Here is a 56738-nt window from a genome sequence, read left to right as displayed (position 1 = left end):
GTTCGCGAGTGTCATGGAGGACGGCGGCGCGTTCAGCTCCGCCCTCGACGCCGAGGACATCCGCGCACTGTTCGAGTAAGCCTGAAGACGTTGTGGTTGCTATGACGACCACAACGTCTTCAGATCAACAGTGCACCGCGCAGCCCTACTCCGCCAGCTTCGCCAGCAGTTCGTACGACCGGCGGCGGTCCTCGTGCGCGTGCACCATCGTCGTCACCATCAGTTCGTCGGCCTGGGTGTCCTCGACGAGTTGCGCGAGGTCGCGGCGGACGGTGTCCGGTGAGCCGATGATGCTGCCCCTGCGTCGCTTGGTCATGTAGCGCTGTTCCTGCTCGTCGTAGGGGTAGCTCGCCGCGAACTCCGGCGTCGGCAGCGCGATCGGCTTGCCTCGCCGCAGGCTCAGGAACGCGAACAGCCCCGGCCCGGCCAGGTACCGCGCCTGCTCGTCGGTGTCGGCGCAGATGACGGACACCGCGACCATGGCGTGCGGCTTGTCCAGTGCCGCCGACGGCTGGAAGTTGTCCCGGTACGCGGCCAACGCGGGCAGGGTGTTGGCGGCGGCGAAGTGGTGCGCGAATGAGAACGGGAGGCCGAGCATTCCGGCGAGCCGCGCGCTGTAGTCGCTCGACCCGAGCAGCCACACGGGCGGCTGGTTGCCCTCGGCGGTGACGGCGTTGACGCCGCGCGCCTCGTCATGCTCGAAGTACGAGATGAGCTCGGTGAGCTGGTGTGGGAAGTCGGCGGCGGATAGCGCCGAGTTGCCCCGGACGGCGGCGGCCGTGCGCGGGTCGGTGCCCGGCGCGCGGCCGAGACCGAGGTCGATGCGACCGGGGTGGAACGCCTCAAGGGTGCCGAATTGCTCGGCGACGACCAGTGGTGCGTGGTTGGGCAGCATGATCCCGCCGGAACCGACGCGCAACCCGTTGGTCGCGTTGGCGACCTGGTTGATCATTACGACGGTCGCCGAGCTGGCGATGCCTGGCATGTTGTGGTGCTCGGCCAACCAGTAGCGGTGGTAGCCGAGCGACTCGACGTGCTGGGCGAGATCGACCGTGTTGCGCAGGGCGGTCGCGGCGTCAGAGCCCTCGGAGACCGGCGCGAGATCGAGCACGGACAGCGGGACACCAGAGAATGCGGCCATACCCACTGCCAACGCGCGCGGACGACGCGATCTTCCCTCGCGCCGACTGGATCACACGCCGATCTGCCTCACGCTCCTTTGGGTGTGCGTGGTGACGGAAAGGCCGTCCGAACGGCGTCGAGGCACCAGCGCATCCGTTCGCGGTAGCGGTCCGGATGGTCACCCGCCTCCTGCGCGACCTCGCAACGGCAGGCTGTCGAGTCGTGTAAGCGCAGCTCGGCCTCGATGGCGGAACGGAGGTCGTCGGGCGATGGGGTTCCCTCGGCCCGCAGCTCGGTGCAGAACAGCACGTGCGCCAGGTCGGCGTAGTCCCTCTCCACTGTCTCTGACAATGTCGTCACCACTTTCACCAGTCACTCACGGTGATCGTGCGGGCATGACGCGATCACATATCCAGTTAAGCTCGCAATGGTGTGATTCGCACCACCACGATGGGGTATTCCCAAGAAGAGCATCCCGCTCGGTGAGGGCTATGTCGACCAGCGCGCGCCGGAGTGTCGCGATCGTGTCCCTCGTTCCGGACGCCGTGTTCCTCGCAGCCGCGAAGATGCCCCTCCCAACACGCATCCCCTAGAGATACGTAGTCAGTTGCGTAATTTCCCCGCTTCGCGTGGGTCACCACGTTGAGAGGGTGCTTGATAGTCCGGTCCACCGCCTCGCTAAACCGCCTCCAGCCGGGGCGGCGGCCGGACGTCAAGCGAACCGTCGACAAGAGGACACGCGATGACCGACAGCGCGGAGCGCCTGGTGTGGTGCAAGGACACGATCGCGGGTGGCGTCACGCAGCACGGCGTCGGTGGTACTGGTCGTCCGGTGCTCTTCTTGCACGGTTGGGGCCTGAGCGGCCGCAGTTACGAGCCCGCCCTGCGACGTCTGCTCGCGGCCGGCCGCCGGGTGTATGCGCCGTCGCTCCCTGGTTTCGGCGGCACCGCTCCGCTCGCGGCGGATGACCTGAGCCTCGCTTCGTACGCCGCGTGGGTCGCCGACTACGTGCGGGACGCGGGTATCGAGACTCCGGTCGACGTCGTCGGCCACTCGTTCGGCGGCGGGGTCGGTGTCCGAGTCGCGTACGATGCCCCTGACCTAGTCGGACGTCTAATCTTGGTCAACGCCATCGGTGGATCCGCATGGCGCGACGGGCGCGGCGTCGTCCGGCCGATGGCCGAACGCCCGCTGTGGGACTGGGGCTTCCAGCTTCGCAACGAGGTCCGCCCGAGCAAGCGCTCCGCGCTCGCGATGCCACGAATCGTGCGAGAAGCCGTCCCCAATCTGGCGCGCAACCCCGGCGTGGTGTGGCGGGTGGCGAGCATGGCGCGTGCGGCGGACCTCGCTACCGAACTCGCTACGTTGCGACGTCGTCGGTTGCCGGTCACCGTGACCTGGAGCGACCGCGACACCGTCATCCCGTTCTCGTCGTTCGCCGCGTTGCGGACCGCGCTCGGCGACCCGCACAGTGTGATCGTTTCCGGTGGGCACGGCTGGCTCATCGACGACGCCGGGTTGTTCGGCCACGTGCTGCCCGACCTCTTCGCCGAACGAGACGACGAAAGCGTGCGTCGACCCGCGGCGTGACACAGCCCTCAGAACGACCCGCAGTCGCTGCGCTGCGGCAGCCCCGCCACCCGCTGTTCCATCCAGAAGAACGCCGTCGTGGATGCCTCCAGGATCCCGCCGACATGGGTCGGGGTCAGCATCGTCTTGAACCGCACGTTCGCGCCGCGATCGCACCAATCGCGCGCCATCTGTCGCCCCTGCGCGTACGGGACGATGTCGTCCAGAGCGCTGTGCGCGACCAGTGTCGGCACCGATGGTGCGCGGTTACCGAGCCGCTGATCAGCGACAACGGACTTGAACGGCTCCTCGTCCAGGTAGTCGCTCACCGGCTTGCCGTCGACCGTCAGGTCCTCCGAGCGCATGAACGGATAGTTGAGGATCGTTTCTTCCACGCACTCTTGGGTGATCTCCGCGAACAGCTTGCGCCCGCGCTCGTTCAGTAGGTCAGGAATGCCCAACTCCGGGTAGGCCGCGTCGAGGCCGACGATCGCGTAGCCGAGCAACCCCGCAGCGTGCGAGCCGTCCAGGTGTTCGCCCACGGCGCCCTTGTCGGCGGGCGGCGCACCGACGTAGGCGCCCTTCAGCCGCAGCTCAGGCGCGTAGGAGGACGCCATCTCGGCAGCGGCGGCCGACGCCCCGCCACCCTGCGAGTATCCCGCCGTCAGCACTGGCCCCGCGTCCGGCAGGCCCGCCTCCGGCAGTCGCTGCGCCGCCCGGACCGCGTCCAGCACCGCGTGCGCCTCGGCCGTTCGGTTGACGTAGGTGTGGTTGCCCGGCGTGCCGAGGCCCTGGTAGTCCGTGATCGCGATGCCGTAGCCGCGCTGCAGTAATCCCTCGAGGAAGATCCCCTCGTACTCCAACCCGGCTGCCATCCGCTTCGACGGCGCGCACGTATCCCCAAGGCCCTGCGTGCCGGTGGCGAACCCGATGATCGGACGCGGACCGACCCCGGTCCATGGGTACCGCGACTTGAGCACCGTCCCGGTGACGGCCATCGGATCACCGTGGGTGTCGGTGGAGCGATACATGATCCGATGTGCTTCGGCGTTCGCTTCCTTCAGCTTCAGCGGGTCGAGGTAGAACGACGTCGGTTCGTGCCGGATCACGTCGCCCGGCTCGCCAGCGGGCAGCGGTGACGGCGGGTCGTAGAACGACGTCGCCAGCGCCGTGCCGGGAGTCGCCGCGACGATGAGCGTCGCGAACAGTGCCGCTAGCGCGACGCCGAGTGCCTTGCGCGGTGGGATACGCACGGTAGCTCCTCTCTGAGCATGGTGCGTGTCACAGTCGCCATGGGCACCGCATGCCGTCAACGCGCCTCGCTGCAGCGCAGGAGCATTTATGCGATTGGCACAAATTTTGCGTTTACGCGCGTCAGCGGTGGACGAACCGCAGCCAGGATCGGTTCCAGCGCGACGGCGGCCCCTGTCGGTTCCCCGGCCCGACCGCGTATGTCGTGGTGCTTGCCAGCCTTGACCTTGAGCAAGCACCCCGTGCTAGGGTGCGTTAACTGTTACCGGTAGTAACACTCCTGGGCAACGGTGCCCGAAGGGAAGGTAGCGACGTGACTCGACGTGTGTTGTCCGACGACGGCGTGTCGCTCGCCGTGACGGAGATCGGGTCCGGGGACGTGACCGTGGTCTGCGTGCACGGCTATCCGGACAACGGCTCGCTGTGGCAGCCGGTCGTCGACGCGCTCAGCGACCGGTACCGCGTGGTCATCTACGACGTCAGGGGAGCGGGCGAGTCGGACAAACCCGCAGCGCAGCGCGCGTACCACCTGGACCGCCTCGCCGAAGACCTCGCCGCCGTCGTCAACGCCGTGAGTCCCGACAAGCCGGTGCACTTGCTTGCGCACGACTGGGGCTCGATCCAGACGTGGCACGCCGTCACGGGCGACTGGCTGCGCGGGCGCGTCGCGTCGTTCACGTCGATTTCCGGGCCGTGCCTCGATCACGCGGGCGCGTGGCTGCGCTCCCGGCTGCGGCCGCGCGGCCTGCGCGAGCTGCTTCGGCAGCTCGCGCACTCCTGGTACATCGCGTTCTTCCAGCTACCTCGGATACCGGAACTGGCCTGGCGCAGCGGGCTCGCGGGCCGTGCGCTGCAACAGCTCGACGGCACCGGTGCCCCGCCCGACACCGGCGACGCCATCCGCGGCCTCGCGCTGTACCGAGAGAACATGCTCAGCCGATTCACGAAACCCGCGCGGCGGGACACCGACGTTCCGGTACAGGTGCTCGCGCCCGAGGATGACGGCTTCGTCACTCCATTGGTGCAGACCGACATCGGCCGGTGGGTGCCGAGGCTGTGGACACGCCGCGTCGCGGGTGGCCACTGGTTGCCTCGCACCCGGCCGGACGTCGTCGCGCGCTGCGCCACCGAGTTCATCGACCACATCGAAGGCGCGCAGGAGCCATGGTCGTTGAGCCGCGCCAGGGTGACGTCCGAGGCACATGGCCGGTTCGCGCGCCAGGTCGCGGTGATCACCGGCGCTGGAAACGGCATCGGCGCGGCCACCGCTATCGCGCTCGCCGAGGAGGGCGCGGATCTCGTGCTCACCGACGTCGACGAACTCGCGGTCGCTCGTACTGCGGAGCAGGCCCGTCGCCATGGCGCACGCGCGCAGGCGGTGGCCTGCGACGTCTCGGACGCCAGCGCCATGGCGGATCTCGCCAAACAGGTAGCCGCCGAGTACGGCGCGCCGGACATCGTCGTCAACAACGCAGGGATCGGCATGGCCGGGCCGTTCACGCAGACAACGCTGGCGGACTGGGAGCGCGTCATCGACGTCAACCTGTGGGGCGTCATCCACGGCTGCAAGCTGTTCGCCGAGCAGATGATCGCGCGCGGCGAGGGCGGGCACATCGTCAACCTCGCGTCGGCCGCCGCGTACCTGCCGTCGAAGCTGCTGCCCGCGTACGCGACGACGAAGGCGGCCGTGCTGATGCTGTCCGAGTGCCTACGCGCGGAGCTGGGGCCGCAGGGGATCGGTGTCACGGCGGTGTGTCCTGGCTTCGTGCACACCAACATCACGGCGACAACGCGGTTCGTCGGCGTGGACGACGGCGAGCAACTGCGCAGGCAGCGCGCGACGACGGCGGCGTACCAGCGGCGCAACTACCCGCCGGAGAAGGTCGCGGCGCGGATTCTGCGCGCGATCGAGCGCGACGTCCCGCTCGCCCCTGCCGCCGCCGAGGCCCATGTTGGCCTCGCGCTGTCCCGGATGACCCCAGCCGCGGTCCGGGCCGCGGCGCGGTTGGATCCGACGCCGCGTGGAGGGTGACGTGAAGGGCATCTTGCTGGCGTCAGGTGCCAGGAAGATGCCCTTCACGGCACCAGCACCGCCGCGCCGTTTACCCGGTCGGCCGCGAGGTCCCGTAGCGCTTGGGGTGCGTCCGCCAGTGCGTACGGGGTGGCGTGGACCGACAGGCGGTGTTGGCCTGCGAAGGCGAGGAACTCCCGCGCGTCCGCTCGCGTGTTGGCGGTGACAGTGCGCAGTTCCTTCTCGTAGAACAGGTGCCGTTGGTAGTTCAGGTGCTCGACGTCGGTGAGGTGGATGCCCGCGATGGCGAGCACTCCGCCTCTGTCCAGCGCTTCGAGTGCGGGAGGGACGAGCGAGCCGACCGGAGCGAACAGGATCGCGGCGTCGAGCGGTTCCGGGGGTGCGTCCGCGGCCGTGCCCGCCGACGCGGCGCCGAGTTCGAGCGCTAGACGTCGAGCCGCCTCGCTGCGGGTCAGCACGTGCACCGTGGCGCCTTCGGCCAGTGCGACCTGCGTGGCGAGATGCGCGCTCCCACCGAAACCGTAGACGCCGAGCCGACCACCTCGCGGCAGGCTCGTTCGCCGTAGCGCGCGGTAGCCGATAATGCCCGCGCACAGCAACGGCGCGAGTTCGACGTCGGAGTATCCGGGCGGTAGCGGGTGCGCGTAGTCGGCAGGGACAGTGACGTAGTCCGCATAGCCGCCGTCGGCGTCCCAGCCGGTGTAGGTCGAGTTCGGACACAGGTTCTCCGCCCCACGCATGCAGTATCGGCAGCGGCCGCAGGTGCCGCGCAACCAGGCGACGCCGACGGTGTCTCCGGCGTCGAAGCCGGCGGCTCCGCCTGTCTCGACGACCTCGCCGACAACTTCGTGGCCGGGCACGACGTCGGGGCGGTGCACCGGGAGGTCGCCCTCGGTGACGTGCAGGTCGGTGCGGCAGACCCCGCACGCCCGCACTCGCAGTAGGAGCTCGCCGTCCGCCGGAGTGGGCACTGGCTCGTCGGAAAGCCGCAGCGGTTCGCCGGTGACTGGGCCAGGCTTGTGCACACGCCACGCACGCTGGGTCGCCATGACGTCTAGTGTCGTCGCGCGGCGGGTGCTGGTGCCAGCCCTTCGTGACGACCTTTTCGGGCGGCCCAGCGTCCGCCGATCGTCAGTCGCCGATAACGGGCGGTACCACCGTCATGCCGGTGGTTTCGTCGACCAGCTTCTCGCCGAACTCGTCTTCTTCGACGTGCAGGCCAGCGTCCATTTCCTGCTTGACGTAGTACTTGTCCTGGTGTTCCTCGTCCTCGCCGCCTTGGCCCTTACCGGCACCAGCACCACCCATCATGCCGCCCATGCCACCCCGGCCCATCGCTCCCATCCCCTTGGCGGCAGCGCCACCCGCGCCACCGCCGGTTGGTCCGAAGCCGACACCACCGGTGGTCTTACCCGCGCCGAGTGCGCCACTCGCGGCTCCACCCGCGGCACCTGCGCCCAACGCCCCGCCGCCACTGCCATACGCGCCACCGGAACCGCTGGCGGCGGGATGCCCAAAACCACCGAGACCGGGGTTGTTGTCGGATCCGGAAGCGAAACCCGCCGCTGTCGTGGTGCCCGGTGGGATGACGCGGCCGTCCGGCAAGATCTTCGTGCCGTCGGGCTTGACGATCGTTCCGTCGGGATACTTGACCGTCCCGTCCGGGTAGTGGATCGAGCCGTCCGGATACCGCAGCGAGCCGTCCGGGAGGCGCACCGGTCCACCAGAATTGCTGGCAGCTGAACCACCGCCACTACGTGGCGATGAGTAAGCGGCCGTGCCGTCCCCGCTGTAGGTAGGTGCGTAGGAGGAACCGGAGCCAGCAGGACTGCCTACCAATGGGCCAACCGCGGTACCGCCTCCGCCGATGGCGCTGCCGCTACCGCCAGCGGAGCCGCCGCCGCTACCGCTACCGAACTTGGGCGGCTCGGCGAAGACCGGCTGCTTCGACGCCGATGCGTACGTCTGCTGCTCGAATTGCTGTGCGACCCGGGCCGCTTCCTCGTGTGCTTTTCGGCTCTCTTCCTGTTTCTGCTGGGCTTCGTTGAGGATCGCAACGGCTTCTTCGCCGCTCGCTTGTCTCGCCCGATATATCTCGTCTTGGTAGGAGAACGGGATCGGTTCTGGCATCGCGTTCTTGAATGACGCTGACGCCTCGGCCTGCTGGTTGGTGACTTCAGCCGCGAGTCGCGCGTTGTTCGTGCTGGTCTCGGAATACTTGGCGAGGCCGTCTACGAAATGGGTGGCTTGATCGGCGGCCTCACCCTCCCAGGCGTCGCGGGTGGTTCTTACCGCGCTGGACAGTGCCTCGTTGGCTTGTTCAAACGCCTCGCGGATGCTGGTGTATCCGGAGGAAATCTCGCCGATTCGACCAGGCTCGTTATTATCGGTCGACCATCGCTTGAGCTCTTCGTGCGGGATTGCGGGATAATTGCTGTTCGGCGCCTCGACGCCATCCACATACTCGGTAACCTCTGACGAGGCCTGCTCGATCGCCTGATCGGATAATTCGCTCGCCCGGGTATGCGAGTTGATGTGTCGCATCGCGAGGTCCAACAGCCCGCCGAACTTGCCTTCGTCGATCGCAGCCGCCGTCTGCAGCGTGCTGATGAACTGGGTGCGTTCGGACGGTGGAACCTCGTTGATGATGTACTGGTCCTGCGCATGCGCGGGCATGCGCGTTAGCTCCTCTAGGTTTGGCTCTTTCCCCTCGTTGGACATGGCCGCCTACCTCCCCCTACTCAGGCAGCTTTGGCTCGATGATTGTCGCGACGTCTTTGACAGCGGTGCAGGAACGTTGGGTGTTGTAGGAACGAGCGATGATGTCGATCCTGCCGTTTTCGGCCGCGAATGACATCATGCACCCGCCTTCGGCTCCTGAGTTCTCTTCGACCAATTTGGCCTGGCGGCCAGCGAGATCTCGGTCAGAAACTTTAGCTTTACCCTGTACTACTACCTCGTGAACCGACTGCTCTGGTCGAATCGAGATAGCCATGGTTATTCCTTTTTCGATCGGTACATTGCTGTCGATACTCGTGCTCCATTCGCATGCACTACTTTCGCCACCGACCGGTTCTACATCACTTTTTTCGAGACCTTTTCCGATTGCGTTGGTTGCTTCGCTTTTAGTAAGTAGGTCGCACGCCTTCGCTTCGGAGAGCTGGCTTTCTTCCTGTGTCGACGTAGATTGTGGTGCTGTGATTTGCGAATCAGTGACTTTTCCTGGGTTTGCTTGCCCTTCCTCCTGGCCGCAGCCTGCTAGCGCAAACACTGTTGCGGCGAGGAGAGCGCCAGCTACCGGGAATGTAATTCGCATGTTCACAACCCTCGATCGAATGCTTGGGAGCGGTCGGCGTCGATGCGTTCGTAGGACCGCACCGCGTGCTCGTAGCCCTCACGTGTGTAGCGAAGGACTTCTGCGAAACTCTGTAAAGCAGTGATACAAGACTGCCCGCCTGCGGCGTACCACTTCATCGCACGGTTTGCATATGGGCTGTCACCGATTTTCGGCGCCTGAATCAGACGATCTTGACGAACAAGAGTGTCACGCATGGTCTTCTCCGCTCGCGCGATCTCCTTGATCGCGGCCTTTGCGACTTCTGGATCGATGCGGAACTCGCCTGACTTCGCCGCGGCGCTGAACGCCTTGGCGCTCTCGATGGCTTCGGACTGCTGCTTAGAGTTGCTGAATGACGCCGCGAGTGAGCCGCTGCCGGTTGAACTTCCCCCAACGTTTGGGTCGCGTAGTAACGCCACGATAGCCCCCTTCTTGGCCCCAGCCCTGCACGCCGACCTTAACAGCCTCGTGCCGTGCTCACGGTGGTTCTGACGGTTGATCGCCGTTGTGGGTTCCCGCTAGTTCCATGGCAGGTGTGGGTCCACAAGCTGCTGGATGTAGTGCGCGATTCGCTGATTGTCACCTGGGTGAATGCTCGTCTGAGGCGGGTCGCCAGCCGTCGACGTGAACCAGCGTCCCGGTCCGCCGCGCTCCTGGTTAAAGTCCCACCAGGTCAGTTGACAAAGCTGCTGCCACTTGGGTGGCGTTCCGGAACTGACGGTCGCGGTCAGTGCTCCGAGACCGAGCTTCTCCTGCTCAAACAGGCGCGCGATGGTGCGCTCGTGGCGTCCAGTCGCGGCGGGGTTGTCCCTGGCGGCCGCGAGCGGGTTGTAGTTTTCGTCGTCTGGTTGCTGGCGTGGCCGTTGAACTGGCATCGGCATCGTCGCCGATGTGCCTCGCCCAGCTGGAATCCTCGGCAGGACGTCCAGAGTCGCGGGAACGACAGCCGTAGCACGAACGGGCGTCAACACGATGTGGTTACCCTGCTGCGTGCCGATCACCGCGTCGCGGCCGTCGGATACCCCGCGTGCCAGCAGTAGCGTCCCATCGGCGTCACCCGTGAGTACCAACGCGAATGGCGCTTGCGCGAGCAGTGCGAGGTGGTCTGCCAACATCGGCTCGACGCGCCCGGCACGCATCAAACCTTGTTGCTCCAGGGTGTGGTGGGTGGCCTCGCGGAGCCGCGCACGCTCATTGATGGTGTCACCGACGACGGGCACTTCGAATGGCTGCGGTGGCCGTCCGAGGTCAAGGTCCTCGAAAAGGATGTCCACTGCGGGAAGCGGTAGCCGTCCCGAAACCGACACCAGAGTTCCCCCACTCCACAGACGTGATCACTCGGCGGAGTGCACGGTAGCGCATCGAGGCGGTCGTTATGTCCCGAACGCTGAGAACGTCACCGCAGTAAGTGACTACACGAATGATGCGTCGGTGTGGCATTGCCATTGACGTCCTATCGTTACGTCGTGACATTCACCGGCTTCGGCGAGGCCGTCGTCGACTTCTACGACGGGCTGCTCGCGGACAACTCGAAGGCGTATTGGGAAGACAACCTCGACGTCTACCGGCGCGACATCCGTGCGCCGATGGAGGCGCTGCTCGCCGAGCTCGAAGTGGAGTTCGCGCCGGACTTCGGCACCGGGAAGGTGTTCCGGCCCAACCGAGACGTGCGGTTCGCCAGGGACAAGAGCCCGTACAAGACGCACTGCGGCGCGGTGATCGAAGCGGGAAGGGGCGGCGGGGCGTATTACGTCGAGGTGTCCGCCGAGGGGATGCTCGTCGGCGGCGGGTGCTTTCACCTGCAGTCGGACCAGATCGCACGGTTCCGGCAGGCCGTCGACACCGACTTGCACGGGCGTGAGCTGGAGCGGATCGTCGCCTCGCTGCGTGAGTCCGGATGGGAGATCAAGGGCGAACAGCTCAAGACCAAGCCGCGTGGTTACACGGACGACCATCCGCGTATCGACCTGCTGCGGCACAAGTCGTTGTACGCGGTGAAGCGGTGGGAGCCAGATGACACGCTGCACGAGCCCGCCTGCCTGGGCCGCGTCCGACAGGCGTGGCGAGAGGTGCGGGACTTCAACACCTGGGCGGCGGACCACGTCGGGGTGAGCGAGATGCCGCGCAGGCGGTGAGGCGGCGCCTGTAGACGTTGTGGTCGCTATGGCAACCACAACGCCTCAAGATCGCGAACCGGTGGCTGGCGGGCGACGCGCCGGAGTCGTCGTGTCGCGAACCAGCTATCTACCGCGCCAGACTGGGTCACGGCCCTCCCCGAACGCCCGGACGCCTTCCGTCGCGTCCTCGGAGAACAGTGCTACCGAGGCGACATCGGTCTGCTTGTCCCACGCCTCGTCGTCGCGCCACTCCGCGCGTTCGTCGATGATTCGCTTGCTCGCTTCGACCGCGAGCGGCGCGTTGGCCGCGATCGTCGCGGCCAACTCCAGCGCCACGTCCTTCGCGGAGCCCCGCGTGACCAGCCTGTTCACCAGCCCCAGCTCGTACAACCGCCGCGCGGGCAGCGGGTCCGCCGTCAACGCCAGCTCCAACGCCGAGTTGCGCGGTAGCCGTTCGGACAGCCGGAGCAGTCCACCGGCCGCCGCGACCAGCCCGCGCTTCGGTTCCGGGATGCCGAACTCGGCGTCCTCGGCTGCCACGATCAGGTCGGACGCCAGCGCCAGCTCGAAACCGCCCGCGTGCGCGTAGCCCTCGACCGCCGCGATCACCGGCTTGCTCGGTGGGCGCTGCGTCATGCCGAGCGGACCCCGGCCATCGGTCAGCGGGTACTCGCCCTTCGCCGCCGCTTTGAGATCCATACCGGAGCAGAACGTGCCGCCCGCACCGGTGAGCACCGCGACGCGCGCGTCGTCGTCCGCCTCAAACGCGTCGAGTGCACGCTCCAGTGCCTTCGCCGCGGCCAAGTTGATGGCGTTGCGCGCTCTTGGTCGGTTCAGCGTGATCACGTGGACGCCGTTCACGCGCTCGACCTGCACCGGTGGTGGCGGCGGTGCGGGCAGCGGCGCTGGCATCCGGTCAACGATGCGGCAGGCGTCGGGGCCTTCGACGTCGATTGTCCAGCCAAGCGGGTCTGACGCCGCCATGACGTCGACGACGTCGGGGTCCTTGCTGCGCACCAGTACACGGTTACCGTCGCGGGTGAGCGCGCTGATGATCACGGCCTCTGGTTCGCCGTCCCGCGTGTACGGCACGGTGTACGACTCAACGATGGCCGGTCCGGTGTGCTGCTGCACGACCGGCCTCGGCTGCGGCCGTTCCACCAGCGGTTCGGCGTCGATCTGCTGGAACGCCTGCTTTGGCGGTGTCGCGGAGTAGATACCGATGGCGTGCTTGGTGACGTACCAGCCGAGACCTGTGGTCAAGCCGTAGTCGTCCGGGTTGTCCCGCAGGATGCCGACCATTGTCGCCAGCGAGTGTCCGGTGTAGTTGTTGCCTGGTCCGCCCGCGAAGGTCAGCCCGCCGGTCACGGTCAGCGGCCGGTCTTCGTCAGCGGGGCACAGCCCCAGCTCGCGCGCGGCGATCTGCACCGCGGACGGGAAGCACGAGTAGAGGTCGATGTGCTTGACGTCCTCGATGGACAGTCCCGCGTGGTCAAGGGCGGCGCGTCCGATCGCGTTGATCGCGGGGGATGCCGCCAGTTCGGCGCGCTCCGAGACAAACCACTCGTCTTCGGCGTGCGCACCCGCGTGCGGGAATACCCACAGCTCAGTTGGAATCCCGGCCTCCTGTGCGGCGGCCGCGCTGCACATGATGACGCCGCTGGCCAGGTCAACCTGGAGATTCGCCGTCAGCAGCTTGGGATACGGCGCTGACACCGGCCGGTTTGTATCCGATGTGGACATCAATTCGTCCGCCGTGAACGACTGCGGTTGCCAGGCGTACGGATTTCTCGCAGCCACCGCTGAGAAGCGAGACCACAGTGTCGCGATGTCGCGCAGGTGCGCTTCGGGCGTGGTGCCGAACCGGGCTCGCACCGCATTCTCCAGCAGTGCGTATACGTAAATCGGCGCCATCAACCCCGCCGCCGTCTCGGCGTCGTTGTTGGCTTCGCGTTCGGTACCGATCACCCGCCGGGGCGCGACGTCGTTGGGCTGTTCCGGCCAATCCGGTGAGCTGCCCCTACGTTGTGCCTCGACGATGGATGCTCCGGACTCCGCGCCGGAGATCAGCACGACGTCCGCGAGGCCGTCGGTGATGCTCTGCGCGCTGTCGTTCACCAGCCGCTGCGCGCCATCACCGCCGAATCGCGCGGACGCCACCGTCTCCCGAGGTGAGGCGCCAACGGCGTCGGCGACGAGGCGGGCCTGGTCGTTGTACGCCCACGACGCGCTGGATACCGTGCGCACGGAGTCTGCCGTCGTCAGCAGCCGCTGACCGGCACCGCTGTCCTCGGCGGCTTTACGCAACGCCCGGACCGCGAGTGTCGCTGGATCGGGCAGTTCGCCCTCGGGGGACGGCCGGTGCACGACCTGACCAACGCCGACGATCACCGGTGTGCGCGGGTCAAGCAGCACGCCGGAGTGGTGCCGCACCGGCTCGCCGCCTTCGGGACGTAGCACCGACAACGGCTCCACCTCCCGCGTCGGCGCGCTCGTGGTGGTGGCTGTCGTCGCGCCACCGAGCAGTTCGGCGAGTTGGCGGAGCGAAGTGTCCAGTTCGGACGAGAAGCTGCGCGCTGCCGATGTCCCCATGGGGCCCTTGAGCGGATCGCCGCCGAGGCCGCAGTCCACCCACACTCTGCTACCGGTAGACGTCGGCTCCACCTGGTAGCTCAGCCCGACCAGCGCGCCCATCGGACCGGTGCCGGTCAGCTCGATCGACGTGTCCGTAAGGCCGGTGACCGTCCACCGGACGTCGATCGGCATACCCATGATCTTCGTCTTTTGTACGAACGATGCTGAGAGCTCCGGCCGGGCAGGCGTGTCGTCACGCCAGCCACCATGCACCGTCAGCCATTCGTCGTACCGGGAGAAATCGGTGGCCAGCGCGAACACCTCGGCGGGCGGCGCGGCGATCTCGATGCCCGCGGTGAGCGTGTGGTCGTAGGCCGCGATGGAGTCGGGGACGGTGTGGTCGTCGTTGCCCGCCGGAGCGGCGTTGCGGCGTGAGCCGAGCGACGACACCAATGCCCGTGCGACCGTCACCGCCGTGCGCAGTCGAGCCCGGGTGTTAGCCATCCGTCCTCCTTCGTGAGCCGTAATCACCGAACGGGTCGTCGCGCTCCCGCACTGCTTCGCGGAAGCCCATTTCCGTTGCCCGTTGAACGAAATCCCTGCCCTCTTGGGTATGCCGCGCGACGCCGTCGAACAGCGTGCCGAGTGTGCGGCTGGATGCCAGTCCCATGTTCTCCGCCGTCTGGTTGCACAGCAGCTTGAGCATCTGGAGCTGGTTTGTCGGCACCTGTGCCATCCGCCGCGCCAATGCCATCGCGCGATCGAGCAGTTCGTCGTCCGGTACGCATTCCAGGATCAGCCCGACCTCGGCTGCCTCCCGCGCCGGGATCTCATCGCCGGTGAGCAGGTAACGCTTCGCGCGCTCGAATCCGAGCCGATACACCCACATGGCCGTGGTCGGCGTTCCCCACACACGGGAGGGCGGGTAACCGAACGACGCGTCCTCGCCCGCGATGACGATGTCGGCGCACAGCACCATGTCGGTACCGCCCGCGATGCACCAGCCGTGCACCGCCGCGATTGTTGGCTTCGTGGCGTACCAGAGCTTCATGTAGGTGTCGACGAATGTCGACATCATCCGCATGTCCATCGCCGAGTCCCATACGCGGTCCGATATGGACTCCGCGGCTTGCATCTCGGTGGACCAGTCGAGCCCGTAGCCGGCGCAGAAGGCAGGCCCATCGGCGCGCAGCAGGATCACGCGGATGTCGGGGTCGGCGTCGGCCTCGTCGATGGCGCGTGCCAGCTCGTCGCGGAGCCGAGGAGTGATGGTGTTGTACGCGTCCGGCCGGGCGAGGACGATCGAGCGCACACCGGCAGCCGTTTCGGTGCGCAGCGTGTCAGGCACCGAAGGGGGCTCCGCGCTCGATCAGCGTTGCGGTGTCTACGCCGGTCGGCAGGGTGCCGAACGCGACACCCCAGTCGCCGCCGAGCCGGGATGCGCAGAAGGCGTCCGCCGCGGCCGCGTCGCCGTGCTTGTGCAGCCACGCGCCCTGCAACACCATCGCCATTGACTCGATGACCTGCCGTGCCCGGTACTGGATGTCGTCGGTGTTACTCAATTCCTTGCGCACGCGCGCGATCGCGTCGTCCAGCCGGCTATCCACACCAGACACCGTGTCGAGTTCCGCGAAGTATGCCTCCACTGTGGATGGCTGTTTCGCCATGGCGCGCAATGCATCCAGCGCCGCGACATTGCCTGAGCCCTCCCAAATGGACATAAGCGGCGACTCGCGGAACAGCCGTGGCATGCCGGATTCCTCGACATAGCCGTTGCCGCCAAGGCACTCCAACGCCTCCGCCGCGTGCGCGGGCGCCCGCTTGCACACCCAGTACTTCATCACCGCGAGACCGATGCGTCGCAGCAGCGACTCGTGCTCGTCGCCCGCGAGCGACTTGTCGACAGCACCCGCAAGCCGCATCGCTGACACCGTGGCGGCCTCGGCTTCCACCGCGAGGTCCGCGAGCACGTTGGTCATCAGCGGCTGCTCGACCAGGCGCGCGCCGAACGCGCTGCGGTGCTTGGCATGGTGGATCGCTTGCAGCACGCCGGCACGCATGCCGGCCGCACTGCCGATGGTGCAGTCCAGCCGGGTCAGGTTGACCATCTGGATGATCGTGTTGACACCTCTGCCTTCCTCACCGACCAGCCAGCCGAGGGCACCGTCGTACTCGATTTCTGACGACGCGTTGGATCGGTTGCCCAGCTTGTCCTTGAGTCGTTGCAGGTGGATGGCGTTGCGCGTGCCGTCGGGCAACACGCGCGGCAGTAGGAAGCAAGACAGCCCACCCGGCGCTTGCGCGAGCGTCAGGAAGACGTCCGACATCGGTGCCGAGGTGAACCACTTGTGCCCGACGATGCGGTAACTACCGTCCGGGTTCGGCCGCGCGGTGGTGGTGTTGGCGCGGACGTCGGAACCGCCCTGCTTCTCCGTCATCGACATGCCCGCGATGAGACCGCGCTTTGAAGTCGGTTCCCGCAGACCGAAGTCGTACACACAGGCGGTGAGCAGGGGCTCGTATGTCCGTGCGAGGTCCGGCTGTTCGCGCAGCGCGGGCACGGCCGCGTACGTCATGGAGATCGGGCAGATGTGGCCCGGGTCGGTGAGTGTCCAAACGAAGTTCTTCGCCGCGCGGACGGCGTGCGCACCGGGCCGAAGGTCTGACCACGGGGCCGCGTGCAGGCCGTTCTCGACGGCGACCGTCATTAGGTCGTGCCAGTGCGGATGGAACTCGACCTCGTCGATGCGGTGACCGTAACGGTCGTGCGTGCGCAGCACCGGCGAGTTTTGCTCGGCAAGACGTCCCCACTCCTGTGCCTGCTCGCTCCCCGCGAGCCTGCCGAGCTGGTGCAACTCGTCGGCGGCCCAGTCGGCATCGACGGTCGCCAGGCCGTCCCACATCGCCGGATACGCGGCGGCGTCGAAGCCGTATGGCGGGGGTGCCTGGTTCGTGACTTCATGCGTGGGTGGCATCTGAAGCTCCTAGTGCCCGGATAGTGAAGGTGACGAACGCCGGGATGACGTCGGGTTCGGCCGCTCCGTTCACGAGCGGCCCAATCAATGCCTCGCCACCGGCTCCGACCAGGGCGGCGGCCGTGACCTCGGCATCCTGTGGTGGCAGCACGCCGGCGGCGACACCCTCGGCGATGCGTTCGGCGAAGATGTCGCGGAAGCGTTTGCGGAAGACCAATCGTTCGGCGTCGACGGCCGGGTCGACCGGCTCAGCCAACAGCGCGTATGCCAGCCGGGGTGCCTTGAGCGCGCGGCGGGCGAAGGTCTCCATGACGGCGACGATGCGCTCAGTCAGATCGCCGTCGCGATTGGCGGCTTCCTCGACGGCGGCGACCTCGCGGCTGACGACGGTGCGGAACAACTCGACGGCGAGCGCGGACTTGCTGGGGAAGTGTCGGTACAGGGTTCCGGTGGCGACACCCGCCTCCGCCGCGACGGCGGACATCGAGCAGCCCGCATAGCCGTCCTTGCTGAGCACAGTGATCGCGCCGTCCAGCACGGCTTGCCGCTGGGCGTCGAGCCGTGCCTGCACCGCGGGCGTGCGCCGGTAGGCCATACAAGAAGTGAAGCACGGATTCACTGCTTCATGCAAGACTGGTGGCAGAGTGGCGTTTCCGGCGCTTTCGACGTTCCCGCGACGGGAGGAGTAGAGCAGTGACAGAGCAACCAGCGGTGCGCAGCGAACGAAGCGGGCCGGTGACCACGGTGGTGCTGTCTCGACCGGCGGCGCGCAACGCCGTCGACGGGCCGACGGCCGCGGCGCTCGCCGAGGCGTTCCGGGCGTTCGACGCCGACGACGAGGCGCGGGTCGCGGTGCTGTGGGGCGAGGGCGGCACATTTTGCGCCGGTGCCGATCTCAAGGCGATCGGTACCGAGCGGGGCAATCAGGTCACCGATGACGGCGACGGCCCCATGGGGCCGACCAGGATGCGGCTGAGCAAGCCGGTCATCGCGGCGGTGTCCGGACACGCGGTCGCCGGTGGGCTGGAGTTGGCGATCTGGTGCGACCTGCGAGTGGTCGAGTCGGATGCTGTGTTCGGGGTGTTCTGTCGCCGCTGGGGTGTGCCGCTGATCGACGGCGGAACCGTGCGGCTACCCCGGCTGATCGGCCATGGCCGCGCCCTGGACCTCGTGCTGACCGGTCGTCCGGTCGACGCCGCCGAGGCACAGGCCATCGGACTGGCCGACCGGGTGGTCGAGCCGGGCTCAGCGCGTGAGGCGGCCGAACGGCTCGCCGCCGACATCGCGGCGTTCCCGCAGGCGTGTCTGCGCGGTGACCGGATGTCGCTGCTGGAGCAGCAGGGCATGGCCGACGACGACGCCATTCGCAACGAGCTGCGCCACGGTGTCGGCGTGCTCTCGGAAGCTGTCGAAGGTGCCGGGCGGTTCGCGGCGGGGGCGGGGCGACACGGATCGTTCGGTGACTTGTGAGCTGCTACGGCCCGAGCAACGCGGCGGGTATGACGGCGATCCCGTCACCCGACCACGCAACGGAATCCCGTGTCGTCGGTGATGGCGTCGGCGGCGGCCTCGCTCGCGCGGAACGGCGCGCAGTCGCTGAGCGGACACGCGAACGACCCGCCCTTGCGTAGGTAGCTACCCGGCGAGCCGGGAGTCGTCGACCACTCCCACGCGTTGCCGCACAGGTCGAGCACGCCGAACGGGCTGGCGCCCGTGGGGTAGGTGTCCACAGGGGTGGTCATGCCGATACCGGACTCCCGCGCATTGCAGTGCCGCGCACCAGCATGCCCGCCCCACGGGTAGACGTCGCCGTGCGCGCCGCGGGCCGCCTTCTCCCACTGCGCCGCGGTTGGTAGTGCCTTGCCCGCCCAGGTCGCGTACGCCCGCGCATCGTGCCAGTTCACCGAGACCACCGGGTGCGCACTCCGCGTGTCGGCGCCAGTGTCCCAGTGTGGTGGTGGCCGATGCCCCGTCGCCTCAACGAACCGGGCGTATTCGACGTTGGTCGTTGGCAGCGCGTCGATGTAGAAACCCGGCAGCCACATCGGCTGGTTGTCCAGACCAGACAGGAAGGTGCCAGCTGGCACGAGCAGCATCCGCTTGCCGTCCGCGGGGTGTCGGAAGACCCTGCCGCCCGGTTCATCGGTGTCCTCGAGTCCGGTCGATGTCGCCACGAGTAACGAGAATCGCGCTCGCACGTCGGGGCTGGACTGCGCGAGCGAGGTGTCGAGCGCGGCTTGGTTGACCGGCCGTGGGTGGATGCGCTCGCCTGCGGCCTCCCAGCGGGACACGATGCGGGCGCTGACGCCGAGGTGCGCCGCGAACTCCCGGACGCTCATCCGCTTGGCCGTGCGCAGTGCACGAACTTCCTTGCCGGTCCAGTGTCGAACCGTGGTCATGTGCCCCCTTGGCCCGCTGATCCACGCTGATCAGGTGATGACGACGTTTTTGCATGCGCCAGTAAAGCACCAGGTCACAGGCTTGCCTGGCACCAAACGAGCCGACGCTCCGGCAAGTTCAGCGGAAGTTCGACGCAGGGTCGGCGGAGGTGCGTAGCGGGGTGGGGCACGCCGGCTGCCGGTCGCGTTTGGTTCGAACTCAGCGTAGGAAGCGGCTCTGACACGGGCACGGAACGCGGGGCGGGTCAGGCGAATCGACCCGCGAACGCTTCCACTCGCGGGCGGTCGAAGGGGCGACGACCCGCGAGTGGAGAGTACGTAGGGGGACTCGTAGTTTCCGGGGTGTATGGGACGTCGTGAGCTGTCAGGCTAAGGACGTCCGGTGTTCCTGGCCTCCCCGACGGGCCAGGAGCACCGGGTGCGATGGAGTTACCAGTTCGACGGGTTGCGCGCCGCGAGATTGGCGAGCATGTCCCTGCCACGTTCGGCATTGCGTGGCTGACACAGCACGTCGTAACGCTGCGCGACAAGCTGGCTCGTCGAGATGAAGTCGCGCTGGCCACGCTGCGAGCCGTAGCCGACGGCGGCGAACACCATCGCGAAGCCCATGCCCGCGACCAGACCGATCACGATGGGGGTGAGGCCAGCGCCGGGGGAGAACAGACTCAGCAGCAACCCTACGAACAGCCCGAACCACGCGCCGGAGAGCGCGCCACGTGTCAGCACCTTACCCCAGGTGAGGCGTGCCGCGATGCGCTCGACCAGCATTGGATCGACACCGACGATGGTCACGTCGGCGACGGGGAAGTCTTCGTCGGCGAGGTGATCGACGGCGCGCTGTGCTTCCGCATACGTCTCATACGAGCCGATGGGCCAGCCGCTTGGCAGCGCGGGCAGGTTCCTCGGCTGGTTCTGTGCGAATGCGGTGGTCATAGGTTGTCCGCCTTTCCGCGAAAGGGTGCTTCCCCCATACCAACGTGCGAGCAGGATGGTAAATGCCCGATGCGCGCGATCTCACAGTCGCGTCTCAGGAACCAGCAGGCCACGTCGCTTCGCGTGCCGGTCAGCCGACCTCGGAGTGGTTCTCACGGTGAGCGCGACGCCGAAAGTGCCGCTTGAACCGACCCGCGTCGAAGTCGGCGACAACGGGACCGAAGGCCATGGCGAGCAGCACGGCGATGCCGAGGATGGCGCCTGCCCAAGTCAGGATGGCGCTGAACATCGGCTTCCTCCAGGATCGGGGGTGGTTCGCCCGTGCATATGTCCCGCATACGCACGGCCGGGTGCAGACTCAAGAGTCAGGCCACACACCCTGCCTCTGGTATAGGCCAAAGGACTGGAAATGAGGGACCAAATTCCCCCGATAGAACTACAGTTGGCCCACTGTCGGAGCAGTGACACGGTTAGCGCGTAGCTGACCTGACGATCTCGACCAGTGCGTCGACCAGCTCGGGGCCGTCCAGCAGTACCCGGTCGTTATGGCCCGCGCCTTCGACCGCGACGCTGCGTGCGTTCGCCGCATCGGCGACTCGTTCGCTCAGCGCTGGCGGCACGATCGAGTCCGCCGTCCCGTAGACGATGACCATTGGGACGTCGTCGAGCGCGGTCACATTGTCCGCGACCGGGTAGCGGTCTTTGAGTAGCAGCCGTACCGGCAGCCATGGGTAGTGCTCCGAGGCGACGGCGGCGAGGTTTGTGAACGGCGACCGCAGCACCATCCCGGCTGGCGGGCGTTCGATGGCAAGGGCGCTGACGACGCCGCAGCCGAGGCTTTCGCCGAAGTAGAACAGCCGCTCCCGTGGCACGCCGCGCTCCGAGATCAGATAGTCGTAGGCGGCTCGGACGTCGTGGGCGAGGCCGTCCTCTGTGGGGTCACCGGGGTTCTCGCCGTAGCCTCGGTAGTCGAACAGCAGGACCGAGATGCCGTGTCGCGTTACCGCGCGTGCCAGTTCTACCCGGCCGCCGCGGTTGCCTCCGTTGCCCTGCGCTACCAGGACAACCGGGGCGTCGTCGGCGGCGGCCGCGGAACCACGAGCCGGGAAGAACCATGCCGACAGCGTGAGCCCGTCGTCGGTGCGCAGCGTGACGTCCTGCCCGCCGGGCAGCACGTCGGACGCGCTCGGGAGCGGGCCTGGCGACGGCTGATAGATCAGGCTGCGTTGCGCGGCATACATGCCTCCGACGATCACACCAAAGACGCCCATCAGCACCACCATCACGAGGAGAACTCGCCGCATCACCGCAGAGTCTCACGCGAGGTGCGTCGCCGGGAAAGGGCGCACCGGCCCTTAGCGGTCGTTGCCGTCGGTCGGCGCCGCCCGGCTACAGCTTGCGTAGCCGTACGCGGTTGATCGAGTGGTCGGTGTCCTTGCGCAACACCAGCGTCGCGCGCGGGCGCGTCGGCAGGATGTTCTCGATCAGGTTCGGCTCGTTGATCGTGGACCACAAGTGCTCGGCCTCGGCGCGGGCCTCCTCGTCGTCCAACCCCGCGAAGTGGTGGAAGTGCGAGTCGGGGTCGGCGAACGCGGTGTCGCGCAGCGTCAGGAAACGATCGATGTACCACTGTTTGATGTCGTCGGTGTGCGCGTCGACGTACAGCGAGAAGTCGAACAGGTCAGACACCGCGAGCCGCGGGTGCGGCTGTAGGACGTTGAGCCCCTCCACGATGAGGATGTCCGGCCGTCGTACCACGTGCTCCTCACCGGCGAGCCGGTCGTAGAGCTTGTGGGAGTACACCGGCGCGCTGACCTCATCCGCGCCGGACTTGACCTCGGTGACGAACCGCAGCAGCGCTCTGCGGTCGTAGCTTTCCGGGAAGCCCTTGCGGTGCATGATCCCGCGCCGCATCAGCTCGGCGCGCGGATACAGGAAGCCGTCGGTGGTGACCAGATCGACTCGGGGATGGTCGGGCCAACGAGCGAGTAGCGTGCGCAGGATACGGGCGGTGGTCGACTTGCCGACCGCGACGCTGCCCGCTATGCCGATAACGAACGGAACCTTGGTGCCTTGGGTGTCTTCGCCGAGGAACGTCGTCGTCGCCTCGTAGAGCTGCTGCCGGGCGGCGACCTGCAAGTTGATCAGGCGGGACAGCGGAAGATAGACGTCGGCGACCTCCGCGAGATCGACTTGTTCACCGAGCCCGCGTAACCGAACCAGTTCCGCCGACGTCAGCGGCAGCGGCGTCGACCGGCGAAGCTCGCGCCACTGATCCCGGTCAAGCTCGACGTACGGGGTCAGCTCGCGCACCCTCGCCATCGAAGCCTCCCTTGGCCTCACCGATCAACACTGCGATGGGATTCGATGAAAACAGCAAGCTGCCCTGCCGCATAGGCGCTGTGACCAACCGCACCGGACTCACACGATACTCACACGTCAGTGTCCGCCGGAATCGTCGTATTCCGCAAGCTGATCACGAGGGGTCGCGACGTCTGGTGACTGGGGTTCGTGACCGGTCAGGTGGCGCCGGCCTGGCCGAATACCTCGTCCCATGCCGCTGCCACCTGTCGCGCGCAGTTGGCCGGTTCGACCCCTCCGACGCCGGTGCCAAGGCCGGGCATCGCGATGACGTCGATGGCGCCCCGCGCGCTGACGCCGTATTCCACCTCGCCGGTCCGCCAGAACTCGAACACCGCACGAGCGGCGAGGTAGGGGTGCACCGTGTCGGCGGGCAGCCACTCCCCGGGTGTGCGCATCGTCGGCGCGCTAATCAGCCACGCTGGCTGCGGTTCACCGGTGGGCACGACGACGGCCTGTCCGACGGGCAGTTCGCCGCCGTGATACGTGAGCACCGCGCTGCGAACATGCTGCTCGACGCCGGGAAAGGCGCGGGAGTAGATGGCATCGATGCCGCCCCGCATCCAGCCATGTGAGTTGGCTGGGCTGACGACGGCGTGCGCGGAGACATCGAGCACCGAACCTTGGTGCACTCGGACTCGGGCACGCTCCGTCGTCGCGACGGACTGCCATGCCTCGGTCATGGCCTCATCGAGCGCGCACAGCACCAATTCCGGGCACATCCGGTGTACCCGGTCCTCCGTACCACTGTGGGTTGTCCCCGATTCGGTGGTCACAGCTCCAGTGTGACAAAAAATTGCACAGGGTGTAACCGGTGACATGCCCTTCGCTGTTGTGGCAGCCAGGTGAGGTACCCCACGGACCCGAAATTTCGCCGCTACTCCACTCGGGGTCCCTCTGGCGGCCATCCGGGTTTAGCATGCCCGACCCTCGCTGCGTAACCTTTTCCCGTGACCCGGATTGCCTATTTCGGCCCGCGAGGAACCTTCACCGAGCAGGCCGCACGCTCCCTCGCCGAGGGCGAACTCGTGCCGTACGACTCCATCGGTCTCGCGATCGCCGCGGTCCGTAAGGGCGAGACCGATGCGGCGTGCGTGCCGGTTGAGAACTCGGTCGAGGGGCCCGTGACCGCGACGCTGGACGGGCTCGCCGAGGACGAACCGCTCGTCGCCGTCGCCGAGGCATTGCTGCCCATCCACTTCAGCGTGCTCGCCAGGCCGAACGTCGATGCCGCCGACGTCCGCACGGTCGCCAGCCACCCCCACGCGTTGGCGCAGGTGCAGCGGTGGCTCGCTCAGAACCTGCCATCCGCCCGGCATGTCGCCGCCGCGTCGACGGCCGCCGCCGCGATCGCGGTGCGCGACGGTGAGTACGACGCCGCCGTCGTCGCCCCTGTCGCCGTCGAGCACTACCCCCTGCGCACCATCGCCACCGAGGTCGCCGACATCCCGGATGCTCGAACCCGGTTCCTACTGCTGCGACGCCCCGGTGAACTGCCGGCGCCGACCGGTTCTGACCGGACGTCGGTCGTCGCCGCGACGGTCAACCGCACCGGTGCGCTGTCCGAACTCCTGACCGAGTTGGCGTTCCGCGGTATCAACCTCACCCGCCTCGACGCGCGACCGTCCAAGGGAGGCTTCGGCGAGTACCGGTTCTTCATCGACTTCGAGGGCCACGTCGCCGAGCCCCGCATCGGAGATGCCCTCGCCGCGCTGCGCAGGCGCTGCCACCTGCGGTTCCTCGGCTCGCACCCGAGGGCGGACGGCGTCAGGCCCAGTATCCAGCCCGCCGCGGGCAACGAGGACTTCGTGAGCGCGGCGGACTGGGTCGAGTCGGTCCGCAAGGGCGACACCGCCTGACAGGAGCGACGCGATTTGACGAAAGCGACATAGCTGACGTTCGTCGCTGCCTAACAGAGCCGAGTTACGGCACAGTGGTAATCGGTCGGGGACAGGAGCGAGGGTATGGGACGTCGTAGTGAAGCTACAGCTGGTCAGGCACGCGCAAAGCACGGCGAACGTGTTGCGGACACTCAACACCAAGATGCCAGGCCCGCCGCTGACCGAACTCGGCAGGCAGCAGGCTGACGCGCTAGCCGATCAACTCGCCGATGCCCACATCGTCGGCGTGTACGCCTCCGTCGCGATCCGCGCGCAACAGACGGCCGCGCCGCTCGCCGCCCGCCATGCTCTCGACGTCCGGGTCGTCGACGGGCTGCAGGAAGTCTTCGTCGGTGATCTTGAAGATCGCGGCGACACCGACGCCATCACCGCGTTCGCGGATGTCTTCCACCCGTGGACACGGGGCGAGTTGCACCTGGCGATGCCGGGAGGGGAGAGCGGGCACGACGTCGCGGAGCGCTTCCGTGCTGCGATCGCGCAGATTCGCGCCAAGCACGAGCAGGAACACCCGCACGGCACCGTGGTCGTCGTCAGTCACGGCGCCGCCATGCGATTGTGTGCCGAACTGCTCGCGGACAACGTGCCGCCGAACCTCGCTGACGCGGGGCTGATCCCCAACACCGGCGCCATCGTGTTGGAGGCGAGCGACGGCGGCGGCTGGCACTGTCATTCCTGGGCAGGCGTAGACATGTGATCGCACGCAACCTCCGCCGTGTGTGAGGCGTCCCTAGGACAGCACGCGGTAACCCGTTCAGGGGAGGACACAGGATGGCTCACCGACGGGCACGACGCTCCGGCCTGTTCGGCACCTGCGCGGTCGCGATGACGGCCGCGGTACTGGTGGGATGCGGCGACGCCGAGCAACCATCCGTCGGTGCGCGAGAGACGACGTCGGCCACGAACTCACCAAGCGCCACCACGACGTCGCCGTCGGAACCGAACGCCACGACCACGCCGTCGTCCCCGAACGGCGCGAGCACCGAGTCGAACAACCGCCCGCCGCAGGGGAACGCCGAGCTGTGCACATCGGGGGACTTGAGCCTGTCGCTCGGTCCGCCGAGCGGCGCGGCCGGTACGGTGTGGCGTTCGTTGCGTTTCACGAACGTCAGTGGCGAATCGTGCGAGATCCAGGGCTTCCCTGGCGTGTCCTACGTCGCGGGCGATGACGGCCACCAGGTCGGAGCCGCCGCCTACCGCGAGGGCGGCAAGGGCGATGCGGTGACGCTCGCCGCAGGCGACACGGCCTACGCCGCTGTCGGGTTCACCCAGGTTGGGAACTACGACCCCGAGGACTGCCAGCCGACCAAGGTGCGTGGTCTACGGGTGTATCCGCCGCAGGAGACGCACTCGAAGTTCGTGCCGTACGAGCGGACCGGATGCGCCAACGAGGACCTGCGCAGCCACCACCTGCGGGTGCGGACCATCGAGCCGGGGAAGGGCCCTGCCTGACGATCACGCCCAGCCGAGCTCGTGCAGCCGCTCGTCGTCGATACCGAAATGGTGCGCGATCTCGTGTACCACGGTGATCGCGACCTCGTCGACGACTTGGTCTTCGGACTCGCACATCGCCAGGATCGGCTCCCGGTAGATCGAGATCCGGTCAGGTAGCTGGCCGCTGTAATCGTGGGTGCGCTCGGTCAATGCGACACCGTGGTAGAGCCCGAGGATGTCCGGCTCTTCCTCGTTGAATGGCTCCACGAGGACGACGACGTTGTCCATGGCGGCGGCGAACTCCGGCGGGATCTCGTCGAGAGCGTCCGCGACCAGCTCCTCGAACCGCTCTTCTGTCATCGACACCGTCATGCGAGCACCTGGGCGTCAGTTACCTGCTGGCGTGTCGGGCGCGTTCTCGCCGCCACCGCCAGCGGCCTGTCCGTCACTATCGTCGGAACCTTCCTCGCCTGCGCCGTCTCCACTGGTATCGCTGCCGTCGCCCCCCGAACCGTCGTTGGCATCCTCGGTGTCCTTGCCATCGCCAGAGCCACCATCGGAGCCGCCGTCATCGTTGGCTGAATCGGACTTCTTCTCGGGTGGTGTCTTCGCGATGCTGTCGGTGATGGGGGCCAGTCCTGACTCGTCTTTCAGCAGCCTGGCCACCTTGCAGTTGACGTAGACCGACCCTGCCTTCCAACTCGCTTTGGTTCTGGTGTCCCATGTCGCGATCAGGTTCTTCTTCTTCAGATTGATGCCGCCCGTGTAGTGCTGGATGCGCTTGTTGCACACCTTGTCGAGCAAGGCGTTCTGCTTCTTCTCCGGGGGGTAGCCCTTCTCGAAGTGATTACTCAGCTTGATGATCGCGATGATCTCGTAGGAGTGCGGTCGGTCGCACGGCACCGGATCGCCGACCGACTTGTCCCGCAGATCGAGACACGTCCCCTTGGCCCAGATGTCTGACTGGCTCTGCTCCTTCGCCGAGCCGGTCGTGGCTTGCAGCGATCCGCCCGGCCCGATCCGCCATAGCCCGCAGCGCAGCGTTCGGTCGCCGCTGTCCCATTCGGCCTGGTTGGGTAGCAAGGCGGTGATCGAGTACTTGCCCTCAGGATCGAGTGGGTCACCCAGATACTCTTCGACGCCGTCCTCACATCGCTTGGTCGCGATCTCGCGCCACCTCTCGACGCTGGGACGCTCGGCGTTCTCCGGGAAGTCGTTGCCGACCTGGATGATCTCGGTGACCTCGAAGACGTGCGCTTCGTCACAGTCGACGGCGGTCATGTCGCTGCCGTCGGCTTCGGTCCAGTTCAGGCACGTGCCGACCGGGACGTCGTAGGGCGATTTCGTCTCCCCGTCGGTCGCGGGCATGCCGCCGCCCACCGGGACGGGAGCGGCGGGTGTTCGCGGCTCGGCGGAGGACAGCGCCATGTTCAGCGACAACGCGAGGATCGCGCCGAGCACGGCGCCCGCCATCAGGTAGCGAGCGCCTGAGGCCGTGCCCAAGGCGAGAAACCGGGTGATCGTTGTCGACATCACGTCTCATGATGCCTGAGGTGACGGTGGGGGCGGCCTGGAAGCCCGGTTCTTGCCCGCGAGTGGAGCCACTCGCGGGCGATGGTTCCACCCGCTGGCCGCTGACGCGAAGGGGGCTCAATCTTGTGCGGTGAGGGTTTAGGGTGCGTTCATGCGCATCCTTCGGACACCTGACGAGTGCTTCACCGGCCTGCCAGACTTCGACTACGAACCGCGCTATGCCGAGGTCGCCGATCCCGAAAGTGATCGGATGATCCGCATGGCCTACGTCGAGGCTGGGCCAGCCGACGGCGAACCCATCCTGCTGCTGCACGGTGAGCCGACATGGTCGTTCTTGTATAGGAAGATGATGCCGGTGCTCGCCGACGCGGGCCTGCGGGCGATCGCGCCGGACCTGGTCGGGTTCGGCCGCTCGGACAAACCAACCGAGGTCAGCGACCACACCTACGCCCGCCATGTCGACTGGGTGCGCTCGCTCGCGTTCGACGCCCTCGATCTGCGAGACGTCACGCTCGTTGGTCAGGACTGGGGTGGGTTGATCGGCTTACGTCTCGTGGCGGAGAACCCGGACCGGTTCGCGCGAGTCGTCGCGGCTAACACCGGACTGCCCACCGGTGATCACCCGATGCCCGACGTCTGGTGGACGTTCCGCGAGGCGGTCGAGAAGGCGGAGAAGCTGGACATCGGGCGGTTCGTGGCATCTGGCTGCCGCAGGTCGGTGGCTGACGGCGTCACCGCGGCCTACGACGCGCCGTTCCCCGAGGAGTCCTACAAGGCCGGAGCACGCGCGATGCCAACGCTGGTACCGACCAGCACCGACGATCCGGCGACCGAGGCCAACCGGGCGGCGTGGCAGACGTTGAGTGAGCTGGACAAGCCTTTCCTGTGCGCGTTCTCCGACAGCGACCCGATCACGGGGCCGATGGGGCCGATCCTGCAGCGCGCGATGGCCGGTGCCGCAGGCAGGGAACACCCGACCATCACCGAGGCGGGTCACTTCCTGCAGGAAGACGCTGGCGAGCAGCTCGCGGAGGAGATCGTGGCGTTCGTGCGGGCGACGCCGCGGTGAGCTGAGCGTGCGTACTCCGGCAGGCGCGACGTCGTGGCGAGGCACCTGCCGGGGTCGCACACGCGGGCGATGACCGGGGTTCTAGGCTGAACAGCCATGATTGACCCCAGGATCCTGCGCGAAGACCCTGACCTCGTGCGCGCCTCGCAGCGTAACCGCGGCGAGGACGAGGGCGTTGTCGACAAGTTGCTCGACCTGGACCAGCGCAGGCGATCCGCCATCTCCCGCGCTGACACGTTGCGCGCCGAGCAGAAGCAGCTCGGCAAGCAGATTGGCAAGGCGCAGGGTGAGGAGCGCGAGCGGCTGCTCGCGCGGGGCAAGGAACTGGCCGCCGAGGTCAAGGCCGCGGAGGCCGAGCAGGCCCAGGCGTCGGAGGAGTTCAACGAGCTGCACCAGAGCGTGCCGAACCTCGTCCATCCCGACGCGCCGGCGGGTGGCGAGGAGGACTACGAGGTCCTCAAGCACGTCGGCACGCCCGCTGAGTTCGACTTCACCCCGTCCGACCACTTGGAGATCGGCCAGCGCATTGGCGCCCTCGACATGGAGCGCGGCGCTAAGGTGTCCGGTGCGCGGTTCTACTTCCTGACCGGCATCGGTGCGCAGCTCCAGCTCGCGCTGCTGAACATGGCGGCGGCGCAAGCCGTTGAGAACGGTTTCCAGCTGATGATCCCGCCGGTGTTGGTGCGCCCGGAAGTCATGCAGGGCACAGGCTTCCTCGGCTCGCACTCGGCCGAGGTGTACCGGCTGGAGGCCGACGACCTGTATCTGGTCGGCACGTCGGAGGTGTCGCTCGCCGGGTACCACTCCGACGAGATCTTGGACCTCTCCGGCGGGCCGCTGCGCTACGCGGGCTGGTCATCCTGCTTCCGCCGCGAGGCGGGCTCGTACGGCAAGGACACGCGCGGCATCATCCGCGTGCACCAGTTCGACAAGGTCGAGATGTTCGTCTATTCCCGCCCCGAGGACGCCGAGGCGGAGCACGCCAAGCTGCTCAGTTGGGAAGAGGAGATGCTGGCCAAGATCGAGGTGCCTTACCGCGTGATCGACACGGCGGGCGGCGACCTCGGCACGTCGGCGGCGCGCAAGTTCGACTGCGAGGCGTGGGTCCCGACGCAGCAGGCGTACCGCGAGCTCACATCGACGTCGAACTGCACGACGTTCCAGGCTCGCAGGCTCGGTATCCGCTACCGCGACGATGACGGCAAACCGCAGGTCGCGGCGACCCTCAACGGCACGCTCGCCACGACGCGGTGGATCGTGGCGATCCTGGAGAACCACCAACAGGCCGACGGCTCGGTCCGCGTGCCCGAGGCGATGCGCTCGTTCCTCGGCGGTCGCGAGGTGATCGAGCCCGTCGCGGGCTGAAGGACGTACCCGTTTCAACGCAGCCAGCGGAACGAGAGCTAGCCATCGCATCGCGAACGCGATACACGCGACGCTCGACGAAATGCGTCGTCACACACAGGAGTGGTCATCTAACCCTACGGAGTGCAAGTTGCGGATTTGAGGCAACCGGACGGGCTTGTGGGACTTAGTCTTGCGGTACTCGATAAATCGATTTCCGCAGCTCACGAGCCCGGAGGCAGCCATGCGAAACGTCAACCGCACTCTGACCGCATTGCTCGGCGCGCTTGTCCTCGCGTTGGCGGGGCTGGTCCCCTCCGCAAGCGCCGCACCCGCCGGGCCGACCGCGGGCACGCACTTGATGTGCCACTACCAGTTGCACCACCACAAGCTGTCTGGACACTGCCACGGCAACAGTCACCTCGGCGCGGTGAGCGGGCCGTTCTCCGGGAAGATCAAGCTGCACGGCAACGGCAAGGGTAAGATGAAGCTCAAGCTCAAGGGGCTTGGCAGGTCGGATGCTGAGACGTCGGGCACCACTCTGACCGGCACATTCAGCGGTTCGTCTTTCCTGAGCGGCACCGCTCACGGCCAGTTCCACGTATCGTTCGGCACCATCCATATCTCTGGCACGTTCGTCGCGGTCCTTGGCTGATCGCGGGACTGGCGGCACCGAAAGTCTGGGACTCGGCGGGGCTCAGGTGTCCAGCGTTGACGCGATGTGGCCCGCGATCTCCAGGGCACAGGTGGCTGCCGGGGACGGCGCGTTGAGGACGTGCACCTGATACGGCGCCCGCTCGATGAGGAAGTCCTCGACCAGCGTGCCGTCGGGGTGCAGCGCCTGCGCTCTGACGCCTGACCCGCACCGTACGATGTCGTCCGGTCCGATCGTGGGCACCAGGCGCGCTAAGCTCGCGGCGAACCGGCGACGGGATAGCGACCGCAGTATCTCCTCGACTGCGGTGCGGCGGAACCGTGACGCCAGCTGCCACGTCCCGGGAAACCGCAGGGCCTCAGCGGTGTCGCGGACGCTGACGTCGCGCCAGCGGTAGCCCTCGCGGTGTAGCGCGAGCACCGCGTTCGGTCCAGCGTGCACCGAGCCGTCCAGCATCCGCGTCAGGTGCACGCCAAGGAACGGCAACGCCGGATCGGGCACCGGATAGATCAGCCCGCGCACCAGCTTCGTGCGCTCTGGCCGCAGTTCGTAGTACTCGCCGCGGAACGGCACGATTTGCGTACGTGGCGCGAGCCCTGCCAGCCGGGCGATCCGGTCCGCGTGCAACCCAGCGCAGTTGACCAGCGCGTCCGCCCTCACGAGGCCGGATGACGTGTGCACATCGACTCCACCAGCCACACGCCGGTTGATCGCGAGCACGCGCGTGCCGAGCCGGACGTCGGTGCCGGACTCTGCCAGTTCCGCCGCCAGCGCGCCGCACACACCGGGGAAGTCGACGACGGCGGTGGACTCAACGCGCAGCGCCTTGACACACGCCACCTCCGGTTCGTACTCCCGCGCCTCGCCGGGGTCGATCAGCTTCGCCGGGACGCCGTTGGCCGTCGCCCGTTCCGCGAGGCGATGCAGCGCGGGCAGTTCGGCGTCGGATGTCGCCACGACCAGCTTGCCGCAGACGTCGACGGCCACCCCATGCTCGCGCGCGTATCGCACGATCGACTGATTTCCCGCGACGGACATGCGCGCTTTGAACGATCCTGGTGGGTAGTACAAGCCAGCGTGCGCGACGTTGGAGTTGTTGCCGGTCTGGTGTGTGGCGAGCCGGCCTTCCTTCTCCAGGACGGTGACCTGGTTGCCACGTCGTGTGAGTTCACGCGCGACCGCGAGACCGATGATCCCGCCGCCGATCACTGCGATGGTGCGCACGGCATCGCAGCCTATAGCGCACGGCCGGGCTGGTTCGACCCGTGTGGCGGGCGTGGCTACCCGCGTGTGGTCCGTGTAACCACGCCACATATCGTCAACCTGGTCTTTTACCGGACAGAACCGCAATCGAGGAGATTCGGAGCGCGGATGAGGATCGCCGTCGTCAACAACTTCTACCCGCCACGGGTCGGCGGCAGCGCGCACATGGCCGAGTCGCTAGCCAAGGGCTACGCCGCGCGAGGCCACGAGGTGCTGGTCATCACCGCCGAGTACCCCGGCGCGCCCGCGGAGGAAGACGTCGACGGCGTCCGGATCGTGCGGCTGCCCGCGGCGCGGCTACCGAAGACGAAGCTCGCCGTCAACTTCGACATCACCTTCGCGACCCGCCCGTCACTGCCCCGCAGGCTGCGTGAGCTGCTCGGGGACTTCGGGCCGGACGTGATCCACCAGCACGGCCAGTTCTTCGACCTGACGTGGGCTTCGGGCATGTGGGCGCGGCGCAACGACGTCCCCGTGCTGCTCAGCGTGCACACCAGGCTGGAGAGCCCGAAGCCGATGTACCAGGCGGTGTTCAGCACCCTGGACGCCTGCCTCGTCGCGCCGATCTTGCGCCGCTATAAGCCGGTGCACGTCGTCATGGACTCGCTGATGGACGACTACATCAAGCGCAGGTACGCCCGCGGCGTGTCCGGCACCGTCGACATCCCGGTCGGTCTCGACCCGGAGTGGACGCGCGGCGGCGACTCGACGTACGTCCGCGAGCGGCTGGGGATCGGGGACGCGCCGCTGATCCTGTCCGTCGGGCATGTCATCCCGCTGCGGGACCGGGTCACGCTGGTCGAGGCGATGCCGCGGGTGCTCGCGGAACTGCCGGACGCGAAGCTGGTCGTCGTCGGTGGCATCTACTACGACGCCTTCCTGCGTCGCGCCGAGGAGCTGGGCGTCCGCGACGCTGTCATCACGACCGGCGCCGTACCGAAGGCCGACGTTCCGCACTACCTGGCCGCCGCCGACGTCGAGTGCCACAGCCTCCAGGGCATCGGCTTCGGTACCGCCTGCCTCGAAACGCTCGCAGCTGGCGTGCCGCAGGTCGCGGCGATCGAGGAAGACCACTTCGGTGACATCAAGACCATCGACCGGGTCCACATGCACCTCGTGCCGAAGAACTCGCCGGGCCCGGTCGCGGAACGGCTGGTCGAGGCCATCCGCAACCCGGAGGAGTCACGGCGCATGGCGGCCGAGGGCGCGTCGATCGTGGACAAGCACTTCACGATGTCGGCGATCATCGACAAGCACATCGAGGTGCTGACCGATCTCGCGGCGAGGCGATCGCGTGGGTAACAGCATCCACCCCAGCGCCATCATCGGCGAAGGGGTCTCGCTTGGCGACGACAACGTGATCGGCCCGTTCGCGGTCATCGTTGGTCCCGTGACCATCGGCTCCGGCAACTGGATCGGGCCACACGTCACGATCGGCACCCCGGCGTCGCATCGAGCCGCGTCGCACCCAGCCTCCTGGGAGGGCGAGCTGACCGGCGACCCGGACGTCGACGGCCACGGCGTCGCCATCGGCGACGGCAACCGCATCCGCGAGTACTTCAGCGCGCACCAAGGCATCGAGCGCCGCACGGACATCGGCAGCAACGGCTACTTCCTGCGCGGCAGCCACGTCGCTCACGACTGCGTGATCGGTGACGACGTCACCCTCGGATCGAATGTCGTCGTCGGCGGGCACAGCGAGGTGTGGACGCTGGCCAACCTCGGGCTCGGGGTGACCGTGCACCAGGGCGGGGCGATCGGGCCGGGCGCGATGGTCGGCATGGGCGCGGCCGTGCGCGGCGCCGTCGGCCCGTTCAGCGTCAGCGTCGGCGTGCCCGCTCGTGTCACTGGGGTCAATTCCGTGGGGTTGTCCCGCGGCGGGGTGCCCGACGACGTGATCGACCGGCTGGCGTCGTGCATCAGGGAGCAAAGGCCATGGGACGTCAATGGCGTGCCCGCCGAACTGAGCGCACTGGTGCGGAAGTGGGAGGCGAGATGACAGAGCCACCGACCACATCGGAGGGCACGACCCCGAGACAGCGGCAGATCTCTGTCACCAGGACCCAGGTCGTCAACGGCCTGCGGTGGCTTGCCATCGCCGTCGTCGTCGGCTTCGCCATTCACCAGCTCAGCCAGCACTGGACGGAGTTCTGGACCACGCTCGGCGACATCCCGTGGGAATCGGCCGTGCTGTCGCAGGTCATGGTGATCGCTTCGCTCGCGGCGACCGTCTACGGCTGGCAGGTGATCATCGACCACCTCGGCGCGCCGGTCGGCTACCGCCGCAGCTCGCAGATCTTCCTGGTCGGGCAGCTCGGAAAGTACGTGCCCGGCTCGGTGTGGGGCTATCTGCTCCAGATGGAACTGGGCAAGCAGGCCGGGCTCGCGCGGGCGAGGGTGTTCGTGGCGTCGCTGGTGCACCTCGGCGTGATCATGGTGTCCGCGATGGTCGCCGGGCTGATCGCGCTGCCGGTCATCTTCGACACCAGCCCGAACGCCCGGTGGATGCTCGCGCTCATCCCGATCGGGCTGGTCGCGCTGCATCCGCGCGTGCTGACGTGGGGGACGTCGTTGGTGCTGCGGCTGCTGCGCAAGCCCGCACTGGAGCACACCCTCAGCGGCGCGATGGTCGGCAAGTCACTCGGCGCGTCCGGCGTCGCGAAGGTGCTGCACGGCCTGCACCTGTGGCTGCTGGCGAACTCTGTCGGCGCGCCCGGCTGGACCGGGCTCGCCCTGTGCGTGGGTGCGATGGCGCTGGCGATGACGGCAGGAACAGTCGCGTTCATCTTCCCGGCAGGCGCTGGCGCGCGGGAGGTGGTGATCGTCGCGGTGCTGGTCGCGGCTGGCATCGGTCAGGTGGAAGCGCTCGCGTTCGCCGCCGTGTCCCGCGTGATGTTCCTGGTCGCCGATCTGATCACCGCGGGCGGCGCGGCGATCACCGCCCGGTCGACGCTGCGCGCGGCCGCGCCGAGGTGAACTCGTACCCGCTGGTCGTGGAGTCCACGCGGTAGATCACCGCGCCCTCGTTCTCGTAGACTTTCGTCAGGAACGGTAGGGCGGCGTGCCCGGTGAGACCGGCGGTCCGGTGCTTCCCGTCCCTGACGAAGCCGCGCTTGCCGATGATCACCCAGCGCACGTTGAGTTCGGCGGCGGCCGCCCGCACGTCTGGGTCGTCGTCGAAGTGGTTGAACCGCCGCGAGAGCAACCGCGCCTCGGTGGCGATGCGTCGCTTGTCGTAGTGCGCCGCGACGGTCCGCACGCCGCTGATCGCGTACGTCCACACCGTGCCGTCGAACCGGTCGTTCATCGCCCACTCACCAGGCGCGGCTAGCTCGCCGAGCTTACGCATGGCCGCCACTTCCGCCGTGCTGACGCGCTCGCTGCTATCCATGTCGAAACCCTTGTGGACGACGGCGGTGTTCGGCCCGGTGTAGAACAACCCGGTTACCCACGCGAAGCCCGCGATCATGGTGAGCGCGACGCCGCCAGCGACCCAGGTACGTGGGATGTCGATGCCACGCCGAATACGTGACGTGAGCCGGTCGACCACTCGCGCGATCACCGGGCGCGCTACCGCCTGCGCCTCGGCCATCCCGTGGGCGGCGAGCATCGTCAGCGGCAGCGCCGCCAGCGCCATGAACCGCCACGGGTCGTTCCACAGCGGTTGGCTGAGCGCGATGACTATCGGCGCGTCCGATGTCGCGACGGCGACCCATGCGGCGCTCGCCAGCAGCGCGGTCGCGCCGAGCCACCGCAACTCGCCGAGCCTGCGCATGAACATCACACCGAGCACGAGTGCTGCGCAGAGCCAGAGCCGCGGCAGCGGCTGATCGTGCTGGAACACCAGCAGCGCCCCGACAGCGCTTTGGATGTCTAGTTCGACGGGCCAGGTGACCGGGCCGCCGGGGGAGGGCCGGGTCGCCGCGCCGACCAGGTGCGGCGCTGCCAGCAGCGCCGCCGTCACTACGACGCCCCCGAGCGTCAGTAGGTCGCCGCCGACAAGGCGTGTCCGGGTGCCATGCGGTCGTGCGGTAAGCCAGTGCTGCGCCAGCAGCGGAATCCCGAACACGAGCCCGGTGAAAAGCGTCGACGGGTGGATGGCTAGCAGGCCAATCAGTACGAGTACGGCGAGAGCGGCCGCGACGACGTCTCGGCGGGTCAACAGTCGTCGCAGCACCGCGATACCGACCGGCAACAGGGCGAGCCCCTCAAGGAACGTCAGCAGCGGCCCACGCTCAAGGGAGGCGTAGAGCAAGGTCACTGGTGCGATGGCGAGCAAGGCGGCGAATCCAGCGAACACCGCCCTGCCGTGAAACTCCCGGATCATCGCGATCAACGCCAGCGCGAGCAGCCCCGGTAGCAGCACCGTGTGGGCATTGAGCACGGTCGCGACCGAGACGCCGCTGAGCTGGTACACCAACGCACCGATGAGGTGGTAGGCGTTCGGGTAGAACAGCGCGGTGCCATCGCCGTACTTATTCAGCGACCCCATGCCGTGCAGGCTGCTGTCGTGCGTCTCAGCGATGTAGCGGATGCCGTTGGCATGGAAAGCGGCGTCCCAGTCCTGCGGGATGGTCGCCAGGTTTCCCATGCCGTTGAGCACCGTGTAGCCGCCGAGCGCCGCCGCGGTCACGACGCAGCCGAGGACGGAGAGGTGCGCGCCCCGTTGCCACGGTGAGCCGACGTCGTCTTTGCCTAGGCGGAACAGCGCGGCTCGTCCGCGGTGCGGCAGCCGGACCCCAGCGCAGGCCGCGACGGTCACGAGGGTGGCCAGCACGAATGTCGCCACGGTGAATGGCACGCCCGCGATCGCTAACCAGGGACCGGCGATGCCGACCACGGCGTAAGTGACCAGCGGCGCGCTCGCGGCGAGCAGCCAACCGCGCACGCCGAGGGCGGCCGCGGCGAGCAGGCCGGGGACGATCACCATCAGGCATGTCAACGCGATGGTCGCCACGGCCATGCCGGGGTTTAGTGCGATCGGCAACGCAGCTCCGTCGGGGTAGTAGTGCGTCTGGCCGCCATGCGATGCGCCTATAAGGACGCGGTATTACGCCATTTAGCCCAAGACTGCGGACGGATGCCAGCAATGTCGAATGCCTCCGCACGAAAGGGTGAAACTCGCCGCCGCGTGTAAAGCCGCTGTCAAGCGTTCGGACGATTGCCTCGCCGCGATCACGGGTGCACGCTGAGTAAGCGCTGCGCATGCCAAGCAGGCCGGAAGTAAGTCGACAGGCACACTCGCTTGCTCGGTCAGTCCGGGTTACTTCCGGGCGGATTGGTATCTACCGGCACGGCACGCCGTTACAGGGGGCCGATATGGGCACACATCGACGCGTTGTTCAGTTGGCCCTCGCGGTGACGGCGGCGATCGGGTCGCTGTTCGTCCTGCCGGGGCAGGGCACGGCGGAGCCGGTGAGATACACGGCGCTCGGTGACTCCTACGCGTCCGGCGTCGGTACCAGGGCGTACTACGAGGACAGCGGCGACTGCTACCGCTCGCCGCACGCCTACCCCGTGCGCGTCGCGTCCAAGATCGGTGCCGCGCTGACATTCGCCGCCTGTTCCGGCTCACGGGTGGCCGATGTGCGCGGGAAGCAACTCGGCAGCCTCGGGAGCGATACCGAGTACGTCACCGTGCAAGTCGGCGGCAACGACATCGGGTTCGCCTCCGTGCTTACCGCTTGCGCACGGCCGTGGCCCTACACCTGCTGGGACGAGATCGACGAGGCGAATCGCATCATCCGCGACGTCCTGCCTGGCAGGCTCGACCGGCTCTACGCCGACATCGTCGCCCGCGCGCCGCAGGCACGGGTCGTAGCGGTCGGCTACCCACGCCTGTTCAATGGTGAGCAGTGCAACGCGGGCGCGCGGATCAGTTCGGGTGAGCAGCGTGAGTTGAACAAGTCGGCCGACCGGCTCGCCAGGACAATCGAGGCGAGCGCGCGAGCGGGCGGCATCGAGTACGTCGATGTGCGCAAGGAATTCACCGGCCATGCGGTGTGCGACGACGTCGAGTGGCTGAACGGGCTGTCCTACCCGATCTTGGAGTCGTACCACCCGAACCGGAAGGGGCAGCGGCTCGGGTACACGCCGCGGGTGTCCGAGCAGGTCGCGGAGCCGGTGCCGGTGCCAACCGTGCAGTGAGCTGTACCCGCGGCAACCGCCGTTCCCCGCGCCGTGCCGGGCCAGGTGTGGGCGGTGGCATAACGCCACTGAACCTACGCTCGCGTAACCTAGCGGCATGGCAGAACTCGTGTACCCGCCGGTCATCGCGGCGTGCAAGACCATGTTCCGCGTGCTTGATCTCAAGCTCGACATCGACGGTACGGAGCACGTGCCGCGACATGGCGGTGCGGTGATCGCGTGTACGCACGTGAGCTACCTCGACTTCATCTTCTGTGGGCTGGGCGCGCTTCCCGCCGATCGGCTGGTGCGGTTCATGGCCAAACGCGAGGTGTTCGAGAACCGCATCGCCGGGCCGCTGATGCGCGGCATGCGGCACATCTCGGTGGACCGTGCCGCTGGTAAGGCGTCCTACGACGAGGCGGTCGAGCGGCTGCGGTCCGGCGAGGTCGTCGGCGTGTTCCCCGAGGCCACGATCAGCCGGTCGTTCACCGTGAAGGGGCTGAAATCGGGCTCGGTACGGATGGCGGCTGACGCTGGGGTGCCGGTAGTGCCGATGGCGGTGTGGGGCACGCAGCGGCTGTGGACGAAGGGCCGCCCGAAGAACCTCACGCAGCGACACGTGCCGGTTTCGATCCTGGCTGGTGAGGCGTTCCACCCTGAGGAGGGCGACGTCGACAAGGTCACCACCGACCTGCGGGAACGGATGCAGCACCTGCTCGACAAGGTGCAGGCCGACTACCCGGACTCGCCGGCGGCCGGAGAGGACCCGTGGTGGCTGCCCGCGCATCTCGGCGGCACCGCGCCGACCCCGGAGGAAGCCGCCGCGATGGACAACGAGCGGTAGTCACGCCCGGGAGCGGGACGTCGGTGGCGTCCGGCATACGAATAGGGTGAAGCGGTCACGTCACCAAGGACTTGCGGGGGCCGCGTGAGCAAGGACTTCATCCCGGCGGCGAAGCCGATCATCGGTGATGCCGAGCGCGACGCCGTCGATGCCGTGCTGCGCTCCGGCATGCTCGCGCAGGGCGCCGAAGTCGCCGAGTTCGAGCGGGAGTTCAGCGATGTCCTGCTCGACGGCAGGCCGGTGATCGCCGTCAACTCCGGCACAGCGGGGCTGCACCTCGGCTTGCTCGCCGCCGGCGTCGGGCCGGGCGACGAGGTCATCGTGCCGTCCTTCACCTTCGCCGCCACCGCCAACGCCGTCGCGCTGACCGGCGCGACCCCCGTGTTCGCGGACATCGAGCTCGCGCACTACTGCCTCGACCCGGACCACGTCGCCAGCCTCGTGACCGAGCGGACGGCGGGCATCATGCCGGTGCACCTCTACGGGCACCCCGCGAACATGCCCGCGTTGCGTGCGCTTGCCAAACGGCAGGGGCTCGCCGTGTTCGAGGACGCCGCGCAGGCGCACGGCGCGCGACTGGACGGACAGCCGGTCGGCACGTTCGGCTCGTTCGGGGTGTTCAGCCTCTACCCGACCAAGAATATGACGTCTGGCGAGGGCGGCATGGTGTCCACGGCAGACGTCGACGTCGAGCGTCAGCTCCGGCTGCTGCGCAACCAGGGCATGCGGCGGCAGTATGAAAACGAGGTCGTCGGCTTCAACGCGCGGATGACTGACCTGCACGCCGCGATAGGCAGGGTGCAGCTGACCCGGCTCGCCGAGTGGACCCGGCAGCGGCAGGCCAACGCGCGGTACTTCGACGCCGCGCTCGACGGCGTCGGCATCCCCGCCGTGGCGGACGGCGCCGAGCACGTCTACCACCAGTACACGATCACCGTGCCCGAGGACCGCGACGGCTTTGTCGACGCCCTGCGCGACGAGCACCAGATCGGCGCCGGCGTGTATTACCCGACCCCGAACCACGAGCTGCCGTCGTTCGCGCGCACGGCGGACCTCCCCAACACGGCGCGGGCGGCCGCCACCGTGCTTTCGCTGCCCGTGCATCCCGCGTTGGACGACGAGGACCGCGAGCGCATCGTCACGGCGGTCAACACGCTGGCCAAGGCAGGTGCATGAGATGGCAGAGCTGCGTGCGGGGCTGATCGGCCTCGGCATGATGGGCAAGCACCACGCACGGGTGCTGCGTGAGGTCGACGGGCTCATGCTGGCCGCCGTCGCCGACGCGACCGGCGATCCGCACGGTGTGGCGGGCGCGCTGCCGGTGCTCGGGTCGGTCGAGGAGCTGATCGACGTCGGCCTCGACATGGCGGTCTGCGCCGTCCCGACCGCGCTGCATGAGGAGGTCGCGATCGCGCTAGCCGAGGCGGGCATCCCCACGTTGATCGAGAAGCCGATCGCCCACAGCGTCGAGGCCGGTCAGCGCGTGGTCGACGCGTTCACCAGGAACGAAGTCCTCGGCGCCGTCGGTCACATCGAGCGCTACAACCCCGCGTTGCAGTCGCTGCGGGAGCGGATGGCGGCGGGCGAGCTTGGTGACATCTACCAGATCGCCACCCGCAGGCAGGGACCGTTCCCGGCGCGCATCGCCGACGTCGGCGTCGTCAAGGACCTCGCGACGCACGACATCGACCTCACCGCGTGGCTGGCGAAATCTGACTACGCTTCCGTCGCGGCGCAGGTGACGAACCGGTCGGGCAGGCCGCACGAGGACATGGTCGCCGCCACTGGGCGGCTGGCCAACGGCACGATCACCAACCACTTGGTGAACTGGCTGTCCCCGATGAAGGAGCGAGTCACCGTCGTCACCGGCGACACCGGCGCGTTCGTCGCGGACACGCTCACCGCCGACCTCACCTTTTACGCCAACGGTGTGCTCAACACCGACTGGATGTCGATCGCGACGTTCCGGGGCGTCTCCGAGGGTGATGTCACGCGGTTCGCGATCAAGAAGCGAGAGCCGTTGCGGGTCGAGATCGAGAAGTTCCGCGACGCCGTGCTCGGGGTGTCGTCCGACGTCGTGAGCCTGCGAGAAGGACTGAACACGCTGCGTACGGCGGAGGAACTGCTGGCGACAGCGCGGCGCTAGAACCAGCGCTCGAGCACCTGTGCGACGCCGTCCTCGGTATTCGGTGCCGCGATCTCGTCAGCCGACGCCAGGACGACGGGGTGCCCGTTCGCCATCGCGACGCCGTGGCCGGCCCAGCGCAGCATTTCGACGTCGTTGGGCATGTCACCGAACGCGATGATGTCTCGCTGGGCGACGTCGGCCAGTTCGGCAACCTCCGCGAGCCCACTCGCCTTGGTGACGTTCGGCGCGGAGATCTCGATCAGCCCGGCGTTGGTGGAGTACGTGATGTCGACGGCGGCACCGAGCATCTCCCTGGCGGCATGCGCCATCTCATCCGACGTCATCCCACCGTTGCTGACGAGCAGTTTGATGGCCTTCCTGCCGAGCACCGCCGCCCTGCTCACCGGCTCGCTCTCGCCCTCGCCGTGTGGCGGGGACGCGCCGTCCCACGGGTTGCGAAACTCCGGCTCGGCCACGAACTGCGGCACGCTCTGATCGTGTGCGGTCTCGCCGACCCGCTCCGCCGCGAGATGCGCTTCGGGGAGCGCGGTGAGCACGGCATCGGCGACGTCGTGCAGTGTGACGACGTCCAACCCACGCACGCTCAGTACCTTGTCCGAGCCGATGTCGTAGAGTGCGGCGCCGTTGGCGCACACCGCGTAGCCGGTGATGTCTCCTTGTGACGCGACCGGCGGGATCCAGCGTGGCGGTCTGCCGCTGACGAGGACGAACGGCACCTCGGCGCCGTGCACGCGGCCGAGCACGTCGAGCGTTCGCCTGCTCATTCGTTCCAGCGGCGTCAGCAGCGTGCCGTCGACGTCCGATGCGATCAAGTCGGGCCTATCCACCCTCCCATTGTCCCCGATGCCGGACGTGGTTTGTCGGATTGCGCCAACCGGGCTAGCCAAACCGCCCGATCTCCGCAAATTTCCGCCTCAGAGCGAGGCCGCCGTCACAACTGAACTTGAAGGCGATACGGTAACGGCCGTGCGGGCGGGCATCGTGATCTTGACGGAAGACAGGTGGTGGTCCGGCGAGCCTAAGTGGCGCAACGCCGAGGAGTTCGGGTTCGATCACGCCTGGACCTACGATCACCTCAGCTGGCGCTCACTCGCGGACGGCCCCTGGTTCAGCGCGCTGCCCACGTTGACGGCAGCGGCGATGGTGACGGAAGTGATCCAGCTGGGCACCTTCGTCGCCACCCCGAACTACCGCCATCCGGTGCCGTTCATGCGAGAGCTGATCACGCTCGACGACATCTCGGACGGCAGGCTGCTGCTCGGTCTCGGCGCGGGCGTCAGCGAGGGTGGTGCTGGTGACCGCGCGATTCTGGGGGAGACCGACTGGCAGCCGAGGGAGCTGGCCGAACGGTTCGAGGAGTTCGTCGAAGCGCTCGACGGCGCGTTGATCAAGGACAACTACAGCTTCGACGGCACCTACTTCCGCATGTCCGGTTCCCGCAACCTCCCTGGCAGCGTGCAGCAGCCGAGGATGCCGTTCGCCATCGCGGCCAACGGTCCACGCTCGCTGCGGGTCGCCGCACGGTACGGGCAGGGCTGGATCACGACCGGATGGCCGAGTGATGACAACGAGCAGTGGTGGCGCGGCGTCGCCGAGCTGAGCGAGCGGTTCGACCGCGCGCTCGATGACGCGGATCGTGACCCGGCACGAGTACGCAGGTACCTGAGTCTCGATGCGGGACCGGTGTACTCGCTGAGTAGCGTCGACACCTTCACGGACGCCGCGCAACGCGCGCGGAAGCTGGGGTTCACCGACATAGTCGTGCACTGGCCGCGGGCCACCGACCCGTACTGCGGGCGGGAAGCGGTCTTGGAGCGCATCGCAGAGGAAGTACTCGCGGAGGTCCAGGAGCTGTGAACAATGCAAGCATTGCGCCAGACACCATGATTCGCGGACAGGTATCCGGCAACGTAGATCGATCCGACGGCGCGATGCTTCGCTGGTGGCGTGGCGGGCATGGCGAGCCCGTTGTGCTTGTGCACGGCTCTTTCGACGACCACAACAGCTGGTCGGCGGTCATGCCGCAGCTCGGCGACCACGCTGACGTCGTCTGCTACGACCGTCGCGGCCACAGTCTCAGCACCGCCCCGCGCGGCCAGGGCAGTATCCAGCAGGACGCCGACGATCTGCTGTCCATAGTGGACACCGTCTTTCACGCGCCAGCGCACCTGATCGGACACGGCTACGGCGGTTCGGTCGCCATGCTCGCCGCGACCATGCGCAGGGACGCCGTGCGCAGCGTCGCCGTGCACGAACCGCCGCTGTACGGGCTGCTGCGAACCAATCCGTTCGCCAAGGTACTCGGCGCCGAGGTGTCGGTGTGGTTGGATCATGCCGCCGAGCTGATCCGCAACGGTAACCCCGCCGGTGGCGTTCGCGTATACGCGGAGAAGGTGGGCTACGGCAAGGGCAGCTGGCATGGGCTTTTCACCCGCGAGCAGCGCGCGACGATGATCTCGAACGCGCACACCTGGCTGGACCAGTACACCGACCCAACCGGCCACAATATCGACATCACCACGCTGTCCTGGGCACGATTCCCGATCACGCTGTTCGTCGGCGACCGGACACATCCGATGAACGAGCTGGTCGCGGACGAGTTGGCGGAGCGGCTACCGTTCCTGCGCACCATCCGTCTCCCCGACGCTGGCCACGCCCCACATCTCACCCACCCCGAGGCCTTCACGTCCGCCCTGATCGGCCACATCCGGGTTTGACGGCTGGCACCATCGGCGGTTACCGCGTGATGCGGTAGATGACCGCGTCGGAGTTGCGGTAGACGACGTCGAGGTAGTCGGCGTCCGCAAGGCCCGTGAGGCCGGGAGCGCGACCGAGGCCAGGCCAGAGACCGGAGCCGATGAACACGTGGTGGACGTTGAGCCGGTCGACGGCCGCGCGCACCTCGGGATCGGTCTCGTACTCGTTGAAGTGTTCGGCGAGGTACTTCGCGTCTGGTGGCGGTACCTTGTCGTCGAAGTGCGCCGCCACGGACTTCACCCCGGTGATCGCGTACAGCCACACCGAGCCGTCCGCCCTGTCGTTGAGCACGCGCTCGCCGGGCACCGCCAACTCCGCCATCTTCCGCATCGCCGTCAGCTCGGCCTGGCTCACCGTGATCGGCTGCGCGAGCCCGGCCCTGTCTTCCGGCTTCTTGTGGTAGGCGTGCGCGACGATCGTGGTGTTGGTGGTCGCGTAGAAGCCCTTCGTGGCGACACCGACGGTGACCAGCAGCACGACAGCCGCCAGCACCCCGGTTACCGTCGTGCCCTGCGGATGTCTGCGGATGATGTTCGACGTCGTGAGCCGCGCGAGCCAGCGCTGTGTCTCGGCGAGACCGTGCGCGGCGATCAGGCACAGGGGGATCGCGGCGAGCGCGATGATGCGGAATCGATCGTTCCACCAGGGCCGCGAGATCGCGACGACCCAGTCGAGGCCGCCATAGCTGGCAACCAGCACCCAGAACACGCCGAACAGCAGTGCCGCAGACCCGACCCAGCGCAGCGGGCCGAGCGTGCGAAACCGAATGACGCCGATGAGCAGCAGTCCCGCCAGCAGCAGTTGCGGATTGTCCTGGTTGTGCCAGAACAGCGCCAGCGACCACAGTGCCTCGGACAGCGGCATGTTCGACGCCCATGGCTCGTAGGTGTAGTCGCCGTTGGCGTGGCTGAGCGCACCGAGCAAGTGCGGCAGCGTGAGCAAGCCTCCGACGGCGACGACCGGCGCGAGCCGGAGCAGGTCCGCTCGGGGCTTGCCCTCGCCGCGTAGCCAGCGCCGCACCAGCAGTGGGGCGGACAGCAGGACCGCGGCGAATAGCGCGCTGGAGTGCACGGAAAGCAGTCCCGCCGCGGCGAGTAGCAGGACGAGGCCGTTGGCGATGTTCGGAGTCCGCAGGAACCGGTGCAGCGCCATCGCGCCGAGCGGGGTGAGCGCGACGCTGAGCGCGAATGGCGCGAGACCGTTGGCGATGGACTCGTGCATGGCGTAGGTGATGGCCGCGGCCAGCAGCGCGGCGCCGCCAGCGAACATCGCGCGACCACCGAACTCGCGCACCAGCGCTGCCATGCTCAACGCGAAGATGCCTGTCAGTGGCATCGTGATCGCGTTGAGAACCACGGGGATGGATGCCCCTGTCATGAGCTGCACCAGAGCACCGGCGAGGTGGTAGGCGTTCGGGTAGAACAGCGAGCCCTGCGGCCCGTACCGGTTGACGCTGCTCACGCCGTACAGGCCGCCGTCGCCTGTCTCTGTGATGTAGCGAATGCCGTTGGCGTGGAACACGGGGTCCCAGCGCTGGAAGACGGCGTCGAGCGCGCCACCTGTCGCGCCCGCCACCACGATGATCGACACCGCGAACGCCGCGACGACGCAGGCGATGACGGCGATGTGTGCGTTGCGGGACCATGCCAGCGCGGTGGGGGCGGAGCTGGCGGCCGACCCGCCGAATCGTGTCCGGTTCGTGGCTACTCGCACCGCGAAGACGACCGCTGTGAATACCAGTGTCGCCGCGAGCGCCATGACTACGTTGAACGGTAGACCAACCTCGTGCAGGTAAGGCCCAGAGAGGCCGAGCACGGTGTAGCTGAGTAACGGCGCCATCGCGGTGAGCGCCCAACCCCGAATACCCGCCGCGAGCCCAAGAAGTAGCCCAGGGCCGAACAAGACGGTCAGGTAGGCACCGACGCTGGCGGCGCTCAGCCAGAGTGGGTCCAAGCTAGGCATGCGTTTCGGTCCTCGATGCGGTGCACGTCGCGGATGTCAGGCCTGTCCGCTACGCGTGGCGATGCACCAAACCGCCATGCGGTCGCCACGCTAGGTGGCCCCTTCGGCAGGGAGGTGCGAGCCCGCCCGGTACCCTGCGCCCGTGAGCTTGCACACGAACGCATCCCAGGATACTCAAGCGTCTTACGAGGGTTACGACCTGATCGTCGTTGGGTCCGGTTTCTTCGGTTTGACCGTTGCCGAGCGCGCGGCGACCCAGCTGGACAAGCGGGTTCTCATCCTCGAACGGCGTCCGCACATCGGCGGTAACGCGTACTCCGCGCCGGACCCTGATACGGGTATCGAGGTGCACGAGTACGGCGCGCACCTGTTCCACACCTCCAACAAGCGGGTGTGGGACTACGTCAACCAGTTCACCGACTTCACCGACTATCAGCACCGGGTGTTCGCCAAGTACAAGGGACAGGTCTATACCTTCCCGATGAACCTGGCGCTGATCAATCAGTTCTTCGGCCGGTCACACACGCCGGACGAGGCGCGCGAGCTCATCGCGGAACAGTCGAGTGAGATCGACACCAAGGATGCGCAGAACCTCGAGGAGAAGGCCGTCTCGCTGATCGGCCGTCCGCTCTACGAGGCGTTCGTGAAGGGCTACACGGCTAAGCAGTGGCAGACGGACCCGAAGGAGCTGAGCCCGAGCATCATCACGCGGCTCCCGGTTCGCTACAACTTCAACAACCGTTATTTCAACGACACCTACGAGGGCCTGCCGGTCGACGGCTACACCGCGTGGCTGGAGCGGATGGCCGACCATCCGAACATCGAGCTGCGGCTGGGCGTCGACTACTTCGACGTCCGTGACCAGATCCCCGCTGGTACGCCGACGGTCTACACCGGCCCGGTCGACCGCTACTTCAACTACGAAGAGGGCCGCCTCGGATGGCGCACGATCGACTTCGAGCGCGAGGTCATCGACACCTATGACTTCCAGGGCACCTCGGTGATCAACTACAACGACGCGGAGGTGCCGTTCACCCGGATCCACGAGTTCCGGCACTTCCACCCGGAGCGGGAGGACCGCTACCCGAAGGACAAGACGGTCATCTTCCGCGAGTACTCGCGGTTCGCCAACGACGACGACGAGCCGTACTACCCGATCAACACCGCGGAGGACCGCGCCATGCTCGAGCGGTACCGCGAGCGGGCGAAGGTCGAGGCCAAGGAGCGCAACGTGCTCTTCGGTGGTCGGCTCGGCACGTACAAGTACCTGGACATGCACATGGCGATCGGGTCGGCGCTCTCGGCGTTCGACAACAAGATCGCGCCGCACCTGACGGATGGCGCGCCGCTCGACGGCTCGTTCGATGCCTGACACGTCCGGCCCGTCCGGTTCGCCGGACGACTCCGCGGGAGCGACGTCGGTGGTTCCCGCGGCCGAGGTCGCCCTGCTGGTCGCGATCCAGCAGGCGCTGGTTCGGCCGAGCGCGAGCGGGCGGCAGCGGCGGGCCGTGATGAGTGCGGCACGTGGGCTGTCCCACTTCGGTGAGCACAGCATCGGCTGGTTCGCGGCCGGGCTCGTTGGGGCGGCCATCGACCGGCGTCGCAGGGGGCAGTGGTTGACGGCGGCGGCGAGCGTTGTCGGTGCGCACGCGGCGTCCATCGTGGTCAAACGGGTGGTGCGACGTCGACGGCCGCAGGATCCCGCGGTCGAGGTTGGCGTCGCGACACCGAGCAGGCTCAGTTTTCCTTCCTCCCACGCGACGTCGACCACAGCGGCGGCTGTGGTGTACTCGAAACTGACCGGCCGCACCCTGGTGCCGGTGGTGGTGCCGCCGATGCTTGCTTCGAGGCTGGTGCTTGGTGTGCACTATCCGACTGATGTGCTGGCAGGGGCGGCACTGGGTGGTGCGATTGGCGCGATAGTGCGCCGCGGGCTCGCCGGTCCCAGTTAGAGGAGTGCGACGTGAGCAAGACCGCTGAGGAAACGGTGACGACGACCGCGACGCGGGGCGGCGCGCCGGGCGCGATAGCGGGCCTGCTCAAGACCGCGCGGCCGAAGCAGTGGGTGAAGAACGTCCTGGTGCTGGCCGCACCGTTCACGGCGGGCAAGCTCGGCGACACGGCGGTGCTGCTCGACGCGGGGATCGCGTTCGTCGCGTTCTCCTTGGTCGCCTCAGCCGTGTACCTCGTCAACGATGCGGTCGACGTCGAAGCCGACCGCGCGCACCCGACCAAATGCCGGCGTCCGATCGCGGCGGGCGTGGTGCCGATCCCGCTTGCCTACGGCGCTGCGGTGGTGTTCTTCGCCGCTGGCATGGCGATCGGGGCGCTAACCAGATGGGAACTGCTTGTCGTCCTCGGCATCTACGCCGCGGTGCAGGTCGGCTACTGCTTCGGCTGGAAGCATCAGCCAGTGGTCGATTTGTGCATCGTGGCGTCCGGGTTCCTGATGCGTGCTATCGCGGGCGGTGCGGCGGCTGGTATCGAACTGTCGCAGTGGTTCCTGCTGGTCACGGCGTTCGGCTCGCTGTTCATGGTGTCCGGCAAGCGCTACGCCGAGATCGTGCTGTTCGAGCGCACCGGCGCGAAGATCCGGTCATCGTTGAAGAAGTACTCCGCCAGCTACCTGCGGTTCGTCTGGGCGGCGTCGGCCGCGATAGTGATCATGGCGTACTGCCTGTGGGCGTTCGAGATCCGCCAAGAGACCGACGGCACCGTGTGGGCCGTCGTCTCGATGGTGCCGTTCGTCGTCGCGATCCTCCGCTACGCCGTCGACGTCGATGGCGGCAATGCCGGCGAGCCGGAGGAGATCGCCCTCAACGACCGAGTCCTACAGGTGCTTGGCCTCGGCTGGGTTGTGACGCTGATCGGGGCGTTCTACTTCTGAGGGTGGGTTACGGCGCACGTCGCCGCGCGTTGTGCTCCGCTGGCCTCCTGGGGTTGTGACAGATCCGTGTCCGGTTTCGTCCGGTTTCGCGCGCAACAACCCAGGAAGGTGGCCGCTAGCGCTCGACAACGGCGTCGAAGGCTCCGCCTCGTTAGATCGGCAACTTGCGGAACAGTGGACGAGGGATGTGGCGCAGCGCCGACATCACGAAGCGCATCGGCGGCGGCGCCCAGACCAACTCCTTGCCCTTCGTGGCGGCGTCCACGGCGACTTCCGCTACCTGCTCGGCCGACACGGCGAGCGGGGCGGCGTCGAGACCGTCGGTCATCTTGGTCCGCACGAAGCCGGGCCGGACGACGGACACGCGCACGCCGTGCGGGGCGAGCGCCTCGCCGAGCCCCAGGTAAAAGCCGTCGAACCCGGCCTTGGTCGAGCCGTACACGAAGTTCGACCGGCGCACCCGCTCGCCCGCCACCGACGACAGCGCGATCACCGAGCCATGGCCCTGCTGCTTTAGTCGCTCGGCCAACGCCACACCAGCGGAAACCGCGGCCGTGTAGTTCACCGTGGCGAGCTGGACCGCCGTCGCGTGGTCCTGCCACGCTTCCTCCGGGTCGCCCAGCAGCCCGAACGCGACGACCGAGACGTCGATGTCCCCGCCAGCGAACGCCTCCGCGATCGCGGTGGGGTGCGAGTCGGTATCGGTTGCGTCGAAGTCCAGCTCGACGACGTCGTTACCCGCGTCCGACAGCCGTTTCGCCGCGGCCGTACGCCGTTCGGACGGGCGCGCGGCGAGCACGACGCGCAGCGGACGTCGCGCGGCGTAGCGTTCGGCGATGGCCAGCGCGATGTCGGACGTGCCGCCAAGCAGTAGCAGCGATTGAGGGTTGCCAACAGCGTCAATCACGGGCCCACCTTATCCGCCAGCCGCGTGCTCCTAGTGCACGGTGGGAAGACCCACGGACTCCGCCACCGGTTTCCCGCATTGAGTGACCCATGGCGGGTCAGTGAGGGCACTAGAAGCTGTCGTTATAACGGGTGAGGAGTTTCTTGAAGCGTTCGTCGTCGCGGTCGGCGGCTGGCAGCAAGACCTCCTGAACGACGTCGGTCACTTCCGCGACGTAACGGTTGAGCCGACGCGTTTCTTGGATCTCCGCTTCGAGGCTCGCGACGCGCTCCTGCAGGGCGCGGATCTGCTTGTTCGCCGCCCCCGAAGGACCACCCTTTTCGAGCTTGGTGACTCGTTTGTCCAACGCACGGGTTCGCTGCATGGCCGTGGTCGCACGCTCGCCAACCTGCTGTAGCCGCGTACGCAGCTGAGGCACGCTGGAGATCGAGGTCATCGCCGTTGGGGCGATTCGTTCGGCGATGCGGCGTCCCGCGGCCCTTACCTGGCGTTTCACTGGTCCCACCTCACGACGAGTCGGCACACGTGCGGATCCTCGTCCTTGTAAACCGCGAGGCCGTGGCCTTCCTCTCGGTGGTCGATCTTTCCGCCACGGGTCTCGATCTCGTCAACCACGGCGTCGGGGTCAAGGAAGCGACGGAAGTGCTCACCGAAGACATGTTCCGCCTTGGCGTCCTTACCGGTGCGGAACTCCAGATACAGGCGTCCGCCCTTGCGCAGTGCCATCTGGGAGAGTCGCCAGAGATGGTGGCGGCCCGCATCCTCCATCGCGTGCAGCAGAAAGCGCCCATAGAGCGTAGGTGGCGTCTCGTGCTGTGCCAGCCGAGCTCCTACCGCTAGCACCTGGCGCAACTCGTAAAGGTTGAAGAACTCGAACTCGGCGGGCAGGTCCGAGGCATCTGCGGTCTTCTGCGCGTTCTTGACCGCGGCGCGGGCGTATTCGAGCCCGTGGACTTGGTATCCTGAGCGGGCGAACCATAGCGCGTCGCGACCGGTACCAAAGCCGATATCGACGAGCCGACCAGGCGTCGACTCGCGTTCGTGTACCCATTGCGCGAAGGCGGACGGCTCATCTGGAACGGCCGCGCTCTCCCGGCTGCTGTAGAACGACTCCCAGTAGCGAACGTGTTGTCTCAATCCGCGTGTCCATCCTTGTAGGCGTCGACGAGTCGACGGCGGTGGTCGGTGTTTGAATGACGGGTCCGGAACTCGCCAGTTCGGCCCGTACGTCGCTTCGAGGAGGGCTTCCGGGTCGGCTGGTGCCACTACCTGTCGGCCGTGCAGCGTTACCGTGCTCAACGGCAGGATCGCCGAGCGGGGCAGCGGTGCCCTGACGCTCGGCATCAAGTGGAAGTAGCCATCGACGATGAAGCCGCCGAAGATGTCGATGCCGCGGGTGCCGCCATCCGGGTCCTTGATACGTGCTTTGAAGTCCGCCGTCGAGAAGCGATGCAGCGTGTAGCCATGGCGGCGGAGCATTCGTTGCATCTGAAAGGATTCCCTGGCCACGTCGATCGGATGCGTGTAAGCGCTGAGGTATCCGACGTCAAGGTCGGTGTCGTGCCCGATGAGCTCGCCTTTCCGGACCGCACCGAGCAGGCCGCCGAACGCGAGGAAAGCCTCGACCCCGCATACCTCACGGAGATCGGTGAGCAGCGTCTCGACGCCATCGAGCAGGGAGCTCACCATCTTGTCGCTGCCGGTGTCGAAGGCACGATCCAGTCGACCGGACTTGTTCACCGTCAGCGGGTTACCGGCCGCGTTGACAACGCGGACCTCTCCATCGCCGGTGCCGAACCGGTGGTCCTGTTCCAGTAGAACGTGGCCACTCAAGTGCTCGCGAATCGTGACCCGCGCCTTCCCGGTCAGGAAGGGAAGCAAAACCTCGGGCCATGGGATGCGACGCGACTCACCCGCGGCGATCTCCTTCTGTGACGGAGGCTCTATGGACCATATCCGGCGCCCGCCGATACAGACATCCAGAACCGCGTCCCACTCGCACGGCAGGCGCAGTGCGTCATCGCTGATAAAGGCCTGGGCAGCATCGCGTTCCCCCGTCGCGGGCTTCGTCATAGCACGGCACGATACACCCGGATGTATGAGGTTGTTCACGTCGGGTACAGCGTTCGTTCACGGTCTTCCGGGCCCACCACGGTCCTCAGCGCCGACATGCGGCAAGCCGACCGCGCACCCGGCCGACGACGCTCAGCCCGCCTCGCGCCATGTTCGCCAGCCGGGGATATTTCCGCGCGGCCCACTTGGCGCTCAGTCTGAGTGGCGACGCCGTCTCTCGATCGCCCAGCGTTCGTAGCTGCTCGCGCATCTCGTCCATTCGATGCAGCACACCGGCTAGCGCGTCGAGTGACGCGTCCAGCATTTCGGCGTCGCTGGCATCGTCGGGGTGGCGGGTGAGTTGCTCCGTTTCGTCCCAGATGGGAACAAGCTCCTCTAGATCGCCGACGACGTGATACTCGGCTTCCCGTAGCTCCCGAACGAGTTCCTTGGCCCGTTGTGTGACCCATTCCCTGTCCTCGACAGGCAGCCGCAGCGGTGTCGAGTCGGACCGCGCCGCGAGCACATCGACGGCGAGGTAGTGCTTGATCATGTTGTGATAGCTCGGGCCGTCCAGCGTGTCGATGATTCTGCTGTTGAGTCGCCGCAGCAGGTTCGTTTCGACGAGACCCATCGAGGGGTTGCGGACCGTCACGTCAGCAGGGCATTCTGCGGGGTCGATGCCGATGGTGCGCGCGAATCGTGGCCAGAGTGCGTCCTTATGGGTCGTACCGCGCGGGGGTGCTGTCACAATGTGGACCCGTTCCGGCGGGATGTCGCCAGCCCAGGTACGCAGCACCGATGGCAGGTTCTGGTAGTTCCAGAAGATGTTGGCGAAGAACGGGTTGACCGTGTCGTCGATACGCTTCAGCGAGTGCAGGTAGTCCGCATAGGTCAACAAGCCGCGGTTTTTGATGTCTTCCTGCCAGTGCGCGGGAATCTGACGTGCCAGGTCGCGGGCGGTTATCACGATGTGCACCTCGAGGCCCTCGAGATCCCGCATCGCGCGCCGCACGGTCTCGGCGTCCGCGAGTGAGAACATCTCGTGCGAGATGACGGCGGGACCGTCCCACCCGCGTACCGCTCCGACGACATTGCCCCAGGCACCTGCGATTTTCGGTCCGGACACTCCGTAGTAGTCCAAACCTCGCAGATCGTGCGCTGCCAGAAAATGCGCGTTTCCACTCGATTCCGGATAAAGGAGACCGAGTTCGCGCAACCGTGATCGCTTTCGCGTCATCACGTGCTGAAGGTATGTGGTTCCCGTTTTGGGTGCACCGATGTGCAGATACACGCGCCGTGAGCGATCGACCATGCCCCGAGAGGATAATGACCACCAAATGTTGACCGGCGGCGGGTCCGTTATCTGTTCGTTATGACCGAAGTGTCGTCAAATTGCGAGTCGCCGGGCTAAATCGGACTTGAAAGTACCGTTCGGATCGACGGCATCGCGGACTTTGCGCCATTCGTCCAATCGGGGATACATAGCGGCGAATCCTTCCGGGCTCATCCGGGAGTCTTTCGCCAGGTAGAGCCGTCCGCCCATGCTCATCACCCGTTCGTCAAGCTCCGTGCACAGCCGGTGCAAACCGTCTTTTATCGGAAAGTCGACGGTGATCGTCCAGCCTGGCATCGGGAACGACAGCGGTGCTCGGTTGCCCGCTCCGAATCGCTTAAAGACGTTCAGGAACGACACGTGGCCCGATTCGGCGATACGTCGCACGATCGCGCGAAATTCGTCATCCTTGCCGAATGGTGCTATGAATTGGTACTGGAGAAACCCATTTGGCCCATATGCCCGGTTCCACTTCCCGAACAGGTCCAGCGGGTGGTAAAACGCGGTCAAATTCTGCACCATGCCGCGACCGCGCTTCGGGGTTTTGCGATAGTAGAGTTCACCGATCGCGCTGAAGGTGAGTTGATTGGCAAGGCCGTTCGGGAAGATATCCGGCAGTGTCAACAGGGTAGGCGCGTCGAACTTCAGCGGGTGCGCGCGGAGCCTCTTCGGCAACTGGTCCAGCGTTGCCAGGGACCCTCTACCGAGCGCGGCCCGCCCGAGCCGCGAGTCGGTCGAGATGGAGTCGAACCAGGCCGACGAGTAGTCGTACCGGTCGTCGGAGCCGTCCGAGAACAGCTCGATGGTCTCGTCCAAGTCAGCCGTGCGGTCCGTGTCCGCGATGAAGTACGCGGTCTCGGTGTGCTTCATCGCGATCGTCGCGCGCAGCACGATGCCGGTCAGCCCCATGCCGCCGACCGTGGCCCAGAACAGTTCCGATTCCGGCCCGTCAGGGGTGAGTGTGCGAACCTCGCCGTCGGCGGTGAGCAGCTCCATGGACACCACGTGGTTGCCGAAGCTGCCCGCGCTGTGATGGTTCTTGCCGTGGATGTCCGAGCCGATGGCGCCCCCGACGGTGACTTGCCGGGTGCCGGGCAGCACCGGAACCCAGAGGCCGAATGGCAACGCGGCCCGCATCAGGGTGTCCAGGCTGACACCGGCGTCCAGCACGGCGAGCCCGCTGTTCGCGTCGATCGAGTGGATGCGGTTGAGCGCGGTCATGTCGATGACGACGCCGCCGGCGTTCTGGGCAGGGTCCCCGTACGATCGGCCAAGGCCGCGCGCGATGACGCCTCGCTCGCCCGCTTGCCGCACGGCGTTGATGGCGATATCTGGGTTCTCGGCCCGCACGACGTCGGCGACCGTGGGCGCCGTGCGTGCCCATCCCGTCAGTGCGGTCCTGCGTGGAGGGTGATGCGATGTGGCCACTCGCCCAGGGTAGCGAGTTGGCTGGTGAACACCCGCGCGACGTGCTTCGCGGCCCGCGGCCGACATTCAACGAGCCCCGCTCGCGGAGGCCTGGCGAGCGGGCTCGTTCCCCATCGTCAGGACCGTGTGGTCCCGCGCAGCTTGCGACGTCCGGTCTGCCAGAAGCGATACAGCGCGCCCATCACGCCTCCTCGCTGGGCTAGCTCAACGAGGCAACGCTTCACAATCTGACTTGCCGGTTCCTGGTGATTCCGCGGTGCCTCACCCTGCTGGGCCTGGTTGTGGCGCCGGTTCTCCATCTCTTGCTGCTGGTCCAGCGTCGGAATCTTGTTCTGGACGTGAGCGACAAGGCCGACTATGCCGTCGAGCGCCGCCTCGAGCAGCTCGCTGTCGGTCGCCTGGTCCGGCGTAGCTCCTTCGCGCGCGTGAGCACGGTCCGGCACCAGTTCGGCGAGATCACCCCACACCCGCGCGCCGGTCTGTTCAACCTCGGCGGCGATACGTTTGCCCTGTTCGATGGCCCATGGCCAGTGCTCGTCTGGCAGTACGAGCGCGGGCTCCTTTCCCTTGCGCTGGCTCAGCACCTGCTTGGAGAGAATCTGTTTGAACAGCCGCTCGGACTTTCGCCACTTCATGCCCCGCTTGTGGCTGAGAGTGTTGACCCGCCGCATCAGCTCAGCCGAGGTCACGCCGAGTGACGTGTTAACGCCGCGGGGTGGCGGGCTGTACTCGTCAGGCTTGATGCCGATCACCGCGGCGAACCGTTCCCACAACGCGCCAGGGTCGGCACCTGGTGGTGGGACCGTGATGACGTGCGTCCGCTCGGCGGGGATGACCTCGTTCCACTTGCGCAAGATCGCCCCGAGGTCCTGCTGCCGCCACACGCGTTTCCCCGCGTCGATGGGGGCTGACTCGGGATCGCGCACGGCGGCGATGAAGTCCTGCCACGAGCAGGTCATCCAGTTTTGCATGTCCTCTTGCCACGTGGCTGGAATGTTGCGTGCGAGATCCCGGCCGGTCAGGATCACGTGAACTTCGGCAGGCGCGAGAGTCTCCACCGCGTGGCGGATGTGGTCCGGCTGCGCACCGCCAGCCAGCCATTCCATCGAGATGACGGCGGCATGCCCATCCCACGCGTGGATCTCGTCGACCAGGCGTTGCCAGGATCCGGCCACGATCGAGGGACGGTAATCGTGCGGGTTGATGTTCGCGAGATCGCGTGCCGCGTAGACCTGGTCACCCCAGTGACGGCCGGGCCACAGCACACCGCGTTCGGCAAGAAGCTCCTTGTTGCTCTTCATCACGTCCTGTAGGTACGTGGTCCCCGATTTCATCGTGCCGATGTGGAGGTAAACCGTCTTCGCGCTCAACGCCTGCTCTCTTCCTGTGAACGTCTGACTCAAGTCTCACCCGTATACCCCCTCGGAGCGAGCGGGAGGGTACCCTGCTTGCGAGGTGGCGGCAGGGTAAGTCGAGGGCGTCCAATTATGCACCCTTGTGCGGTACGCACTGTAGCGAACCTCGCGACGGTGTCCCTCTTGGCCAGCTCCGGCGCGCGCTAGCGACGACCATCGGTTGTGCGGCCTGCCGCGCGCCGCGACTCGGGACTACTAGGGCTGCGGCTCGCGAGTGCGTGTCACTGTGCCAGCTGTTCGTCGGGTGACCGCTTAGACTCGCCGTCTCGGCTGCTGGTAAGCAGAGATACGTCGAGTTCAAAGAGAGTGCAATGAAAAGGTAAAGCGGTGGTGACAGAATCCGTGGCGAGTGGACCGAGATTTTCTAGGCGAGACGCCCGTTCTCGATCGGTCTTCGCGCAACTGGTCCGTTTTGGGGCCGTCGGCGCCTTCTGCGCGGTGCTCGATTTCGGTACCTACAAGACGTTGCTCGCATTCGGCATGGACGTCTCTCCGCTGATCGACATCGCGCGTGGCGTCAGCTTCATCATCGGGACGACAACCGCCTACGTGCTCAACAAGCGGTTCACCTTCGACGCGACCGGCGGTATCCGCCAGGCCAGCGGTTTCATGATGCTCTACGGCTCGACGTTCGCGGTCGCGGTAGGCGTCAACTCCGCGTTGTTGCACACATTGCCAACAACCGGCTGGCGAGAGGACCTCGCCTGGGTGGTTTCCCAGGCAACGGCCACGACGATTAACTTCGTCATGCTCAGGTTCGTGGTGTTTAGGGAACGGGCTCGGCAAACTGGTCGGTCAGTGGAAAGTAAAGATTCGTTACGTGGTTGATGTGGGTGAAGGCGCGGAAATCGCACCATGTACCTTGACCCCGCGAACCGAAGCCCCGCGTTGCATGGCAGACAGTAATCAGGAATGAGGCGCGATGTCCGGCAAGACAGTTCCGGAGAGTAAGAAGGCCGAGGACATGGCCGAGGCTACGCAGACCGACTCGACTAACGGTCATTC

56 protein-coding genes (2 of these 56 cut by a window edge) are annotated in these 56738 nt (G+C 67.1%); 25 read left to right on the top strand and 31 right to left on the bottom strand.

All coding sequences use genetic code 11. The features are described 5' to 3' along the window. A protein-coding gene (locus ACFQGD_RS31735) for a DEAD/DEAH box helicase (RefSeq protein WP_390221127.1) crosses the window boundary here: on the top strand, window positions 1-79 show its 3' end. The gene continues 3209 nt to the left of window position 1, outside the view; only the last 79 of its 3288 coding nucleotides appear in the window; its start codon lies beyond the left edge, outside the window; the stop codon is at window positions 77-79. 66 nt (window positions 80-145) lie between these two features. Here ACFQGD_RS31735 and ACFQGD_RS31730 read toward each other — a convergent pair whose 3' ends face one another. Both ACFQGD_RS31730 and ACFQGD_RS31725 read right to left on the bottom strand, forming a co-directional pair. Then, entirely contained in the window at window positions 146-1141 is a 996-nt protein-coding gene (locus ACFQGD_RS31730) for an LLM class flavin-dependent oxidoreductase (protein WP_345391746.1), read from the bottom strand. A 68-nt stretch (window positions 1142-1209) separates the two neighbouring features. Further along, window positions 1210-1482 (bottom strand): hypothetical protein, encoded by a 273-nt coding sequence (locus tag ACFQGD_RS31725; protein ID WP_345391743.1) that lies wholly within the window; start codon window positions 1480-1482, stop codon window positions 1210-1212. A 382-nt stretch (window positions 1483-1864) separates the two neighbouring features. On the opposite strand from ACFQGD_RS31725, the gene ACFQGD_RS31720 reads away from it, so the two are divergent. Further along, window positions 1865-2713, top strand: a complete 849-nt coding sequence (locus tag ACFQGD_RS31720) for an alpha/beta fold hydrolase (protein ID WP_345391740.1) — start codon at window positions 1865-1867, stop codon at window positions 2711-2713. Between the two features lie 8 nt (window positions 2714-2721). Here ACFQGD_RS31720 and ACFQGD_RS31715 read toward each other — a convergent pair whose 3' ends face one another. Continuing rightward, complete coding sequence (locus ACFQGD_RS31715; RefSeq protein WP_345391737.1) at window positions 2722-3945, bottom strand: lipase family protein; 1224 nt, start codon at window positions 3943-3945, stop codon at window positions 2722-2724. A gap of 311 nt (window positions 3946-4256) precedes the next feature. Here ACFQGD_RS31715 and ACFQGD_RS31710 point away from each other — a divergent pair, with 311 nt between their 5' ends. After that, complete coding sequence (locus tag ACFQGD_RS31710) at window positions 4257-5975, top strand: SDR family oxidoreductase (RefSeq protein WP_345391734.1); 1719 nt, start codon at window positions 4257-4259, stop codon at window positions 5973-5975. Window positions 5976-6019: 44 nt separating this feature from the next. On the opposite strand, the gene ACFQGD_RS31705 is transcribed toward ACFQGD_RS31710, so the two are convergent. The 5 genes from ACFQGD_RS31705 to ACFQGD_RS31685 all read right to left on the bottom strand — a co-directional run bounded on the left by ACFQGD_RS31705 (window position 6020) and on the right by ACFQGD_RS31685 (window position 10619). Further along, on the bottom strand, window positions 6020-7024 hold the full coding sequence (locus tag ACFQGD_RS31705; RefSeq protein ID WP_345391731.1) for a zinc-binding alcohol dehydrogenase family protein: 1005 nt from the start codon (window positions 7022-7024) through the stop codon (window positions 6020-6022). Between the two features lie 82 nt (window positions 7025-7106). Continuing rightward, window positions 7107-8651 (bottom strand): hypothetical protein, encoded by a 1545-nt coding sequence (locus ACFQGD_RS31700; RefSeq protein ID WP_345391728.1) that lies wholly within the window; start codon window positions 8649-8651, stop codon window positions 7107-7109. A 61-nt stretch (window positions 8652-8712) separates the two neighbouring features. Next, window positions 8713-9291: a DUF3558 family protein gene (locus ACFQGD_RS31695; protein WP_345391725.1), complete on the bottom strand. Its 579-nt coding sequence runs from the start codon at window positions 9289-9291 to the stop codon at window positions 8713-8715. Window positions 9292-9293: 2 nt separating this feature from the next. Next, window positions 9294-9731: a hypothetical protein gene (locus tag ACFQGD_RS31690; RefSeq protein WP_345391722.1), complete on the bottom strand. Its 438-nt coding sequence runs from the start codon at window positions 9729-9731 to the stop codon at window positions 9294-9296. A 99-nt stretch (window positions 9732-9830) separates the two neighbouring features. Then, window positions 9831-10619, bottom strand: coding sequence for an ESX secretion-associated protein EspG (locus ACFQGD_RS31685; protein ID WP_345391719.1), 789 nt, complete (start codon window positions 10617-10619; stop codon window positions 9831-9833). A 159-nt stretch (window positions 10620-10778) separates the two neighbouring features. On the opposite strand from ACFQGD_RS31685, the gene ACFQGD_RS31680 reads away from it, so the two are divergent. Beyond that, entirely contained in the window at window positions 10779-11447 is a 669-nt protein-coding gene (locus ACFQGD_RS31680) for a DUF2461 domain-containing protein (RefSeq protein WP_345391716.1), read from the top strand. 105 nt (window positions 11448-11552) lie between these two features. Here ACFQGD_RS31680 and ACFQGD_RS31675 read toward each other — a convergent pair whose 3' ends face one another. From ACFQGD_RS31675 to ACFQGD_RS31660, 4 genes are read right to left on the bottom strand one after another with little or no spacing between them, the layout of a single operon-like run. Continuing rightward, window positions 11553-14507: a type II toxin-antitoxin system Rv0910 family toxin gene (locus ACFQGD_RS31675; RefSeq protein WP_345391713.1), complete on the bottom strand. Its 2955-nt coding sequence runs from the start codon at window positions 14505-14507 to the stop codon at window positions 11553-11555. After that, on the bottom strand, window positions 14500-15351 hold the full coding sequence (locus tag ACFQGD_RS31670; protein WP_345391710.1) for a crotonase/enoyl-CoA hydratase family protein: 852 nt from the start codon (window positions 15349-15351) through the stop codon (window positions 14500-14502). The genes ACFQGD_RS31675 and ACFQGD_RS31670 overlap by 8 nt, the downstream gene beginning before the upstream one ends. After that, window positions 15344-16978, bottom strand: a complete 1635-nt coding sequence (locus ACFQGD_RS31665) for an acyl-CoA dehydrogenase family protein (RefSeq protein WP_345391707.1) — start codon at window positions 16976-16978, stop codon at window positions 15344-15346. Before ACFQGD_RS31665 ends, ACFQGD_RS31670 begins: the two co-directional genes overlap by 8 nt. After that, window positions 16962-17573 carry a TetR/AcrR family transcriptional regulator gene (locus tag ACFQGD_RS31660; RefSeq protein ID WP_345391704.1) on the bottom strand — a complete coding sequence of 204 codons (612 nt, stop codon included), beginning with the start codon at window positions 17571-17573 and terminating at the stop codon, window positions 16962-16964. The genes ACFQGD_RS31665 and ACFQGD_RS31660 overlap by 17 nt, the downstream gene beginning before the upstream one ends. A 98-nt stretch (window positions 17574-17671) precedes the next feature. On the opposite strand from ACFQGD_RS31660, the gene ACFQGD_RS31655 reads away from it, so the two are divergent. Further along, entirely contained in the window at window positions 17672-18448 is a 777-nt protein-coding gene (locus ACFQGD_RS31655; protein ID WP_345391701.1) for a crotonase/enoyl-CoA hydratase family protein, read from the top strand. Between the two features lie 44 nt (window positions 18449-18492). Here ACFQGD_RS31655 and ACFQGD_RS31650 read toward each other — a convergent pair whose 3' ends face one another. The 6 genes from ACFQGD_RS31650 to ACFQGD_RS31625 all read right to left on the bottom strand — a co-directional run bounded on the left by ACFQGD_RS31650 (window position 18493) and on the right by ACFQGD_RS31625 (window position 23447). Continuing rightward, on the bottom strand, window positions 18493-19377 hold the full coding sequence (locus ACFQGD_RS31650; RefSeq protein WP_345391698.1) for an SUMF1/EgtB/PvdO family nonheme iron enzyme: 885 nt from the start codon (window positions 19375-19377) through the stop codon (window positions 18493-18495). A 429-nt stretch (window positions 19378-19806) separates the two neighbouring features. Beyond that, a complete protein-coding gene (locus tag ACFQGD_RS31645) occupies window positions 19807-20310 on the bottom strand; it encodes a YflT domain-containing protein (RefSeq protein WP_345391695.1) in 504 nt (167 codons plus the stop codon). A gap of 130 nt (window positions 20311-20440) precedes the next feature. After that, window positions 20441-20599 carry a hypothetical protein gene (locus ACFQGD_RS31640; protein WP_345391692.1) on the bottom strand — a complete coding sequence of 53 codons (159 nt, stop codon included), beginning with the start codon at window positions 20597-20599 and terminating at the stop codon, window positions 20441-20443. 181 nt (window positions 20600-20780) lie between these two features. Then, window positions 20781-21614, bottom strand: coding sequence for an alpha/beta hydrolase (locus tag ACFQGD_RS31635; RefSeq protein ID WP_345391689.1), 834 nt, complete (start codon window positions 21612-21614; stop codon window positions 20781-20783). A gap of 85 nt (window positions 21615-21699) precedes the next feature. Beyond that, window positions 21700-22632 (bottom strand): type I pantothenate kinase, encoded by a 933-nt coding sequence (coaA, locus tag ACFQGD_RS31630; RefSeq protein ID WP_345391686.1) that lies wholly within the window; start codon window positions 22630-22632, stop codon window positions 21700-21702. Window positions 22633-22829: 197 nt separating this feature from the next. Then, complete coding sequence (locus ACFQGD_RS31625) at window positions 22830-23447, bottom strand: macro domain-containing protein (protein ID WP_345391683.1); 618 nt, start codon at window positions 23445-23447, stop codon at window positions 22830-22832. A 174-nt stretch (window positions 23448-23621) separates the two neighbouring features. On the opposite strand from ACFQGD_RS31625, the gene pheA reads away from it, so the two are divergent. Further along, window positions 23622-24530: a prephenate dehydratase gene (gene pheA / locus ACFQGD_RS31620; RefSeq protein WP_345391680.1), complete on the top strand. Its 909-nt coding sequence runs from the start codon at window positions 23622-23624 to the stop codon at window positions 24528-24530. 118 nt (window positions 24531-24648) lie between these two features. Further along, window positions 24649-25266: a histidine phosphatase family protein gene (locus ACFQGD_RS31615; RefSeq protein ID WP_345391678.1), complete on the top strand. Its 618-nt coding sequence runs from the start codon at window positions 24649-24651 to the stop codon at window positions 25264-25266. 79 nt (window positions 25267-25345) lie between these two features. On the opposite strand, the gene ACFQGD_RS31610 is transcribed toward ACFQGD_RS31615, so the two are convergent. Next, on the bottom strand, window positions 25346-25672 hold the full coding sequence (locus ACFQGD_RS31610) for a hypothetical protein (protein WP_345392484.1): 327 nt from the start codon (window positions 25670-25672) through the stop codon (window positions 25346-25348). On the opposite strand from ACFQGD_RS31610, the gene ACFQGD_RS31605 reads away from it, so the two are divergent. Next, entirely contained in the window at window positions 25650-26021 is a 372-nt protein-coding gene (locus ACFQGD_RS31605) for a DUF4232 domain-containing protein (RefSeq protein ID WP_345392433.1), read from the top strand. The two genes, ACFQGD_RS31610 and ACFQGD_RS31605, sit on opposite strands and share 23 nt — an antisense overlap. A gap of 3 nt (window positions 26022-26024) precedes the next feature. Here ACFQGD_RS31605 and ACFQGD_RS31600 read toward each other — a convergent pair whose 3' ends face one another. Both ACFQGD_RS31600 and ACFQGD_RS31595 read right to left on the bottom strand, forming a co-directional pair. Then, the gene (locus ACFQGD_RS31600) at window positions 26025-26375 is read right to left on the bottom strand and encodes a metallopeptidase family protein (protein ID WP_345391675.1); all 351 of its coding nucleotides are present in this window, start codon (window positions 26373-26375) and stop codon (window positions 26025-26027) included. 15 nt (window positions 26376-26390) lie between these two features. Beyond that, on the bottom strand, window positions 26391-27536 hold the full coding sequence (locus tag ACFQGD_RS31595; protein WP_345391672.1) for a septum formation family protein: 1146 nt from the start codon (window positions 27534-27536) through the stop codon (window positions 26391-26393). A gap of 151 nt (window positions 27537-27687) precedes the next feature. Here ACFQGD_RS31595 and ACFQGD_RS31590 point away from each other — a divergent pair, with 151 nt between their 5' ends. From ACFQGD_RS31590 to ACFQGD_RS31580, 3 genes are all read left to right on the top strand, one after another. Beyond that, window positions 27688-28605: a haloalkane dehalogenase gene (locus ACFQGD_RS31590; RefSeq protein ID WP_345391669.1), complete on the top strand. Its 918-nt coding sequence runs from the start codon at window positions 27688-27690 to the stop codon at window positions 28603-28605. A 96-nt stretch (window positions 28606-28701) separates the two neighbouring features. Next, window positions 28702-29970, top strand: coding sequence for a serine--tRNA ligase (serS, locus tag ACFQGD_RS31585; protein ID WP_345391666.1), 1269 nt, complete (start codon window positions 28702-28704; stop codon window positions 29968-29970). A gap of 223 nt (window positions 29971-30193) precedes the next feature. Continuing rightward, window positions 30194-30604 carry a hypothetical protein gene (locus ACFQGD_RS31580; RefSeq protein WP_345391663.1) on the top strand — a complete coding sequence of 137 codons (411 nt, stop codon included), beginning with the start codon at window positions 30194-30196 and terminating at the stop codon, window positions 30602-30604. 42 nt (window positions 30605-30646) lie between these two features. Here the strand turns inward: ACFQGD_RS31580 and lhgO are convergent, their stop codons facing one another. Further along, window positions 30647-31828 carry an L-2-hydroxyglutarate oxidase gene (gene lhgO / locus ACFQGD_RS31575; protein ID WP_345391659.1) on the bottom strand — a complete coding sequence of 394 codons (1182 nt, stop codon included), beginning with the start codon at window positions 31826-31828 and terminating at the stop codon, window positions 30647-30649. Between the two features lie 147 nt (window positions 31829-31975). On the opposite strand from lhgO, the gene ACFQGD_RS31570 reads away from it, so the two are divergent. Genes ACFQGD_RS31570 through ACFQGD_RS31560 form a run of 3 tightly spaced genes read left to right on the top strand, consistent with a single transcriptional unit; the run spans window position 31976 to window position 34843 of the window. Next, window positions 31976-33169, top strand: a complete 1194-nt coding sequence (locus ACFQGD_RS31570; protein WP_345391656.1) for a glycosyltransferase family 4 protein — start codon at window positions 31976-31978, stop codon at window positions 33167-33169. Continuing rightward, the gene (locus ACFQGD_RS31565; protein WP_345391653.1) at window positions 33162-33866 is read left to right on the top strand and encodes a UDP-N-acetylglucosamine acyltransferase; all 705 of its coding nucleotides are present in this window, start codon (window positions 33162-33164) and stop codon (window positions 33864-33866) included. Before ACFQGD_RS31570 ends, ACFQGD_RS31565 begins: the two co-directional genes overlap by 8 nt. After that, a complete protein-coding gene (locus ACFQGD_RS31560; RefSeq protein WP_345391650.1) occupies window positions 33863-34843 on the top strand; it encodes a lysylphosphatidylglycerol synthase transmembrane domain-containing protein in 981 nt (326 codons plus the stop codon). The genes ACFQGD_RS31565 and ACFQGD_RS31560 overlap by 4 nt, the downstream gene beginning before the upstream one ends. Here the strand turns inward: ACFQGD_RS31560 and ACFQGD_RS31555 are convergent. After that, window positions 34803-36854: a DUF6541 family protein gene (locus ACFQGD_RS31555; protein ID WP_345391647.1), complete on the bottom strand. Its 2052-nt coding sequence runs from the start codon at window positions 36852-36854 to the stop codon at window positions 34803-34805. The two genes, ACFQGD_RS31560 and ACFQGD_RS31555, sit on opposite strands and share 41 nt — an antisense overlap. Window positions 36855-37186: 332 nt before the next feature. On the opposite strand from ACFQGD_RS31555, the gene ACFQGD_RS31550 reads away from it, so the two are divergent. The 4 genes from ACFQGD_RS31550 to ACFQGD_RS31535 all read left to right on the top strand — a co-directional run bounded on the left by ACFQGD_RS31550 (window position 37187) and on the right by ACFQGD_RS31535 (window position 40986). Continuing rightward, on the top strand, window positions 37187-38014 hold the full coding sequence (locus tag ACFQGD_RS31550; protein ID WP_345391644.1) for an SGNH/GDSL hydrolase family protein: 828 nt from the start codon (window positions 37187-37189) through the stop codon (window positions 38012-38014). 97 nt (window positions 38015-38111) lie between these two features. Beyond that, window positions 38112-38840 (top strand): lysophospholipid acyltransferase family protein, encoded by a 729-nt coding sequence (locus tag ACFQGD_RS31545; protein WP_345391641.1) that lies wholly within the window; start codon window positions 38112-38114, stop codon window positions 38838-38840. A gap of 84 nt (window positions 38841-38924) precedes the next feature. Then, window positions 38925-40016, top strand: coding sequence for a DegT/DnrJ/EryC1/StrS family aminotransferase (locus ACFQGD_RS31540; RefSeq protein WP_345391638.1), 1092 nt, complete (start codon window positions 38925-38927; stop codon window positions 40014-40016). A 1-nt stretch (window position 40017) separates the two neighbouring features. Continuing rightward, complete coding sequence (locus ACFQGD_RS31535; protein ID WP_345391635.1) at window positions 40018-40986, top strand: Gfo/Idh/MocA family protein; 969 nt, start codon at window positions 40018-40020, stop codon at window positions 40984-40986. Here ACFQGD_RS31535 and ACFQGD_RS31530 read toward each other — a convergent pair. Beyond that, a complete protein-coding gene (locus tag ACFQGD_RS31530) occupies window positions 40983-41816 on the bottom strand; it encodes an HAD family hydrolase (protein WP_345391633.1) in 834 nt (277 codons plus the stop codon). The genes ACFQGD_RS31535 and ACFQGD_RS31530 overlap by 4 nt on opposite strands. Window positions 41817-41955: 139 nt before the next feature. Between ACFQGD_RS31530 and ACFQGD_RS31525 the strand changes: the two genes are divergently transcribed. Continuing rightward, on the top strand, window positions 41956-42846 hold the full coding sequence (locus tag ACFQGD_RS31525; RefSeq protein WP_345391631.1) for an LLM class flavin-dependent oxidoreductase: 891 nt from the start codon (window positions 41956-41958) through the stop codon (window positions 42844-42846). A gap of 26 nt (window positions 42847-42872) precedes the next feature. Further along, complete coding sequence (locus tag ACFQGD_RS31520) at window positions 42873-43706, top strand: alpha/beta fold hydrolase (protein WP_345391629.1); 834 nt, start codon at window positions 42873-42875, stop codon at window positions 43704-43706. Window positions 43707-43725: 19 nt separating this feature from the next. On the opposite strand, the gene ACFQGD_RS31515 is transcribed toward ACFQGD_RS31520, so the two are convergent. Beyond that, the gene (locus ACFQGD_RS31515; RefSeq protein ID WP_345391627.1) at window positions 43726-45708 is read right to left on the bottom strand and encodes a DUF6541 family protein; all 1983 of its coding nucleotides are present in this window, start codon (window positions 45706-45708) and stop codon (window positions 43726-43728) included. Window positions 45709-45850: 142 nt separating this feature from the next. On the opposite strand from ACFQGD_RS31515, the gene glf reads away from it, so the two are divergent. Genes glf through ACFQGD_RS31500 form a run of 3 tightly spaced genes read left to right on the top strand, consistent with a single transcriptional unit; the run spans window position 45851 to window position 48595 of the window. Next, window positions 45851-47080, top strand: coding sequence for a UDP-galactopyranose mutase (gene glf / locus ACFQGD_RS31510; RefSeq protein ID WP_345391625.1), 1230 nt, complete (start codon window positions 45851-45853; stop codon window positions 47078-47080). Next, window positions 47073-47660 (top strand): phosphatase PAP2 family protein, encoded by a 588-nt coding sequence (locus tag ACFQGD_RS31505; protein WP_390183415.1) that lies wholly within the window; start codon window positions 47073-47075, stop codon window positions 47658-47660. The genes glf and ACFQGD_RS31505 overlap by 8 nt, the downstream gene beginning before the upstream one ends. A gap of 11 nt (window positions 47661-47671) precedes the next feature. Further along, complete coding sequence (locus tag ACFQGD_RS31500) at window positions 47672-48595, top strand: decaprenyl-phosphate phosphoribosyltransferase (RefSeq protein WP_345391623.1); 924 nt, start codon at window positions 47672-47674, stop codon at window positions 48593-48595. 151 nt (window positions 48596-48746) lie between these two features. On the opposite strand, the gene ACFQGD_RS31495 is transcribed toward ACFQGD_RS31500, so the two are convergent. From ACFQGD_RS31495 to ACFQGD_RS31470, 6 genes are all read right to left on the bottom strand, one after another. Further along, entirely contained in the window at window positions 48747-49502 is a 756-nt protein-coding gene (locus ACFQGD_RS31495; protein WP_345391621.1) for a decaprenylphospho-beta-D-erythro-pentofuranosid-2-ulose 2-reductase, read from the bottom strand. Between the two features lie 109 nt (window positions 49503-49611). Further along, window positions 49612-49998, bottom strand: coding sequence for a DUF6752 domain-containing protein (locus ACFQGD_RS31490; protein ID WP_345391618.1), 387 nt, complete (start codon window positions 49996-49998; stop codon window positions 49612-49614). Next, on the bottom strand, window positions 49995-51575 hold the full coding sequence (locus ACFQGD_RS31485) for a class I SAM-dependent methyltransferase (protein ID WP_345391615.1): 1581 nt from the start codon (window positions 51573-51575) through the stop codon (window positions 49995-49997). The genes ACFQGD_RS31490 and ACFQGD_RS31485 overlap by 4 nt, the downstream gene beginning before the upstream one ends. Before the next feature lie 85 nt (window positions 51576-51660). After that, on the bottom strand, window positions 51661-52794 hold the full coding sequence (locus tag ACFQGD_RS31480; protein WP_345391612.1) for a hypothetical protein: 1134 nt from the start codon (window positions 52792-52794) through the stop codon (window positions 51661-51663). Between the two features lie 150 nt (window positions 52795-52944). Next, entirely contained in the window at window positions 52945-54318 is a 1374-nt protein-coding gene (locus tag ACFQGD_RS31475; protein WP_345391609.1) for an FAD-binding oxidoreductase, read from the bottom strand. A gap of 116 nt (window positions 54319-54434) precedes the next feature. Further along, on the bottom strand, window positions 54435-55721 hold the full coding sequence (locus tag ACFQGD_RS31470; RefSeq protein WP_345391606.1) for a hypothetical protein: 1287 nt from the start codon (window positions 55719-55721) through the stop codon (window positions 54435-54437). A 354-nt stretch (window positions 55722-56075) separates the two neighbouring features. On the opposite strand from ACFQGD_RS31470, the gene ACFQGD_RS31465 reads away from it, so the two are divergent. Next, window positions 56076-56561: a GtrA family protein gene (locus ACFQGD_RS31465; protein WP_345392427.1), complete on the top strand. Its 486-nt coding sequence runs from the start codon at window positions 56076-56078 to the stop codon at window positions 56559-56561. Between the two features lie 136 nt (window positions 56562-56697). Beyond that, a protein-coding gene (locus ACFQGD_RS31460; protein WP_390183443.1) for a glycosyltransferase crosses the window boundary here: on the top strand, window positions 56698-56738 show its beginning. It continues 1921 nt past the right edge of the window; 41 of the gene's 1962 nt are visible here — the first part of the coding sequence; it begins with the start codon at window positions 56698-56700; the stop codon falls past the right edge of the window.

Source organism: Haloechinothrix salitolerans (genome assembly GCF_042662605.1).
Classification (GTDB): domain Bacteria; phylum Actinomycetota; class Actinomycetes; order Mycobacteriales; family Pseudonocardiaceae; genus Haloechinothrix_A; species Haloechinothrix_A salitolerans.
This window is presented reverse-complemented; position numbering and strand designations above follow the sequence as displayed.

Bases quoted from the DNA above. Each gene is read 5' to 3' on its own strand.
- serS (WP_345391666.1), top strand. From the start codon at position 28,702: ATGATTGACCCCAGGATCCTGCGCGAAGACCCTGACCTCGTGCGCGCC.
- ACFQGD_RS31660 (WP_345391704.1), bottom strand. From the start codon at position 17,573: ATGGCCTACCGGCGCACGCCCGCGGTGCAGGCACGGCTCGACGCCCAG.
- ACFQGD_RS31705 (WP_345391731.1), bottom strand. From the start codon at position 7,024: ATGGCGACCCAGCGTGCGTGGCGTGTGCACAAGCCTGGCCCAGTCACC.
- ACFQGD_RS31635 (WP_345391689.1), bottom strand. From the start codon at position 21,614: ATGCGGCGAGTTCTCCTCGTGATGGTGGTGCTGATGGGCGTCTTTGGT.
- ACFQGD_RS31640 (WP_345391692.1), bottom strand. From the start codon at position 20,599: ATGTTCAGCGCCATCCTGACTTGGGCAGGCGCCATCCTCGGCATCGCC.
- ACFQGD_RS31520 (WP_345391629.1), top strand. From the start codon at position 42,873: ATGATTCGCGGACAGGTATCCGGCAACGTAGATCGATCCGACGGCGCG.
- ACFQGD_RS31485 (WP_345391615.1), bottom strand. From the start codon at position 51,575: ATGACGAAGCCCGCGACGGGGGAACGCGATGCTGCCCAGGCCTTTATC.
- ACFQGD_RS31535 (WP_345391635.1), top strand. From the start codon at position 40,018: ATGGCAGAGCTGCGTGCGGGGCTGATCGGCCTCGGCATGATGGGCAAG.
- ACFQGD_RS31580 (WP_345391663.1), top strand. From the start codon at position 30,194: ATGCGAAACGTCAACCGCACTCTGACCGCATTGCTCGGCGCGCTTGTC.
- ACFQGD_RS31570 (WP_345391656.1), top strand. From the start codon at position 31,976: ATGAGGATCGCCGTCGTCAACAACTTCTACCCGCCACGGGTCGGCGGC.
- ACFQGD_RS31730 (WP_345391746.1), bottom strand. From the start codon at position 1,141: ATGGCCGCATTCTCTGGTGTCCCGCTGTCCGTGCTCGATCTCGCGCCG.
- ACFQGD_RS31595 (WP_345391672.1), bottom strand. From the start codon at position 27,536: ATGTCGACAACGATCACCCGGTTTCTCGCCTTGGGCACGGCCTCAGGC.
- ACFQGD_RS31560 (WP_345391650.1), top strand. From the start codon at position 33,863: ATGACAGAGCCACCGACCACATCGGAGGGCACGACCCCGAGACAGCGG.
- ACFQGD_RS31505 (WP_390183415.1), top strand. From the start codon at position 47,073: ATGCCTGACACGTCCGGCCCGTCCGGTTCGCCGGACGACTCCGCGGGA.
- ACFQGD_RS31720 (WP_345391740.1), top strand. From the start codon at position 1,865: ATGACCGACAGCGCGGAGCGCCTGGTGTGGTGCAAGGACACGATCGCG.
- ACFQGD_RS31600 (WP_345391675.1), bottom strand. From the start codon at position 26,375: ATGACGGTGTCGATGACAGAAGAGCGGTTCGAGGAGCTGGTCGCGGAC.
- ACFQGD_RS31515 (WP_345391627.1), bottom strand. From the start codon at position 45,708: ATGCCTAGCTTGGACCCACTCTGGCTGAGCGCCGCCAGCGTCGGTGCC.
- ACFQGD_RS31590 (WP_345391669.1), top strand. From the start codon at position 27,688: ATGCGCATCCTTCGGACACCTGACGAGTGCTTCACCGGCCTGCCAGAC.
- ACFQGD_RS31545 (WP_345391641.1), top strand. From the start codon at position 38,112: ATGGCAGAACTCGTGTACCCGCCGGTCATCGCGGCGTGCAAGACCATG.
- ACFQGD_RS31700 (WP_345391728.1), bottom strand. From the start codon at position 8,651: ATGCCCGCGCATGCGCAGGACCAGTACATCATCAACGAGGTTCCACCG.
- ACFQGD_RS31550 (WP_345391644.1), top strand. From the start codon at position 37,187: ATGGGCACACATCGACGCGTTGTTCAGTTGGCCCTCGCGGTGACGGCG.
- ACFQGD_RS31695 (WP_345391725.1), bottom strand. From the start codon at position 9,291: ATGCGAATTACATTCCCGGTAGCTGGCGCTCTCCTCGCCGCAACAGTG.
- ACFQGD_RS31665 (WP_345391707.1), bottom strand. From the start codon at position 16,978: ATGCCACCCACGCATGAAGTCACGAACCAGGCACCCCCGCCATACGGC.
- ACFQGD_RS31650 (WP_345391698.1), bottom strand. From the start codon at position 19,377: ATGACCACGGTTCGACACTGGACCGGCAAGGAAGTTCGTGCACTGCGC.
- ACFQGD_RS31675 (WP_345391713.1), bottom strand. From the start codon at position 14,507: ATGGCTAACACCCGGGCTCGACTGCGCACGGCGGTGACGGTCGCACGG.
- ACFQGD_RS31480 (WP_345391612.1), bottom strand. From the start codon at position 52,794: ATGACGCGAAAGCGATCACGGTTGCGCGAACTCGGTCTCCTTTATCCG.
- coaA (WP_345391686.1), bottom strand. From the start codon at position 22,632: ATGGCGAGGGTGCGCGAGCTGACCCCGTACGTCGAGCTTGACCGGGAT.
- ACFQGD_RS31645 (WP_345391695.1), bottom strand. From the start codon at position 20,310: ATGACCACCGCATTCGCACAGAACCAGCCGAGGAACCTGCCCGCGCTG.